Raw genomic sequence first — 57,671 nt, forward strand, 5'->3', positions numbered from 1 at the left:
CTGGTTGAAAACGCGGATGTTGATGCTGTAGGCCGAGCCCGACTCGGCCAGCAAATCGGACAGACCGTTTTCGTTGTATTCGTTGTCGGTGAGCTTGAGAATGGGTTTCTGCAGCGTACGGGCCAGCCACGTCACGGCTTTGCGCACGGTGCCATCGTCCTGCCAGTTGCTGCTCAGGCCGGCCAGCCACGGGGTTTTGCGCTGGGTGAGCTCGGCCGCGGCCGCGTCGTCGAGCACAACCTGCACCGACGGGTGGCGCTGCAGGTAGGTGGCGGGCACGGTGTCGGTCGGTTCGCCTTCCACCATGCGCTTCACCACGGCGGCCTTGCCCTCGCCCCAGGCCAGCAGCACAATGTGGCGGGCTTCGAGAATGGTGCCCACGCCCATGGTGAGGGCGCGGCGCGGCACGTTTTCTTCGCCGTAGAAATCAGAAGCCGCATCGGTGCGCGTGATATGATCGAGGGTAATCATGCGGGTGCGCGAGCTGGCGCCCGAGCCGGGCTCGTTGAAGCCGATGTGGCCGGTGCGCCCGATGCCGAGCAGCTGCAAATCGATGCCGCCGGCCTGCTGAATCTGCTCTTCGTAGCGGCGGCAGAACTCGGCTACCTGCGCCTGCGGCAGCGTGCCGTCGGGAATGTGCACGTTTTCGGGCCGGATATCGACGTGGTCGAACAGATATTCGTGCATGAAGCGCACGTAGCTCTGCAGCGAGTCGGGCGGCATGGGGTAGTACTCGTCGAGGTTGAACGACACGACGTTCTGAAAGCTCAGCCCCTCCTCGCGGTGCAGGCGCACCAGCTCCTCGTACACCCGCGTGGGCGACGAGCCGGTGGCCAGGCCCAGCACGCACGTTTGGCCTTCGGCGGCGCGTTTGCGTATGAGGTCCGCTATCTGCCGGGCAACAGCCGCGGAGGCTTGCTCGGAATCGGCGTAAATGCTGACGGGCAGCTTCTCGGAGTGCGTGGCAGTGAGCATAGCGGGAAGAGGTTGGTGCGCGGCGAAATGTAACGGCTTTCGGCTGGTTTTCGCAACCGGCTCCGCAAGCCGGTGCCTCAGCCCGCCCGGGTTCTGCAATCGTTTGTTATCTTGACTCAACTACTTTCTTCCCGTTAGCTTTAGCTCCGCACTGCCGCCGCTTGTGAGCCTTCCAGGGTCTGCACGCCCGGCACGCGAAACAGGTTTCCCCACTGTTTTTCCGCTGCATGTCAAGCACTTGTTGTGGTTGCTTTTTGCACTACCGGAGCCTGGCTCTGTGACCAACCGCGTGCGGCTATATAGCGGCATGCGGTTGTTTTTTTCATGCCTGTACCACCCTTTTCCCCTTTCCCTATGAAAAAACTTTTATGGTCGTTCTTGGTGCCGGGCCTTTTGGCGGCGCAGCAGGCACAGGCCCAAACCCGCACCGTAACCGGCGTGGTGAAGGGCGCCGCCGACGGCGCCCCGCTGCCCGGCGTGAACGTGGTGGTGAAGGGCAGCACCACCGGCACCCAAACCGATGCCGAAGGCCGCTACAGCCTGCAGGCCGCCCCCGGCGCTACGCTGGTGTTCAGCTTCATTGGCTACAACTCAGTGGAGCGCGCCGTGGATGCCACCGGCAACGTGGACATCAGCCTGACGGCCGCAACCAGCAAGCTGGACGAAGTGGTGGTAACGGCGTTCGGCATCAAGCAGGAGCGTCGCCAGATCAACTACGGCGCGCAGCAGGTGCAGGCCGCCGAAATCATTGAGACGCGCCAGCCTAACCTGGTAAATGCCTTGCAGGGCAAAATTGCGGGCGTCAACATCACCTCGTCGGGCGGGGCGCCGGGCGAAGGCGCCAGCATCGTCATCCGCGGGGGCAACTCCCTGGGCGCCGACAACCAGCCGCTGTTCGTCATCGACGGCGTGATTATGGACAACTCCACCTTTTCGGAGTCGACGGCGCCGGGCGGGGGCTCGGGCTTCAACGGCATTGTGGCGCGCTCGGTCAGCTCGCCCAACCGCGCCGGCGACATCAACCCCGAAGACATTGCCTCGATTACGGTGCTGAAAGGCCCGGCCGCGGCGGCTCTCTACGGGCTGCGCGCCGGCAACGGCGCGGTCATCATCACCACCAAAAAAGGCGCGGCGGGCCGCACGAGCATCACCTACCGCACCCAGTTTTCGGTGGACGAGGTGAACCGCCTGCCCGAGTTGCAGGGTGAGTACAAGCAGGGCACCAACGGCGTGTTTGACCCCACCACCCGCAACTCCTGGGGCCCGCGCTTCGAGCCCAACGAAGCCATCTACGACAACCTGGGCGACTTTTTCCGGACCGGCAAAACCTTCCAGAACTACCTCACGGCCTCGGGCGGCTCCGAAAAGGCCACGTTTTTCCTCTCGGCCTCGCGCCTCGACCAAACCGGTGTGGTTCCCGAAAGCCAGTACGACAAAACCTCGGTGCGCCTGACCAGCACGGTGCAGCTCTCGCCCAAACTCAGCGCCACGGCCTCGGCCAACTACCTCAATTCGGGCGCCACGCGGCCGTTTCAGGGGCAGGGCTTGTTTGGCAACAGCCTGCAGCCGAGCGGCTTTTTCACCAGCCTGCTGAACTGGCCCCGCAACGACGACGCCCGCAATTACCTGAACCCCGACGGCACGCGCCGCCGCCTGCTGGGCAACTCCACCCCCGGCAACGACCCCGATAACCCCTACTTCACGGTGTACCGCAACCCGCAATCGGACCGCACCAACCGCATGATTGGCAACGCCACGCTCAATTATGATCCGGCGAAGTGGCTGGGTTTCACCTACACCCTCGGCACCGATTTCTACAACGAGCGGACGCGCTCGGTGCGGGCGCCCGGCACCTCGCAGCCCAGCAACCAAGACGGCGGGCTGGCCGAAACCGTGAACCTGAACCGCGTGCTGACCTCGAACTTCCTGGCCACGCTGCGCCACCAGTTCACCGAAAACATCCGCGGCTCGCTCTTGCTGGGCAACGCCATCGAGCAGAACAAGACCGAAGCCAACGACTTTATCGGGACGTTCTTTTACAACCCGAATTTCGTAAGTATCAATACCACCGCCAACCGCAACGTGCTGCAGCGTTTCTCGACGCGGCGCATTGTGGGCAACTTCGCCCGCCTGAATCTGGACTTGTTTCAACAGGTGACCGTGGAGCTGTCGGGCCGCTACGACATGTCGTCGACGCTGCCGCGGCCAAACAAGAACAAGAACTACGGCAAAGGCTTCTTCTACGGCTCGGCGGCGGTGGGCTACGAGTTTACCCGCACCCTGGGCCTCGACCAGAACCCGGTGCTGAACTACGGCAAGCTGCGCGCTTCGGTGGCGGAAGTGGGCAAAGACACCGGCCCCTACCGCGTGGAGTCGCCGCTGACCAACAACACGACCATTGGCGCGGGCTTGCGCAACAACTTCTTCGGCTCGAACCCCAACCTGAAGCCCGAGCGCACCCGCTCCTACGAGGCCGGCCTGGATTTGCAGTTCCTGAAAAACCGCCTGGGCCTCGACCTGTCGGTGTACCAGCAGGAAACCCGCGACCAGCTGGTGGCGCCGCGCGTGAGCCAGGCCACCGGCTTTATTCTGCAGTACACCAACCTGAACCCCGGCCTGGTGCGCAACCGCGGCATTGAAGTATCCCTCACCGGTTCGCCCGTCAAGCAAGTCAACGGCTTTACCTGGGACGTGGGCGCCAACTTCTTCGCCAACCGCAGCTACGTGGTGCTGCCGCCCAACCTGGCCGTGCTCTACGTAACCGACAACTCCATCATCGACCCGATTCAGGGCGGCGCCTTCCCCGGCAAGCCGCTGTCGGGCATCGGCGCCCGCGACTTTTTCCGCGCCCCCGACGGCCGCATTCTCATCGACCCGAACACGGGCTACCCCTCGGTGAATGCCGCCTACACCTACGCCGGCAACCGCGCCCCCGACTACACCCTGCACGTGAGCAACACGTTTGCCTACCACGGCCTGTCGCTGGCGTTCATGCTCGACTTCCGCAAGGGCGGCAAAGTGGTGAACGGCAACGAGTACCTGGCCACGCGCACCGGCATGAGCATGCGCACGCTCGACCGTTACAAAACCGCCGTTATCGACGGCGTGGTGGCGGTGAACAACCCCGACGGCACCACCAGCTACGTGCAAAACACCCGCCCCGTGGAGCTGACGCAGGGCTACTACCGCGACCTGCTGGGCGCCACCGGCACGGCCTTCATCGAGGACGGCTCTTGGTCGCGCCTGCGCTACGTGACGCTAACCTACGCGGTGCCCACTAAGCTGCTGGGTACCACCTTTGTGAAAGGCGTGGAGCTGAGCGTGACCGGCCGCAACCTGGTGCTGCTCACCAACTACTCCGGCACCGACCCCGAATCGTCGGTGGTGGGCTCGGGCGTGGGCGGCGGCGGCGGCACCGGCCTCGACTACGGCGGCGTGCCCGCCACCCGCGGCGTCGACATGGCCCTGCGCGCCACTTTTTAATCCAGGGCTGAGTGGCCCGACTGTTAAATGGTCAGCTGTTCTGAACGCAACCGGACGACCAACCATTTAGCCATTCGACCATTTAACAATTTGATATTCCAATGAAAAAGTTTCTTCTCCTACTGGGCCTCGCGTTGGGCGGTACGGTACTCACGGCCTGCGAGGATTTCCTCGACGTGAACTCCGACCCCAACAACCCCGGCACCACCACGCCCAATTACCTGCTGCCGAGCATCATTTCCAACGGCATTCAGGTGCAGTCGAACACGTCGGCCCGCACGGCCTACTTCACGCAGCACCTGGCCTCGCGTAGCGCCAATGGCGTGCCTGCCGATCAGTACATTCTCATCAACGACAACTCCAACGCCACCTTCAACAACACCTACTACCTGAGCGCGGGCAACATTCCGCTCATGAACCGGCTGGCCCAGGAAGAAGGCTCGGCCTACTACGTGGGCGCGGGCAAGATCATGATGGCCCTGCTCATCAGCCACGTGACCGACATGATTGGCGACGTGCCGTACTCGGAGGCGTTTAAGGGCGAGCAGAACTTCACGCCCAAGTACGATCCGCAGGAGCAGGTGTACGAAAGCATCTACCAGCTGCTCGACGAGGGCGTGGTGGAAATGTCGAAGCCGACCTCGGCCAACTCGCGGCCGTTTTACACCGGCTCGCCCACCGTCAGCGGCGACATTCTGTACCAGGGCAACACCGACCGGTGGGTGAAGCTGGCCTGGTCGCTGAAAGCCCGCCAGTACCACCACACCACCAAAAAGGCCAACTACAACCCCGCCACCACGCTCAGTTACCTCGCCAAGGGCTTCACGTCCTCGGCCGACGACGCGCAGCTGCAATTCCAGACGCCGGTGGCCCCGCTGAGCAACACGACCAACTTTTACGGCCCCGCTCGCGTCAACTTCAACAGCGCCACCTACGGCCGCAACTTCATCAAATACCTCGACGGCACAGCGTTTGGGGTAGTTGACCCGCGCTACCCCATTATGGCTACGACCAGCAGCGTGGGCGCCGACCCCGGCCGGGGCCTCAACCCGGTACCCACCGGCGTAACCGACTTCTACAGCAGCTACTACGCCCGCGAGTTGGGTTACCAGGAGGTCATTACTTACCACGAGCTGAAGTTCATTGAGGCCGAAGCCGCGTTCCTGGCCAACCAGAAGGCCCGCGCTCTGACAGCCTACAAGGAGGGTATCCGGCTGCACATGACCAAGATTGGGGTGCCCGCCGCCCAGATAACCACCTACCTGGCCAGCGCCGCCGTGGCCCAGACCGAGGCCGATTTGTCGCTGAAAAACATCATGGAGCAGAAATACATTGCTCTGTTCCTGAACCCCGAAGCGTGGGTGGACATGCGCCGCTACGACTTCGCCCCCACCATTTACCCGAACCTGACGTACCCGGTCGGCGCCAGCGCCAACGCCCGCGGCGAGTACCCGCGCCGCCTGCTGTACCCCACGGCCGAGGTGTCGTTCAACCTGGCGGAGGTGCTGAAAGCGGGCGGCAACGAGCCGACGTTCATTATCAAGCGCATGTGGTGGGATATGCCCTAGTGGCCCGGCTCCCCGAGCACCGTATTCCTAACCCTTGCTTTCCCCAACGATGAAACGATATACTTTCCCGAGCGCCGCCGCGCTGCTAGCCGTGGGCCTGCTGGCCAGCGGCTGCGAAAAAGAGCTGGAGACGTTTGCCGAGGTGCAAAACGACAAGCTGTTTCCCACCGTGCTGGCCAACACGCTGGGTACCGCCACCAAGTACGCCCCCGGCGAAAACGTGCGGTTTGAGCTGCAGTTTGCCGCCCAAACCGACCCCATCAGCGAAATCCGCATTCTGCAGAAAGTAGAGCCCGGCCGCGACTCCACGCTGGTGCAAACCATTCCCTACCGCGCTGCCTTCTCGCGCATCCGCCAGGCCGATACGCTGTTGGTGAACTACGTGGTGCCCACGGGCGCCAACAAGGCCAACGTGCGCGTGGATGCCGTGGTGGTGAGCAGCAACGGCCAAACCAAAACCCGCTCCTTCAGCTTCCGGCTGGCCGAGGCCACGCCCACCGTGAGCGTGGGCAACCCCACCAACGTAACCGCGCCCGGTACCAGCACGCCCGTCCCCGGCGACGTGGTGCGCTTCCCGGTGACGCTGAACGCGGGCGGCATCACCTCGGCTGCCAACATCAACGTGGCCGGCACGCTCTTCAAAGACATCGACAGCCTCGTGACCTACGTGCGCGTGGGCACGCAGGCCGAGCGCCGCTATGCCCGCCAGCGGGTGCCGGTTGGCACGGGCGCGCAGTCGGGCGCGGCTACTACCGTGAACGTGGACCTGGCCCTGCCCGCCGGTTCCAGCGGGCAGCCCGTGGTGTTCCGCTTCGAGGCGAAGTCGCGCTACCAGGCCCAGCCCTTGCCGGCCACCTTTACATACCGCGCGGCGTCGGCTACGGCGGCGGCCCTCACGCCGGGTACGCCCACTGCCTTAGCGGCGGCGCGCACCGTCACGCTCACCTATACCGGCACCACCGGCGGCGACCTGGCAGCGTATGACCTGACGACGTTTGCCAGCGTACCCGTCGCGGGTGCCCCGGCCAACAAGGACGTGGCCATTACCAGCATTGCCACCAATGCCGTGCAGCTGAAGGCCCTGAACACGACCAAGTTCTTCCGCTCGACCGCCGCCGTGTACAGCGCGGCCACGCTTAACAGCATCCGGGCGGCCTACCAAACGGCGGCCGCCACCGCTCAGGTGGCGCAGCTCGACAACGTGGTGGTGGGCGACGTATTCATTGCCCGCCTGCGCAACGTCGATCAGTACGCTATTTTCACCGTCACCGGCATCAACCGCACCGCTGCCGGCGTCACGCTGACAATGGACGTGAAGGCGCTGTAGCTTTTGCTTCCATAAGCTAAAAAGGCCGCCTTCCAGCTGGAAGGCGGCCTTTTTTCGTGTAATCAATTGCTTTGCATCAGCCCCCAAACAAGCGCCGGAAGAAGCCGCGCTTTTTCTTCTTGGTTACCACTTTCACCTTACTCGTGCCCGTGGTAGTGGGGCGGGTTACGGCCGGGCGCACGGGCTGCACGGGGGCCGTAGCCACCGGCGCCGAAGCTGGAGGTGTAACAGCGGGAGCAGCGGGTTTCTCGGGTTCGGCCTGGGCCAGCACCGGGCCGGCCGCCGAACCGAGCGTGCTCACATTTACCGGGCGGCTTTCGTTGTGCAGGCGGTCGAGGGCGGTGACGTAGTAGGCGTACTCGATGCCCCAGCGGGCGGTGGTGTCCACGAAGGCGTGCTGGGTGCGTGTGAGGCGGGGCTGAATGGCCAGAATGCGAGCGGGGTTGTCGGGTGTGGGCCGCTCGCCGCGCGCAAAGCGGTACACGACAAAGGCGCGAGCCGAGTCGCCGTCGGCGGCAGCCGGACCGGAACGCCACGCCAGCGTAACGACGGAGCCACTGGCGCGGGTGAGTTGCAGCTGCTCGGGGGCGCGGGGCGGCACGGCGTCCTTCCACGGCATGGTGGGCAGCAGCGCCGGGTACCGGAACAGGTTCAGGCGCAGCGAATCGGTGGTGTGCAGAGGGTTGGCCACCACCGATTTGGCCGAGAAAAACACGCTGCCGCTTACGTCGGTGGGGTACGAGCGGTTCAGGCGCACCTGCTTGGGCAACTCGCGCGGGTTGCGCCAGGTGGTGTCGGAGCGGGTGCTTTCGAGCATGCGGTAGGCGCCCTGCCCAATGTAGAGGTGCCGCTCGAAGCGGTTGCGCGCCCACCACTCCAGCAGCACCGGGTACTGCGCCACGCGCAGGTTAGAGCTCCAGTACAGCTGCGGCAGCACGTAATCGACCCAGCCCTGCTGCAGCCACTCGCGGGCGTCGGCGTAGAGGCCGGAGTAGCCCTGGAAAGCGTTGGTGGCCGAGCCCTCGGGGTGGCTGGCCTGGTTCATCCATACGCCAAAGGGCGAGATGCCAAACTTCACCCACCTCTTGGCGCTGTCAATAGAGTCGTGCACTTGCTGCACCAGTTGGTTGACGTTGCGGCGGCGCCAGTCGGGCAAGCTCAGGCGGTCGGGGTTGTACTGCGCAAAAGCCTGCTCGTCGTGAATGGTCTGGCCCGACTCGGGGTACGGGTAGAAATAGTCGTCGAAATGCACGCCGTCGATGTCGTAGCGGCGCACCACGTCCTGAATGACCCGCGTGATGTAGGCGCGCACCTCGGGCAGGCCGGGGTTGTAGAGCAGCTTGCCGGAGTAGCGCAAAAACCACTCGGGGTGCTTGCGGTACGGGTGGCTGGGCGCCAGGCGGCTCGTCACCGAGTCCATGCTGGCGCGGTAGGGATTAAACCAAGCGTGGAATTCCATGCCGCGCTGGTGGGCTTCGTCGATGAGAAACGGCAGCGGGTCCCAGCCGGGGTCTTTGCCCTGCCGGCCGCTCAGCCATTTGCTCCAGGGCTCCAAGTCGCTTTTGTAGAACGCATCCGAAGCGGGCCGCACCTGCACAAACACCGCGTTGATGCCAGCCCGCTGCTCGGCGTCGAGCAGGCGGCGGTACTCCTTGCGCTGCTGCTCGGGCGTGAGGTCGCGCCGGCTGGGCCAGTCGATGTTTTCGACGGTGGCAATCCAGACACCACGCAGCTCGCGCTTGGGCGGGGCCGAGGGAACGGGCGTGGTGATGACGCCGGTTTTGCCCGCCGCCACGCCGGGCGACGCCATTTGGGCCAGGGAAGCAAGCGGGGAAAGCAGCGCCACAACGGCGCACAGCAGGAATCGGAGCATTTGAAAATCAACCAGCGGCCGGCCATCTGCGGCCAGCCCAACAACGCAGTAGCCCGCAAGTTACGCACATCGGCGGTGCGCGGAGCGGTTTACGGCTGACTCCGCTCCTTGCTTTCGGCCCAATACGCCCGAATCTGGCGGGTACGCGCCGGTGACGTGCGGCCCAGTTCGTAGTCGTACAGCAGTTGCCCGAGGCGGCGCAGAAACGGCAAGCCCACGGTGTCGTACTCGTATTGGTCGTCGTTGAGCACGCCGTCGGCATTGCAGTACACCACCGCCGACAGCATAAACTCCACGCCACGCAGCGAGTCTACCACGCAGGCGTTGTCGATCAGAAACCCGTAGGCCTGCCCGATTTTGTTGTAGATGCGCACGCCTTCGCGCAGTCGTGCCGGCGGCCCGCCCACCAGCAAAAACTTGGCGTAGTTGTCAGGAAAGGCCACCGAATCGTACCGCGGGAACCGGCTCCGGCGCGGTGGCAAGTGCAGGTACTTGCGCAGCAGGGCGTAGTCCTCGGGTACCAGATCAAAACGCTGGCGCGGCGGCACAAACGCCGGAAACAGCAATGCCCGCAATACCTGCTGCTGCTCGTTGAGCGGGAAGTAGCTTTTGGTGCCGAAATCCAACGGCTGCTCGACGCGCTGATTACCCTCCAGGTAGGCTTGGCCGATGCGAAAATCGGTAGCCTGCAACGGCGGCAGCGGTGCGGTATTGGTGGCGGCCGGTTGCCGGTAAAGCACCGTCGAGCGTGTGGTATCGGCGAAAAACGTGAACGGATTGGTGTGCCGCGAACCGGGCTCTTTGTCGCCGACGGCCAGGCGGTGAATGATGCGCGTGCGCGGCAACGCGTGGTCGGCCAGCGCGCGGTTCAGTTCCTGCTGGCCCACGTACTCATACAGCCGATTGAAGGCATCGTTGTCACTTACTAGCAGCACTTTCCGGATGTAGTTGCCAATACTAGGTCGCCTGCCCGGGGCGCTGCTGTCGGCCAGCACCCGCGTTTGCCCCGCAAAAGCCGAGTCGATGCGCAGCGGGGTTTCGGGCTCCAGCCGGGCGGCGTTCAGGGTGCGCAATTTTGCCAGGGCTACGGCCGCCGTGGGCAGTTTCACGGTGCTGGCCGGGTAGAAATACTCGGCGGGACGCAGCCGGTAGGTATAGCTTTTGAAGCGCGGCCAGCCCAGTGCATTGCGCCGGATTTGGGTGTATATGATTTGAAGCCGGTGGGCTTGGGGCGCGGCCAGCACCTGCTGCACCACGGCCGTGGTGTCGCGGCGCAGCAAGTGCTTTAGCGGGTTGCGGAGCTGCGCACTTACAGCCAGCGGCAAGGCCAGCAACGCTGAAAGCATAAAAAACCGGGTCAGCATGCCGGGAAGATACTTCCTAGCGCGCTGACCCGGCTTGTTGGAAACGCCGTGTGGTTAGTGGGCGTCGCGGTTGTCTGAATCGTCAATAGTGCCACCGTCGTTGGCCGAGCTGCGCGACATTTTGCCGTTCGGGTACTCGGTGGTTTCGCCCTTGGGCTGGCTTTGGTTCTGCTTTTTCTCGCTGTCCTGGCCGCCGCCCTGGTTGCGCTGGTCGGCCGAAGGCTGCCCGCCAGCGCGGCTGCTGCCTTTGGCGTTTTCGCCCGAAGCGGGCTGCTCGTTGCGGTTGTCACGGTCGTTGCCGTGGTTGCCGCCGTGCGAGCCACTGGTGTTCGATTTATTGTTTCCGGTCGAACTCATGGCGCGGCAGAGCTACTGGTTCGAGCCTTGGTTTTCGTCCTGCTGGCTGCCGCGGCCGGTGCGCTTGGCGGTGTCGCTTTCCTGCGAGCCGGCGCTGGGCGTGTTCCCGTCGGTGCTGGGCTTGGCATCTTTTTTCAGCGGAAACTCATTCTGGCCGCTATTGGCTACGCCTACGCGGTTGGCACCGCTGCTTTCGGAATTGCTGGGGGCTGCTTTTTCGTTGTTCATCACAGAGGGGGTTGGGAGTTAGAAAAGAGCAGGTGTGGTTACGCGGCAAAAAGTAAAGGCTGGGTTGACTGGCTAAAAGCCCGTGACGGCGCCGGGCTGGCCCGCCGAAGTGCCCGTGCCGGCTGAGGTGGTACTGCCGCCCACGTCACCATCGGCGGCGTTGCCGGGGGCATCGTACTCGGTGCCGCGGCTCACGCTGCGGCCGGTGGTTTCGCGGCCGCCCACGTTGCCGCCGCTGCCAGTGTTGTCGTCGGCGTTTTCGCCGGTTTGCAGGTTTAGTCGGTCGCCCATGCCGTAGCGGCCCTGGGGCTGGCGGTCTTGCTCACTCGACGGCTGGCCCGAGGCCGTGGCTTGGGCTTCGTACTCGCGGCCGGCTTCGCGGGCGTTGGATTCTTGGTTGTATGGTTCGTCCTGGATGGGGTCGGGTGTCATGGCGAAAGGTGAGTTGGTGGGGTTAGAACGGTATGGTAGCGCCCGGCTGTTGACCCGGGGCCCTCAAACTATACGCGGCCCTGCCGAGGCGGTTCCTACAGTCGAGTTGTCATCTTGTCGGACGCAGGCAGCTTGGCAGGCTTGTAGCAGAGCGCGTTGGCATGGAATCCGGCCCCTCGGCGCTGACCGACGCATTTGCCCGCAAAACCGACGCGGAGCTGCTCTACCTCACGCAGCACCCGCACAGCTTTGCGCCGCCCCTGGTAGAAGCCGCCTGGGCCGAGCTGCACCGCCGGGGTCAGGTTCCACCCTCCGAGCCGCTGCCAAAGCCGGTGCCGGCGCCAGTGCCCGCGCTGCACCGCAGCATGGCCCTCACGCTCGCTCTGGCTCTGCTGAACATGCTGGTGTACCTGCTCATGGTGGCCGCTGGCGTCGATGCGTTTCAGCCCAGCGGGGCGGCCTTGGTGGCGTGGGGCTCCAACTACTCGTCGTTGGTGCTGGCCGGGCAATGGTGGCGGCTGCTTACGAGTTGCGCGCTGCACGGCGGCCTGTGGCACCTGCTGCTCAACAGCTACGCCCTGCTGGTGATTGGGGCCTTGCTGGAGCCGCTGGTGGGGCGCGGGCGCCTGCTGCTGGCCTACGTGCTGAGCGGGCTGGGCGGGGCCGCTGCCAGCTTGTGGTGGCACCTGCCGGCGGGCGTCAACAGCGTGGGCGCGTCGGGGGCCATTTTCGGGCTGTACGGGTTCATGCTGGCTTTTGCGGCCCGCTCCAGCAGCCGTCTCAGCCGCTCCGAGCGCAGCGCCCTGCTGGTGCACACGCTTTACATGGTGGGCAGCAGTTTCGCGGTGGCCAACCAACCCGGCATCGACCAAGCTGCCCACGTAGGCGGACTGCTCACGGGCGCCTTATTTGGTAGCATCTTGATACTCGGCGGTTTAGTAAAAAAACTACCGGGTATCACCCGATAATGTGACTTACAGGTGAAATTTTAGCCTTTACCTTTGCAACGTTCCGCCGCATTCGGTTCTCTTGCTCCAAACCACTTTTCACCCATTTCTTGTATGAAACGCTTATTACTCCCTTTGCTGGCATTCCTGACGCTGGGCGCCTCCGCTAGTGTTGCTCAAACGATGCCCGTTCCCCAAGGCACCCTCGAAAACTGGGTAACCCGCAACGGCGCCGAGGCCCCGCAAGGCTGGCAAACCACCGACGACCTGATTGCCGGCGTGTTTGGCTTGCCCATCACTTCGGGTACTGTGGCCAAATCCACCGACAAGCACGGTGGAACCTTTGCGGCCAAGCTCGAAACGAAAACCGCTCCGCTAATCGGTACGGTGCCCGGCTTGCTCATTCTTGGCAACAGCCTCAACCTGAGCAGCGACTTCCCCGGTGGCGCGCCGTTCACGTCGCGCCCGGCCAACATGCAGTTCTACTACAAGCTGGCCGGTGCCAGCGCCGTGGCCGACTCCGCTTCCATCAGCGTGTTCCTGACCAAAACCACCGCCGGCGTAACCCAGGAAGTAGCCTACGGCGACATGTACTTCCGCCAATTGGCCAGCAGCTACACGCTGGCCACGGTGCCCCTCACCTACAGCTCCGCCGTAGCTCCCGACTCTATCCGCATCCTCATCAGCACCGGCGACGCCAACACCATCACGGTGGGCACTTCGCTGCTGATTGACGACGTGGTGATGACCGGCACGGCTACCCCGGCCCGCGACGCCAAGCACACGGACAACCTCCTGGCCGTGTACCCCAACCCCAGCACCGGCGGCAAGTTCGCGCTCGACGCCCGCCAGCAGCCGGCTTTGCTGAACGCTGCCTACACCGTAACCGACATTACGGGCCGCACCGTGCTGCAGCAAGCCGCCACTACCGGCGCCAGCACCCGCACCATCGACCTGAGCAACCAGCCCGCCGGCATATACACCCTGCGCGTGGCCGCCGCCGAAGGCTCACTGGTTCGCCGCCTGATTGTGCGTTAGTCACTCCTACGTTCAGCTAGTTCTGCAAACCGCCCGGCCTGCGCCGGGCGGTTTTGTTTTTGGCCGCCCCGCAGATATTTCGCGCAAGTCGCCTTCGCCGCCCAGACCTTCCCTACCCAGGCAGCCTGCTCTTTCCAAGCCGCGACTGGCAGATGGCTGCGCCCGGCGCTTGTTTCGTGTTCCGGCAACCAGCCGGTGCTTATCTTGCTGGCGGGCTGCTGGTAGTCCGTTGTCTGCTCCGTTGGCTGTGTCCGAAGCGCCTTCCTCTCCTGTTGGTTTTCCACCTGTTCCGCGCTGGCGGCGGTTGCTAGCCGTGCTACGCCGCACGGTTACGGTGCCGGCCGAGGGCATCGGGTACCTCTTTCAGACCGGCCGCAGCTACCGCCACTTTCTGCTGCCGGCCCTCAACGGGGCCATCGGCGACCAGCTGGCGGCCCGCCACGACCGGCGCGCCATTGCCATGAGCTTCCGCCACGGCGGGCGCGATGTAGCCGTGGCCGATTTGCCGTTGGCTGGGCAACCGCCGCAACGCACGGTGGTGTTTGTGCACGGACTGATGGGCGACGAATACATCTGGCAGCAGGGCCCGCCCGACGTACCGCGCTACGGCCCGCAGCTGGCCCGCGACGCCGACGTGCGCTGCCTCTACGTGCGCTACAACACCGGCCGGCACATTTCCGAAAACGGCCGCGACCTGAGTCGCCTGCTCACGGAACTGGTAACCACCTGGCCCGAAACCGTGGCCGATTTGGTGCTGGTGGGCCACTCGATGGGCGGGCTGGTCATCCGCTCGGCCGGCTACTACGCGGCACTGCCACCAGAAGCGGCTGCGGAGCCTAACACTGACAACGCCCAATCGGCAGCTAACAAGGCCACTACTGTTTCGTGGGCGGCACGCCTGCGCAGCGTGTTTCTGCTGGGCGTGCCCAACGAAGGCTCGTTTTTGGAGCAGCACAGCTTTCTGACCGCCTTGCTGCTGCGCAAGCTCAACCTGCGCCCCACCCGTTTCGTGGCCGATACCATTGACCGGCGCTCCAACGGCATCCGCGACCTGCGGCACGCCCGCCTGGTCGACGAGGACTGGCTCAGCCCGCACGCCGACGACCTGCTGCCGCCGCGCACGCCCGTGCCGCCATTGCCCGGCGTTGCCTACCACGTGCTGGCCGGCTCGCTCCTGAAAAACGCCGAATCCATTCTCGCCCGCTACTTCGGCGACGGATTGGTGGGCGGCAGCAGCGCTACCGGCGACATTTTTGGGCCCAGGGCTGCGTTTCAGGGGCAAGTGCACGTGCGCATGTTTCCGCGGCAGCACCACGGCACTTTGCTGGCCAATACGGAGGTGTACCAGTACCTGCGGGAGCATCTATAGGAAGTTAGTAATGGCCTCCGAGAGCTTACGCTCAACATTATCGAGGTAGTGATATAGCATAAAAGCCGTCGTGCCATGCTTCCGAGGAGGCATGGCACGACGGCTTTTGACGTTCCGGCGGGGCGGGCTATTGGCCCCAGCTCACCGCCAACTCCTGAAAACCGGCGGGCACCACCAACTGCGGCAGCTCCCGGCTTTTGCCAACAGCCTGCGGCTTCACTTCCACCGCAGCGCCATCGACGGTGGCAGTAAAAGAGCTGTCGGCGGGCAGGCCGTGCAGAATGACGCGGCAGGTTGTCCAGGACGGTTGGAAGTCGCCTTCGGTTTTCTGGATCAGGTGCAGGCCGCTTACGCCACCCTGCACTGTGAAGTGGCGCACCGTGGCCTGGCCGTTTTCGTAGCCGTAGCCTTCGCCGCCGTCGTCGTAGAGGGTGCTGGTTTCGCGGCCTTCTTTGTGGTACACGTGCAGCATAAGTTCCTGCACCTGCTGCTCGCCCACGTACTGCATCACGGGGTAGTGGGGCAGCACGGCGCCGGCCTTCACGTAGAGCGGAATGCGGTTGAGCGGGGCCGCGGCCCACACTTCGGCGCCGCCTTCGCGCAACTCGTCGGTCCAGTAGTAGTACCACTCGCCGCGGGGCAGGTACAGCCAGCGGCCGTCTACGCCGGCCTGCGTGATGGGGCACACCAGCAGGTGGTCACCTACCCCGAACTCGGCCATGCGCTGGTAGGTTTCGGGGTCGTTCTGGTCGAGGTAGGCCAGCGGCCGGAGCATGGGCGTGCCCTGCCGCACGTACTGCCAAAACGCGGTGTAGATGTAGGGCAGCAGCTTGTAGCGCAGCTCAATGAAGTGCCGGGCCAGGTCGGCGTACTCTTCGCCGAAGGACCAGGGTTCCTGGTCGCCGTGGTCGCCGCTGCTGTGGGTGCGGAAGAACGGGTGGAAGGCCCCCAGCGCCACCCAGCGGGCGTACAGCTCGCCGTCGGGGGTGTTGATGAAGCCGCCGATGTCGGAGCCCACGAAGCTAAAGCCCGAGATGCTCAGGCGCTGGCACTGGATGTTGGCCAGCCACAGGTGCTCCCAACTGGCCACGTTGTCGCCGGTCCAGCCGGAGGAATAGCGCTGCCCGCCCGCGTAGGTGCTGCGCGTGATGGTGAAGGGCCGGTTGGGGTACGCGAAGCGTTTCACGCCCTCGTTGGTGGCGCGGGCCATCTGCATGCCGTACACGTTGTGGGCTTTTTTGTGCGAGGCAGAGTTGCCGTCGTAGTCGAAGCGCACGTCGTCGGGGAAAGTGCCTTTCTCGAACACGGCCGGCTCGTTCATGTCGTTCCACACGCCGCGCACGCCCACGTCCTCAATCAGCCCTTTAAAAAGGCCGGCCCACCACTCGCGCACCGCGGGGCGGGTGTAGTCGGGGAAGTTGCAGAGGCCGGGCCACACCGAGCCCTTCATCAGCGGGCCGTCGGCGCGGCGGCAGAAGTAGTCGTTTGCGAGGCCCTGCTGGTAGACGTCGTACTGCGAGTCGATTTTGATGCCGGGGTCAATAATGACCACCGTTTTGAACCCGTCGTCGGCCAGCTCGCGCACCATTTTCTGGGGCTCGGGGAAGTGCTCCGGGCTCCAGGTGAAGCAACGGTAGCCGTCCATGTAGTCGATGTCGAGGTAGAGCGCGTCGCAGGGAATGCGGCGCTTGCGAAACTCGGCCCCGATGCCCTTGAAAAGCGAATCGGGGTAGTAGCTCCACTTGCACTGGTGGTAGCCCAGGGCCCAGAGCGGCGGTAATTCGGGCGTGCCCGTGAGCAGGGTGTACTCCTGGCTGACTTCGGTGAGCGAGGGGCCGTAGATGAAGTAAAAGTTCATCTCGCCGCCGTGCGACCAGAAACTGGTCACGTCGGCGCGCTCGGCGGCAAAGTCGAAGTAGCTCTTGAAGGAGTTGTCGAAAAAGATGCCGTAGGCCAGCTTTTGGTGCAGGGCCAGGAAAAACGGAATGTTCTTGTAGAGCGGGTCGGAGCCCTTCACGTAGCCGTAGGTATCGGAGCCCCAGTTGCAGAAGCGCTGCCCGCGCAGGTTCATGTTGGCGGGCTTGTCGCCGAGGCCGAAGTAGTGCACGCCGGGCTGCACCTGCTGGCTCATCTTCACGATGTCGTTGCCCGAATCCCAGTCGTACTCCCAATGGAAGCCTTTTTCGTACTCGCAGAGCACCGCGCCCGAGCGGTTGAGCAGCCGCACGTGCAGGTTGTCTTTGCCGATGGTGCAGATGAGGCGGCCGGTGGTGAGGCGGTAGTGGTCGGCCTTTTCCACAAACTCCAGCAAACTGGGCTGGCGCCGGGCGGGCACGCCCTCGGGAAAGGCGTAGCTGAAATCGGGGGCAAACTGGCCGTCGGTGGCGTACCGAAAGCGCAGCACCTTGTCGTTGACGACCTGCACGCGCAGGGCCACGCCGTTTTGGCAGGTGAAGGTAAAATCGGCAGCCGCCTCGTTGGCGTCGCAGCGGACTACGCGGTCCGGAAAAAACTCGTGCTTGGCTTTTTCGGCCAAGTCGTTGATCATGTAATTGAGTTCCTGAATCGACTCGTCCATGTCAGCTCTGCTTCAGGGGTGGGCAACTAAGAAAGGGTGCCGTGAGTAGGCAATAAAACGGCCCGCCCCGAGTGGGCGGGCCGCCTAAGCCCGCAAAGTAAGCACGAATTCGCAGGAATATATTTGCCGGGGCGCTGCTTGGGGGCGGCGGTTCGTCTGCATATTGCGCGCTATGGATTCTGCTACGTCTTCTGCCGTTTTGCTATTGAGTTGGGCCGATGCGCCCGGCGCGCTGCACACCGCGCACGCCCTTGGTTCGCGCGCCCGGGTGCAGCTGTGGGTACCCCAGCCCCTGCCCGCCACCCTCGATGCCAGCGCCGTGCACGTGGCCGAGCTGAACGGCCCAGTAGCGGCCAGCTTCCGCTCGAAACCAGACAGCAATTTGCAGACGCCGGCGTTTCCCTACCTCGGCGCCAGCAGCCCGCAGCCTGCAGGCCGGCGCCACCACGTGGCAATACCCGCTGCACCCTATGTGGGCTCGTCGGCCGGCACCAATGCCGCCGGGCCGGCTTTGCAACCGTCAACGCCCGAAACCACCGAAGTCGAAACACCGCTGACGTTGGGCGAAACGCCCGAAGTTCCTGCCGAGCCGGGCGCGGCCGAAGCGGCCGCGCTTAGCAGCCCCGCGCCCGCGCTGCCGGACGTGCTGCCCGACGGTCTGCCGGCTGACCACGGACAACATGATGCGGCCGAATTGGAAATGGCGCCGCCCCCGTCGCAAGCTGCCCCCGCCGCTCAGCCCACCCAGGAAGCCGCTACCGCGCCCGCCGAAGATTTTACCCAGCTGAATTTCCGCATCATTCAATACGCACGCCACGCCGTGCAGCGCGCCGCCAGCACCCCGTTTGAGGTGATTGTGGCCGCCGAATGGCCCACCTGGTTGGCGGCCGTGGAGCTGCGCCAGCTCACACGCCGGCCCTTGGTGCTGCAGGTTGGCGCTTCGCCTGTGGAGCAGGTGCCCACCGCCGACCGCGGTTGGGTGGGTGCCTTGGAGCGCCTGGCCCTGCGCCACGCCGACGTGCTCTGGGTGCCCGACGAAGCCACCGCCCAGCGCATTTCGGCGCAGTACCACCTGCCCGCCAGCCGTTTCCGGGTATTGGCCGACCGCAACGCCCCCAACCTGACCGCCGCGCTGGTGCTGCAGGCCCGGCAACTGCCAGATGCCTAATTTTGCGCTGTACTTTCCATTCTGCTTTGCATGAACACTCCCGCGCCTGCTTTCGAGCCCGAACACACTTTTGAAGCCGTACTCGAACTCGACAGCGAACATGGCGGCGTGTTTGTCATCATTCCCTTCAACGTGGCCGAGGTGTACGGCACGCGCGGCCAGGTAAAAGTGCAGGCCACCTTCGACGGCTTTCCCTACCGCGGCAGCCTCGCCCCCATGGGCGACGGGCAGCACCTACTGGGCGTGCCGCGGCAAATCCGCAACGCCATCGAGAAAACCTGGGGCCACACCGTTACCGTGGCCCTGGCCAAAGACACCCAGCCGCGCGTAGCCGAAGTATCCGACGACTTTGCCCGAGCCCTGACCAACGCCGGTGCCCGGCAGAAGTTCGAAGACCTGTCGTACACCCACCAGAAGGAATTTACCCGCTGGGTGGAGGCCGCCAAGAGCACCGAAACCCGCTACGAGCGGATGAAAAAGGCGGTGGAAATGATTCTGGCCGGCCAAAAACGCAGCTAACGGCTACCTACGCATTGTTCTAAACCGGCGGGGCCGGCAAGCTAAGCTTGCCGGCCCCGCGTCGTTGAACGGAATCGTGGTGGTCGTTTGGACCTGGCGCGCCGCGGTTGGGCGCTGCTGCTTGCCGGCAGGTCTACTTTGTCGGCTGCAGCACCTGGGCCGTACGGCTGGGCAGGTACAGGCTCAGAAACGGCGTGCCGTGCTCGTCGGGCAGGGTGAAGTGCTGGGTGCCGGGGTCGATGCGGTCGAACCCACCGAAAGCGGCGCTGTCGGAGTTGAGCACGGGCGTGTAGGCACCGGCGGCACCGGCGAAGAAACGGTAATCGGCAATGCTGCGCTCGGGATGGAAGTTGAAGGCGAAGACGAGGCCGCCGCGCTCAAAGCAGAGCACCTTGTTCTCGTCGTCGAGGTGCAGCAGGCGGGCCGGCCCGGCGTTCAGGAAGTGGGTGCGGCGCTCCAGGCCCAGCATGGCTTGGTCGAAGAGCAGCCAGGCGTGGTAATAAAGGTCGGGGTTGTCGGCCAGGCTCCACTGCCGGCGGGCGTAGTGGTGGCTCCACTGGTTGCCCTCGCGCGGGAAGTCCACCCACTCGGGGTGGCCAAACTCGTTGCCGATGAAGTTCATGTAGGCCTCGCCGCCCGCGCCCAGCGTCACCAAGCGAATGAGTTTGTGCAGGGCCACGCCCCGGCCGGTTTCGAGGTCGGGCGAAGCGCTGCGCTGCATGCTGGTGTAAATGCGCGCGTCGAGCAGCCAGTGCGAAAGGGTTTTGTCGCCCACCAAAGCCTGGTCGTGCGACTCGCAGTAGGCCACGGTTTTTTCGCCGGCTCGGCGGTTGGTCAGCTCGTGCCAGAGGCCCCCGAGGCTCCAGTCTTCGTCGCGCTGGTGCTTGAGCTGCCGAATCCAGTAGTCGGGCAAGCCCATGGCCAGCCGGAAACCGAAGCCCAGGCCGCCCTCGGCTACGGGCCGCGCCAAACCGGGCATGCCGCTCATGTCTTCGGCAATCAGCAGGGCCGACTTTTTGATGTCGCGCACCAGCGTGGTGGCCAGCTGCAGGTACAGCACCGCATCGTCGTCCACTTCGGGGCCGAAATACTGGTCGTAGGAGCCGAAGCCCACGCCTTCGCCGTGGTGGTGGTAGAGCATGCTGGTCACGCCATCGAACCGGAAGCCATCGAAGTGAAACTCCTCCAGCCAGTAGCGCAGGTTGGAGAGCAGAAACTGCTGCACCTCGGGCCGGCCGTAGTCGAAGAGCAGGGAGTCCCAGCCGGGGTGCTGGCCGCGGCCACCGGCGTGGAAATACAGCGCACCCGAGCCGTCGAGGTTGCCCAGGCCCTCGGCCTCGTTTTTCACGCTGTGCGAGTGCACCACGTCCATCACCACGGCCAGGCCGCGGCGGTGCGCTTCGTTCACAAGGTATTTCAGGTCTTCGGGCGGTCCGAAGCGGGCCGAGGGCGCGAAGAAATTGGCCACGTGGTAGCCAAACGAGCCGTAGTACGGGTGCTCGGCCACGGCCATCAGCTGCAGCACGTTGTAGCCCTCCTGCTGAATGCGGGGCAGAATCAGGTCGGCAAACTCGCGCCAGCCGCCCACGCGGCCGTCTTCGAGGGCCATGCCCACGTGGGCCTCGTAAATCAGCGGCTCCTTCACGTAGTTGGCCACCCGAAACGTCTGGTCGGTCCACTGAAACGCTTCGGCGGGGCGCCACACTTGGGCGCTGTAGTCCTTGCTGTGCTCGTCTTGCACCACGCGGCGCACGGCGGCAGGCAGCCGGTCGCGCTGGCCGTTGGCGGCGTGCACGTGCAGCTTGTAGCGGGAACCGTGCACGAGGTTGGGGAAGGTTTTTTCGGCCAGAAACACTTCCCACACGCCATCGTCGCGGCGCGTGAGCGGGGTGTAGGCCCGGTCCCACTGGTTGAAGTCGCCGGTGAGGAATACGGCCTGCGCGCCCGGCGCCCATTCCCGAAACCAGTAGCCGCGCCGCCGGGCATCGTAGTGCAGGCCGAGGAAGTTGTGGCGGGTGGCAAAGCGGGTGAGCGAGCCGCATTCGGCCGTAATTTCCTGCAACCGGTGCTGAAAGCGCGCCAGGCGGCGCTCCAAATCGGGGGCGTAGGGTTGCAGCCAGGGGTCGTGCTGCACCAGCGGAAGCAGCGGGGCAGCGGTGGGCGTAACAGAAGCGGCAGTTTCCATACAAAGCGGCGGTTAGGGCACAAGCAACGGCCGAACCAGCAACGCCGGTTCGGGGTTCAGCGCCAAGATAGCCACCGCCGGGCCGTATCTTGGCCCGAATGCCCGTTGTTTTTCTGTGATGCTCCTCCGCCGTTCGTACTGCTTTCTGCTGACTGCCGCGCTGGCCTGCGCTTCGCCCGCGCACCGCCCGCTGCCCGGCGCCCCCGCTACCGCTGCCCCGCTGCCCCCTGCCGCGGCACCCGTTACGGCCGCGCAGGCTCTGGTGGTGAGTGCTCACCCCGAAGCCTCGCGCATTGGCCTGGAAATTTTGCGACGCGGCGGCAATGCCTACGACGCGGCCGTGGCCGTGCAGTTTGCCCTGGCCGTGTGCTTTCCGGTGGCCGGCAACATCGGCGGCGGGGGCTTTGTGGTATACCGCGCCGCCGACGGCACCGCCGGCGCGCTGGACTTCCGCGAAACCGCCCCCGCCAAAGCCTCGCAGGACATGTACCTCGACACGCAGGGCAACGTGGTACCCGACCTGAGCACCCGTGGCCACCTGGCCGCGGGAGTGCCGGGCACGGTGGCCGGCATGGTGGCGCTGCACCAGAAACTGGGCAAGTTGCCGTGGCGCGAGCTGGTGCAGCCGGCCGTGGACCTGGCCGCCCAAGGCGTGGTGCTGACGCCCAAGGAGGCCGCCGGGCTTAACGCCACGCGCTTCATTACCACGCCCGTCGAAGCCGAACAACGCTATGTGAACTTCGCCACCACGCCGCACGGCATGGGCGCGGCCTCGGCACCGGACTTTAAGGAGCTGCCCAATGCCTACAAGCGGCCCGGCCGTGCCTGGCAGCCCGGCGACACCATTCGGCAGGCGTACCTGGCCGCTACGCTCGGCCGCATCCGCGACCAAGGCCGCGCCGGGTTCTACCAGGGCCCGACGGCGGCCTTGCTGCTGAGTGAAATGCAGCGCGGCCACGGCCTCATCAGCCAACCGGACCTGGACCAGTACCAGCCCAAGTGGCGGGAGCCGGTGCGCGGCCGCTACCGCCAGTACGAGGTCATCAGCATGCCGCCGCCCTCTTCCGGCGGCGTGGCGCTGCTGCAGCTGCTCCAGATGCTGGAACCCTACAACCTGCGCCAGTTGGGCTGGCACTCCGCCGATGCCGTGCACCTCATTACCGAAGCCGAGCGGCGCGTGTACGCCGACCGCGCCACCTACCTCGGCGACCCGGATTTTGGGCGCGTGCCGGTGGCGCAATTGCTTGGGACGAAGTACCTAAAAGGCCGTATGCAGGGCGTAACAACGCAAAATGCGGCTACGCCCTCGGCCCAGGTGGCGGCCGGCGCGGGGCTGCCCAGCTATGAGTCGGACCAGACGACGCACTACAGCATTGTGGACGCGGCCGGCAACGCGGTGAGCTGCACCACCACGCTCAACGGGGCCTACGGCTCGAAAGTGGTAGTGGCCGGCGCGGGCTTTCTGCTCAACAACGAAATGGACGACTTCTCGGTGAAGCCCGGCGTGCCCAATGCTTACGGCGTGACGGGCGGGGCGGCCAATGCCATCCGGCCCGGCAAGCGCATGCTCTCGTCGATGACGCCCACCATCGTGACCGAGCGCGGCCAGCTGCGGCTGGTGGTGGGCACGCCCGGCGGCAGCACCATCATTACCTCCGTGCTGCAGGCCCTGCTGAACGTGCTCGACTACGGCATGAACCCGCAGCAAGCCGTGGCCGCCCCACGCCTGCACCACCAGTGGTTGCCCGACCAGATTGACGTGGAGGCCGGCGCCCTCTCCCCTGCTGCCGAAGCCGACCTTGCGCGCCGGGGCTACCGGCTCAGCCCGCGCAACGCCTGGGGCCGCGTGGAAATGATTGAGCGGAAGCCCAACGGCCAGCTCGTGGGCGGCGCCGACCCGCGCGGCGACGACACGGCCCTGGGGTATTAGGATATTGGCCGGGGCCCACGCGAAGTGGGCTTGCCGCGACGAACCTAACGGATTGTGGTGCCGGCTGGAAAACCGTTAGGTACCGCTCAACCTAACGGTTTTTTGGCCGGCGCTGAAATCCGTTAGGTACCGTACTGCCTCCCTCTCTGGCGCTACCGCACAAAGCGAGTCCGAAGCGGCATTGGGCAGCCCGAATGAGCAAACCTGCAGGAGCCCCTGGCGCATCGGCGACGGGGGCGCGTGCGTACTCCAGCCATCAACTCCCTTATGAAGCCGAAACTTCTGGAATGGCTGCGCCGCTACTTGCCGGCTGAATTGCTGTCGTTGCTGGCTACGCTGGCGGGGGCCTACTTCGGCCTGGCGCTGAGCGGCAGCCGCGTAACGGCCGCGCTGGCCGCCACCTGGGCCGGCAACGTGGCCTACTTTGGCACCATCATCGGGGCCGATGTGTGGCGCACCCGGCGAGAGCTACGCGCGCGTGGCCGCCCGTACCGCTGGGCCACGTTTGGCCAGAACGTGCGGGCCTTGCTGGTAGAGTTCGGCGTGGCCGAGGTGGCCGACAGCTTCGTCATTCGCCCGGCTCTGCTGTACTACCTGCCGCTGTGGCTGGGCAGCCTGGCCGGCGGGGTGCTGCTGGCCAAGCTGCTGGCCGACGTGACGTTCTACGTGCCCGCCATCGTGAGCTACGAGTTGAGCAAGAAACGCCTGCGCCGGTTCGACTGACCGCGGCTTAGTTTGGCTGATACTCAAATAAACAGGCGTCTTCCTGGTCGCTGGGGTGCATTTGCCGGAAACCGGTGCGCTGCAGCACTTTTCGGGAGGCCAGGTTTTCGGGGTGGGCGTGCGCCACAATGCGCTTCACGGGCGCATGCCCCGCAATGCGCCCCACCAAGGCCCGCACGATTTCGGTGGCGAAGCCCTGCCCGCGCCAGTGCTCCGATAATGAGTAGCCAATTTCAACCCGGCCGTCCTCGTCGGGTGGGCCAAAGTAGCCGCCGCAGCCCACGAGGGAGGGCGACACGTTGCCGTAGAGGGCGTACCAGCCATACCAGCCAGCCGCGGCCTCGCCCCTGGCCTGCAGTTGTTCGAAAAAGTGCTGACAAGCGCTGCGGTCGTACTCGCCGGGCGGCCAGTCGGCGGGGAGTTCGGCGCGGAGGTAGTCGCTCAGGCGAGTGGGTTCCTCCAATTCAGCCTGCAGCGAAGTAGGTGTGGCGGCAATGAGTTGCAGGCGGGGCGTGTGAATCAGTTGGGCAAGCATGGGAGTGAGAAAGTGCGGCTCTGGGCATACGTGCCCCGCCCCCCAAACGCTGGATGTTTCTTTCTCTGGCCCAAACCTTTTTCTGCTGGCCCCGGCCGGAACCCACAACCCAAGCGGTGGGAGTACCTACGGCTGCCGGCCGGCCCCGTACAGCACTTGCCCGTTGCGCGCCCCGGTGTGCTTGCCTTCGCGCACCGTCAGGCGTCCGTTCACGAGTACGTATTGCATGCCGGTGCTGTACTGGTGGGGCTGGTCGTAGGTCGATAGGTCGCGCACGGTGGCGGGGTCGAACACCACGATGTCGGCGGCCAGACCGGGACGCAGCAGGCCGCGGTCGGTGAAGCCGAAGGTTTGGGCCGGCAGCGACGTCATGCGGCGCACAGCTTCTTCGAGGCTGAGCACCTGCAGCTCGCGCACGTAGCGGCCCAGCACACGGGCATTGGAGCCGTAGCCGCGCGGGTGCGGCACGCCCTGTTGCCACACCCGGATGCTGGCATCGGAAGCCACCATGTTCTGCGGGTAACGCATGATGGACTGCACGTCGGCTTCGCTCATGCCGTGAAACACCATGCCCGCGTCGTATTGCAGGGCCAAGTCGAGGATGGTGGCGGCTTCGGCGCGGGCACTGTGGCGCCGCCCCAACCGCCGGTTGATCTGCTCGATGCTCAGGCCGTTGTAGGCGGGCTCGGGCGGAAAGCTGGCCACCACGGCGTAGCTGAAGTGCCGAAGCTGGCGCATTCGCAGGCGCCGCACGAGGCTGGCCTCTACAGCGGCGCGCACGGCCGGGCGGCGCAGCCGGGCCCGCAGCGAGTCGCGGCCGTCGGCCTGCACGTCGTCGGGCAGCAGGGTGGTGAGGGAGGTGGAGCTGGCCGTGTAGGGATACTGGTCGATGGTGACTTCCTGGCCGGCGCGGCGGGCGTCGGCAATCAGGCCCAGGATTTCGGGCGTGCGGCCCCAGTTTTGCTGCCCGCCGAGCTTGAGGTGGGAAATTTCGAGGGGAAGGCCGGCTTCGCGGCTCACCTGCAGGGCTTCCCCAATGGCCTGGGTTACGCTGTCGCCTTCGTTGCGCATGTGGGTGGCGTAGAGGCCGTGGTAGCGGGCGGCCACGCGGGCGAGGCGCACCAGCTCGGGTGTACGGGCGTAGGTGCCGGGCACGTAAATCAGCCCCGACGAGAGGCCCACGGCACCGGCCTGCATGGCCTGCGCTACCAAGGCTTCCATGCGCTGCAGCTCGGCTTCGGTGGGCGGGCGGTTGGCGCGGCCCAGCACGGCCTTGCGCACGTCGCCGTGGCCGATAAGCGAGGCCACGTTCACCGCCAGGTGCAAGCTGTCGAGGGTGCGGAAATAGCGGCGCAAATCGAGGCGCGAGGAACCGCAGTTGCCCGTTACCACGGTTGTCACACCGTCGTAGATGAAGTTGTCGGCGGTGGGCTGGCGCACTTCGTCGTCTTCGATGTGGGTGTGTACGTCGATGAAGCCGGGCGCCACCATCAGGCCGCGGGCGTCGAGCACGGTGTCGGCGGGGTAATCGGCGGGCAGGCGCCCCACGGCCACAATGCGGCCCGCGGCCACGGCCACGTCGCCCAGAAACCAGGCGTTGCCGGTGCCGTCGAGCACGCGGCCGTTGCGGATGAGAATGGCCGCCCGCGTGGGCTGCGCCGCCGCAACGTGAGCCGCTGCCCAAAGCAGAATAAACAGGAAGTACCGCATGCCAGAAAGTCGCGCCGAACCTCTCGGCAGGCGTTGGAAGATACGCGCCCGCCTTTGAACTGCGGCCATCTTTCCTGAGCAACGACGCGCAACTGCTGCCGTATCAGCCTACTCGCGACCAGCCCAAACCCCGGCGCGCTTCGGCGGTTGACAAGGCTTACCACGCACCCAATCCTCCTCACTTTTCGCCATGCAACACCGCGAACTAGGCCGCTCCGGCCTGCACATCACTCCGCTCGTGCTGGGCACCAACGTCTTCGGCTGGACCATCGACGAAGCCACTTCCTTTCAGGTACTCGACGCTTTTGTGGCGGGCGGCGGCAACGCCATCGACACGGCCGACGGTTACTCTGTGTGGGTGCCGGGCCACACCGGCGGCGAGTCGGAAACCATCATCGGCAAGTGGCTGCGGCAGCGCGGCCGCCGCAACGACGTCATCATTGCCACCAAAGTCGGCTGGGAAATTACGCCCGAGCAGAAAGGCTTGTCCAAAGACTACATTCTGCGCACCGTGGAAGGCTCCCTGAAGCGCCTGCAAACCGACTACATCGACCTCTACCAGTCGCACAAAGACGACCCGACGGTATCGGTGCAGGAGCCGCTCGAAGCCTACGCACAACTCATCCGGGAAGGCAAGGTGCGTGCCATCGGGGCCTCGAACTTCTCGGCCCAGCGCCTCACCGAGGCCCTGCAAGCCAGCGAGCAGCACGGCCTGCCGCGCTACGAAAGCCTGCAGCCACTCTACAATCTGTATGACCGGGCCGAGTTTGAAAACGAGCTGCTGCCCGTAGTGCAGCAATACGGCCTGGGCGTCATTCCCTACTACGGCTTGGCGGCAGGCTTTCTTACCGGCAAGTACCGCACCCAGGCCGACCTGCAGAAAAGCCCCCGGGGCGGCGGCGTGGGCCAGAAATACCTGAACGAGCGCGGCCTTGGCATTCTGCACGCCGTGGATGCCGTGGCCGAGCGCCACGGCGCCACGCCCGCCCAGGTGGCCCTGGCCTGGCTTATGGCCCAGCCCGGCCTCACTGCGCCCATTGCCTCGGCCACCAGCACCCAGCAAGTGCAGGAACTGCTGCCCGCTCTCGACCTGCACCTGAGCCCCGACGACCTCGCACAGCTCGCTCAGGCCAGCGCCGTAGCTGTTCCGCACTAGCAGAAGGTAACTCACTGCCCCGGTCGCAGTACATCAAAAAGCGCCCCCGCTGCTGGCCTTGGAGCCGCAGCGGGGGCGCTTTTCATATGAGCTAATGACGCCTCGCGCTTACTCTTTCACGATTTTGAACGTGAGGCGCTGGGCGGCATCGGCGTAGAGCAGCAAGTAGTTGCCGTTGGCCAACTCACCCAAGTTCAACTGGGTTTGCTGCGTGCCGGGGGCAGCGGCCACCGTAGCCACATTGCGGCCCTCGAAGGTAAAGATGGTAATGGTGGCGTGGCGGTCGGCTTTGGGGTGGGCTACCGTGAACTGCTCGTGGCCGGGGTTGGGGTACACCTGCAGGGCGGTGAGGTCGGTTTTGGCCTGCGGGGCGGCCGCCGTTACCACGGCTACCAGGCCGTTGAGGTAGTTTTCGAGGTTGGTGTAGCCGTTGGCTGCGCGCAGGCCGCGGTCGGCGGCGCTGTTGGGGTTCAAGCCGTTGGCCGTTTCCCAGGCGTCGGGCATGCCGTCGTGGTCGGTGTCGGTGGGCGCCGGGGCCGACTGCAGCACCGGCCAGGCACCCGTGGTTTGGGCGTAGGGTGTGCCGTGCGGGAATCCGCCCTGCACGTCAATAATGCCGCCGGTGCGGTTGAGCACGTCGCCCACGATGCGCTGGTCGACGGCGTCGCGGCTGGGCAGCACGCAGCCGGCTTTTTGCAGCACGGCCACGTAGGCATCCTGCGCGCTTTGCACCGGCAGCGGCACGGTGGCAAACGGCACCAGCACTTTCGACAGCGCGGTATCGGCGCGGGTGCCGCCGCTCATGATAACGCCCTTCCAGTTGGCGGCCGTTACCACGGGGTAGCTGTCCACGTAGTTGCCGGTGAGGTAGAACTTGCCGAAGGGCAGCACCGGCGACGAGGTTTGCTTGTAGGGCGTGAGTACTTCGGAGCGCACCGCCACGCCGCTGGAGGAGCTGTTGGGGGTGCTGGGGCCGTACTTGTAGTAGTTGCCCACAATGTTGTAGTTGCCGCCTTCGCCGCCGTTCACGTTGTAGGAGGCCCAGTTGTAGAGCACGTTATTGCGGAAATCCACGTTTTCCTGCCCGGCCGTGTACGGCGCCAGGTTGCGGCTGCCGTCGAAGCGGGGCATGCGGCCGCGCACGTGGGCCAGCAGGTTGTGGTGCATGGAGGCGTTGCGCCCGCCCCAGATTCCGCCGTAGCCGTGGTGCTCAAAATCGGTGTCGCCGGTTTCGAAGTGGTACGAGTAGTCGAGCGGCTCGCTGATGATGTTCCACTGCAGGGTGGTGCTGTCGCCGCGGTACACCGTAAACGCCTCATCCGACGACCAACTCACGGAGCAGTGGTCGACCATGATTTTGCGCCGGCTCAGAGCTCCGAACGCGTCGCCGTCGCCCGAGCCGTTCACCATGCCCAGGTTCTGGTTTTTGTCGCCCATGCGGAAGCGCATGAACCGCACAATCACGTTGTCGGCCCCGATGCTGACGGGGTGGTCGGCGAGGCAGATACCGTCGCCGGGGGCCGTTTGGCCCGCAATGGTGGTGTTGGCCTTGTTGAAGCTCAGCGGCGAGTTCAGGTGAATGGTGCCCGACACGCGAAACACGATGGTGCGGTGCGTGGCCGCCTGGCTCAGGGCGTAGCGCAAGGAGCCGGGCTGGTTGTCGTCGTTGAGGTTAGTTACCTCAAACACGGTGGTGGGCACCGTGGCCGTGCCCCGGCCGCCCGAGGTGTACTTGCCCGCCCCTTCGGCACCGGGAAACGAAATCAGTTGGGCCTGCGCCGGCGCCGCCATTCCCAGCAGGAGCAGCACACCGGTTGCGGAGCAGGCCTGGGGCAATCGGCCAAAAGAGTAGAAAGTGGGCATATCGAAAGAGCTTCAGCGAACAAACGGGGCGGGCTTCACCCGTTTCCGCAACGCCAACGCGCCGCCGAAACACTCAACCCCACTATAATACTAGGTCTGCCGGGAGGCAAAGCGGGCGGTCCTTCGCGGTTTTATTTGCGCAATCGATACCGGGAACGATGTCAGACAACCTTCTTTGCACCTCCCAGAAAAACGCATGGGCACCAAAAGCCACGGGCCGGATACGCAGTGCATCCGGCCCGTGGGGAGGCGGCAAGAAAGGGCGGCTAGCGGCTGGCCAGCACCCGCGACACAGCGGCCGTCATGGGCGCCGTACGCTCGATCTGTAGAAAGTGGGTGTACTGCGCCGGGGTCAGGATGCGCTGCATGGCGGCATCGTACTGCTGGTGGGCTTGCAGGGCCGCGTCGGGCGTGCTGGCGTTTTCAGAAGCCACGGCCAGCTGCTGGAGCTCGGTGCGGGTGCATTCGCGCACGGCCCAGGTCTGCGTTTGCGACAGGTGCAGCGCGTCGGTCAGGTACAGCGTCACGGTGAGGGCGCCCTGGGTAGCCGATTCGCTAATGGCCTTGTTGATGGGATTGTCGGCGGCAGCGAAACCAACCGTACGCATGCCCAGCAGGGCAACCAGCAGCGCGGAGCGAAGAACGATTTTCATGGGTAGTGGCAAAAAAGGTGTGGTAGGAAAAAAGGGCGGGCAAGCAGGTTGAGCAGTGGGCGGCACCGGCTGTGCAGCCGGCGCCGCTGCAGGCATTAGCGGCGCGATGCTGCCGCTACCGGCACCAGGTTTACCGATACCAGGTTCTGGCGGCGCGGCTGGCGCAGCGGAATGAGTTGGTCTTCGAACCCGGCGTAGCCGCAGCTGAGCACGATGGGCGCGTTGGTGGGCAGCGTGAGGGTAAACTCGCCGTCGGCATTGGTCACGGCCAGCACGTCGCGCTTGCTGGTCACCCAAATGGTGGCGCCGGGCAGGGGCAGGCCCTCGGGGTTGGTCACGTTGCCCGATACCGTCACGGCAAAGTGCTCGTGCAGGATGTCGGTGGCGGGCGCTACCAGCGTGGGCTTGAGGCTGGTTACGGCGCGGGCGGTGCGGGCAGCAGGTTTGGCGGCGGGCTTGTGCACCGCGGCTTTGCCGGCTACGGCGGGCGTATCGGCGGCTTGGGCAGTGCCGAACGTAACCATCAGAAGGCAAGCGGCGAAAAGGAGGGCAATGAAACGCATGGCGGCAACCGGTGTGGGTAGAAGTAAAAGGTGTGGCGGGCAGGGCAAAAAACGGTTTCGAACAAACGGGTTCTGGACCGGGTTCGTCGGGTAAAAGCTTGGGGTTATCGAAAAACCCTTCCGTTGAACTTGAAACAAACCTAGCTTGGGGGCCGATGACAAGCCTGTAGAACTTGCCCAAGTTGGTTTTTCACTATGCGAAGCCTCCGGCAAGCTGTGTCAACGAAAACTACCGCCCCGCAGCCCTTTACCACGCCTTTTGCCGCCCATGCCCACCTCCACCCCATCGCCTCTGCGCTGCGTCGTCGTCGACGACAACGAAATCAACCGCCTCACGCTTGAGCACTACATTTCCCTCACCGACTCCCTGGAACTGGTGGCCTCGCTGCCCGACGCCCGCGCGGCCCTAAACCTCGTGCGCACCGCCGAGCCGCCCATTGACGTGCTGTTTCTCGACATCGAGATGCCGCACCTGAGCGGCCTGGAGCTGGTGCCCTTGCTGCCGTCGCCCGCGCCCGAGGTGGTGCTGGTTACCTCTCACCCCAACTTCGCCGTCGATGCCTTCGAGCTGCGCGTGGCCGATTACCTGGTGAAACCCGTGGAGTACGGCCGCTTTCTGAAAGCCGTGGAGCGCGCCGGCACGCAGCGGCGCAACGTATTGGCCGCCCTCCGCTCGCCCGCCGAGCCGGCTCCGTCGGCCGAAGGATCGGCCGACACCGACCTCTTCGTGAAGGTCAACAACAAGCTCGTGCGCCTTGATTTCAACGACGTGCTTTTCATCGAGGCCATGTCGACGTATTCGATGCTGGTGACCGAGCGGCAGAAACACATCGTGTACATCACGCTCAAGGCGCTGGAGGAGCGCCTGCCGTTCGCCAACTTCCGGCGCGTGCACCGCTCCTACATCGTCAACACCCGCCGCATCGACTCGGTGCAGGACAACATGCTGCAACTCGGCAGCTACGAGGTGCCCATCGGCAAGTCGTACGCCGAAGATTTTATGCGCCAGCTGCGCGGGCTGTAGCCGGGCAGGGCTGCACGGCACAAGGGCCGCACGTCGGAGGAAATTCTCCGGGTGCGGCCCTTGCTGTTTACCAGGCTTGGCGGCTGGTTAATTCGAAGCGGGCAATTCGGCCGGCAAGGCCGCCAGGGCGCGCTGCACGGCCACCATCAGCTGGGCCGCGGCTTTGTGCAGGGTGGCCTCCTCATTTTTGGCGGGTATTTCGGCGCGCAGCTTTTCCAGCAGGGCTACGGCCTCGTTTACGCCCCCCACGCGCAGAGCCGTCAGGTTGGGCTTGATGTGGTGCACCGTGCGGGCCACCTCGGGCCAGTCGGCAGCGGCTACGGCGGCTTGCAGGGTAGCCAGGCTCTCGGGCATGTTGGCCAGAAACGAGCGGATGATCTTGGTCACGAACACCTCCTGCCCGCGCGAAATACCGCGCAAGTGCGTCAGGTCGTAGGGCGGCTCGGTGGGCGTGAGCACCTGCGTAAGCACGCGGTAGAGGTCGGCTTCGTCGAAGGGCTTGGCCAAGCAGGCGTTCATGCCGGCCGCCAGGTACTGCTCGTTGTCTTCGCGAAAGGCATTGGCCGTGAGGGCCACAATGGGCGTAGCGGCGCGGGCGGGGTCGGGGTGCTGGCGCAGGCGCGCCGTGGCTTCCAGCCCGTTCAGCACCGGCATCTGAATGTCCATCAGCACCACGTCGTAGGCTTGCTCGCCGAACCGCTGCACGCCCAGCAGGCCGTTGGTGGCTTCCTCTACTTCCACACCCCAGCCTTCCAGCAGCAGGCGGGCCACGTCGCGGTTGATTTCGTTGTCTTCCACCAGCAGCACGCGCACGCCGCGCAGTTCGCCGGTGTCGAGGTCGTTGGGGTTCATGGGGGCGATGGGTTGTTCGGCCTTGGGCAGCGTGAGCGAAAACGCAAACGTACTGCCTTTGCCTACTTCGCTGGTTACGGTGAGCTGCCCGCCCATCTGGCGCACCAGCGCCTGGCTGATGGTGAGGCCCAGGCCGGTGCCGCCGTGCTTGCGCGAGGTATCGGCGTAGGCCTGCGTGAAGCTCTCGAAGATGCGCTCCAAACGGTCAGCAGCAATGCCGGGGCCGGTGTCGCGCACGCTGAATTCCACGGTCAGCGAGTCGGCCGTTTCCGAGAGCTGCCGCCCGATGACTTCCACCTCGCCGCCGGGCTCGGTAAACTTGACGGCGTTGGCCGTGAGGTTGATCAGGATTTGATTGAGCCGCTGCGCATCACCCAGCACCCAGGGGTAGTCGCAGCTTTGGCGCAGGGGCGTGCCCATAAACGTGAGGCCCTTCTGCGCCGCTTGCAGCACCAGGGGCTGAATGGATTGGCCCATGGAGTCGCAGAGGTTGAACGCGGCCCGCTCGAACTCTACTTTGCCCGAGGAAATCTTGGCCATGTCCAGCACGTCGTTGATAACGCCGAGCAAGTGCTTGCCGGACGTCTGAATGACGTCGAGAAAATGTGCCTGACGCGCGTCGAGGGCGGTTTTGGCCATTAGGTTGGCCATGCCCAGAATGCCGTTGAGCGGCGTGCGAATTTCGTGGCTCATGTTGGCCAGGAAATTCTCCCGGGCCAGGGCGGCGGCTTCGGCTTTTTCCTTGGCTCGCTTCATTTCCCGCTCGGCCAGAACCCGCTCGGTTATTTCCTGCCCGTAGGCCACCACGTAGGGTTCTTCGCCGGCCTCGCTCACGAGGTAGCTTTGGTAGAGCACGTAATGCACCTGGCCCGCCTTGTCGGTGAGCTTCATCACCCCGCTTTGCTCGCCCTGCTCCCGAATGCCGGCCAGGTACTCGCCCACTTGCGCGTGGCGCTCCATCTCAAAAGCAGCCGTCAGGTGTTTCCCGATGGTGCTGTCGGACTCCACGCCCAGCAGTCGGCCCAAGGCGGGGTTGGCCGACAGCACCTGCCCGTTCAGGTCGTGGGTCCAGATGAGGGCCTGGGCGTAGTGCATCAGGTCGCGGTAGCGCTTTTCGTTGCGCATCAGGGTTTCCTGGGCGCGGCGCTGCTCGGTCACGTCGGTGCTCACGATGAGCACGTTTGCCTCGCCGCCGGGGCGCGCGAGGCGGTACTGGGCCACGTGCAGCCAGTGCTCGGCGCCGTCGGCCAGCACCACGGGCAGCTCCAGCGACTCGGCCTGCCCGGTAGCCAGCACCCGCGCCATGGTAACGCGGTGCTCGGCGGCTATTTCGGGGGCAATGCTGGCGCTGTTGAGCTCGGTCCAGCGCTGGTAGGCGCGGTTGGCAAACGTCTCTTGCCCGTCGGCGCGGCGCACCACCACAATGTTGGACAGCGTATCGAGAATCTGCTGAGTGAACTGCTGCTGCTCGCGCATGCGCGCCTCGCTGGCTTGCATGCGGGCTTCGGCGGCGCAGCGGTCAGTAATGTCGAGCAGGTACATGTTCACGTAGGCTTCCTCGGCAAAGGCCACCATGTGCACCGCAAACTGGCGCGGGCCGATGGTCATTTCCACCTGTTGGGGCTGGCCGGCCTCGCGGGCCACGGCCGCTAGGGCAAAGAACTGACTCCGCACGGCCTCGCGGCCCGCGTCGTCGAGCAACTCCCGCAGGCGCCACGCTTCGGAATTGGCGTAAAGAATTTCCCCGTTGAAATCGTAGCGCACGATGGGGTACGGGCATTGCTCGGGCATGCTCGCCGCCGCCTGCATGCCTTGGGCCAAGTCCAGCTGCGTGGCGTCGCGGAGGAACTCCAGGTAGCCACTGCCGGCCAGCGGTACGTAGCGGCGCTCCAGCACGCGGCCCTCGGGCAGCTGCACAAAGGCGGTGTGAAACGCCAGCGCCGGCTTGGTAGCTGCGGCGGGCATGTCGGCTTCGGCGGGCGAAACAAGCGCGGCCAGCTCCGAGGCCTGCCGCCCCAGCCAGTAGTGGGAGGGTTCTTCGGTGCCTACCAACGCCACGTAATCGGCATTGATGCTGACGATGCGCCCATCGGCGGCCACCTGCAGCAAGGCCACGGGCGCGTGTTCGGTATAGGCCGCCAGCTGCTGCCGGGCCTGCTCGGTCGCGGCGGTGGCTTGGCGCAAGGCCTCGGCCAGCTCGGCGTTGCGGGTTTCAGCCTGTAGCAGTGACTGGTGCAGATCGGGAGCAGATGAAAGGGAAGACGCGGGCATAATGAGGCAAGCAACGGATTCACAAAGTACTTGCTCCCTTGCCTGCTCTCCCGGCCTTTTCGCCCAACGGCGACTTCTGCTGGCCTAATGGCGGCGGCGGCAGTGTGAACACGCACACCCGGCACTGGACCACTGCGCGGCATCTTGCATTCCAAGCTTGCGTATCATTGGGTAATATTGTCGGCTCCGGTTCTGCAGCGTGGGCTGCCAGAGGCCACTGGGTTGAAACTCGTTATGGCCTTGTCTGTACCCCTACCCGCCTATCTTCAGCTCTTCCGCCATTGGCCGGGCAACTGCCTGCTGCTGCTGCCCGATGCCGAATTCACCATCGTCGACAACACCAACGGGCACGTGGCCGTGTCGCGCAAAAGCCGCGACGCCGTGGTGGGCCGTCCGCTGTTCGAGGCCTTTCCGGCCACCGACCTTGCACAAAGCGAGGTGCTGCGCGCGTCGTTGGAGCATGTGCGGGACCAGTTGCAGCCCCACACCATGCCCCGCATCCGGTACGACCTGGAACTCCCGGCAGAGCAGGGCGGAGGCTTCGAAGAGCTGTATTGGCAGGCCACGCACTTCCCCATTCTCGACGACGCGGGCCAGCTGCAGTTTATTCTGCAGCAAACCGAGGACGTGACAACCCAGCACCAGGCCGAGCGCCGGGCCGCCCAGCTGCAAGCCGAGCTGGCAGCCACCCAAGAGCACGCGCATTTCCTGCTCGAAGCCCTGCCGGTGATGATTTGGACCACGCGCCCCGACGGCGCGGCCGATTACCAGAACCCGCTATGGCTGGCCTTCACGGGCCGCACCCTGCGCGAAGCCCGCGACTGGGGCTGGCTCGACGACATTCACCCCGACGACCGCCCCCACGTGCAGCAGGCTTGGCAGCAGGCGTTGGCCGATGGCGGGCTGTACGAAGTGGAATACCGCCTGCACCGCCACGACGGGCAGTACCGCTGGATATTGGTGCGCGGCGTGCCCCGGCGCGATGCGGCCGGTGCCATTACCGGGTGGATCGGGACCGGCACCGACATCCACGAGCAGAAACAGGTGCAGCAGCAATTGGAAGCCAAAGACCAGCAGCTCCAGCGCATTCTGCAGCACTTGCCGGCCATCGTGAATACCATGGAAGGGCCCGAGCACCGCTACACCTACCTCTCGCCCCAAATCCGTCAGCTCATCGGCGACCGGGCTCAGGTGGGCGACCGGGTAGTGGATGCCCAGCCGGAAATTGTGGAGCAGGGCTTCTTGGGGATTCTGGACAACGTGTACCGCACCGGCACGCCGTTCAGCGCCTTCGAGCAGCGCGTGGACATCCTTCATCCGCAAACGCAGCAACTCGAAACGCATTACTTCAACTTTTCCTACCAGGTGCTGCCGGAGGAAGAACACCAGCCCGAAACCCGTGGCCTGCTGTCCTTTGCCATCGACGTGACCGAGCAAGTGGTGGCCCGCCAGCGGGCCGATGCCCTGGCGACCGAGGTGCGTCGTCGCGACGAACGCCTTCGCCGCATGACGGAGGCCCTGCCGGCCATTTCCTTTATCTGCGCGCCCACCGGGGAGCTGGAGTACGTGAGCCCGCAGTGGTACCAAGTGACGGGGCAGCCGGCTGATGCCGATGCCAACGCCGTCTGGCCGACGCTGATTCACCCCGAAGACGGCGTTTTGGCCCGGGAGTTTTTCCGCACGCGCTTGCTGGGCAGTACGCCCTGGGAATACGAGTACCGCCTGCGCCGCCACGACGGGCAATACCGCTGGCACTTGTGCCGCGCCGTGCCCGAGCTGAGCGACGACGGCAAGCCCGTGCGGTGGTTTGGTACTTTGGTCGACAACCACGCGCAAAAAGAACTGCAAAACGAGCTGGTGCGCAGCGAACGGCACTTTCGATTTCTGGCCGAGAGCGTTCCGCAGATTATCTGGACCGCTACCCCCGACGGCAGGGTCGAATACTTCAACCAACGCCTGCTGGAGGCTACTGGCCTGCGCCCGGAAGACTGCCTGGGCAGTTCGGCTTGGGGCGCCCTGCTGCATCCCGACGACCTCCAGCGCAGCTTTGCCACCTGGCAGCAGGCCTACCAAACCGGCACGCGCTACGAAATTGAATACCGGTTTGTGGCGCGCACGGGTGGGTTCCGGTGGTTCTTGGGCCGCGCCGAACCGTTGCACGACGAGACCGGGGCCGTGGTGCGCTGGTTTGGCTCCTGCACCGATATCCACGACGTGAAACAAACCCAGGAGGAACTGCTGCTGCGCAATACCCAGCTCACGCAAACCAACCAAGACCTCGACAACTTCGTGTACACCGCCTCGCACGACCTCAAGCAGCCGGTGGACAACATGGCGGGGATTTTCGCGGAACTCGCCCGCTCGGCCCGGTTTACCGACCCGGCGGCGCACCGGCTCGTGACCATGTTTGAGGGCGCGCTGCAGCAAATTCACACCACCATCCGCGACCTGTCGGCCGTGGTGCAGGTGCAGCGCCAGCACGAGCAACTGGTGCCCGAGCTGGTGGAGCTGCGGCCGTTTGCGGAGGAGGCCATCCGGAGCGTGCAGCTGCGGACCGACGATACGGTCGCCCATTTTGAGCTGGATTTCGCGGCGGTGCCTGCGCTGCTGTTCGTGCGCCCCAACCTGCAAAGCATTTTCTACAACCTGCTCAGCAACGCCCTCAAATACGCACACCCCGAGCGGCGGCCGGTGGTGCGCCTGGCCACCGAATGGGCCGGCGCCACGCCCGTGCTGGTGGTGCAGGACAACGGCCTGGGCATCGACCTGGAACGCCACGGCCCGGAGCTGTTTCAGATGTTCCGCCGCTTCCACACCCACGTCGACGGCTCCGGCATCGGCCTCTACCTCGTCAACCGCATTGTGCAGCAGCTGGGAGGGCAGCTGGAAGTTGTCAGCGTGGTGGGAGAAGGCACTACCTTCCGGCTGCACTTGCCAGAAGTTGTGGTGCCCGAGCCCAGCAAGAGCATTGTCGATTACGGCCACGGCGACGGCATTTAGCCCGCCGGAGCTTCCGCCGGCTTAGCCGAAATGGTAATCGAGGGTGATGGAGCCGCGCTGCCCGGGCGGGCGCACAAACCAGCCGCTGCCGCGCAGCCCATCCAGCTCGTGCGTGCCCGAACCCGGCACCACCGAGAAGTTGGCCTTGGTCACGCCGTCTTCTACCGAGCCGCTGTGTTCGAGCACGAAGCTGCCTTCGCGGTTGCCCAAACGCCCGACGATGTGCTCGAGTCCCACGGAGCTGGCCGTACCGTCGGGGTGGTGAAAGAGGAGCACTTCCAAGCGGCCTTCGCCCTCCAGGTCGCCCCGGAATACCTGTGTAGCGCAGGCCCGCGACAAGGCCGTTTCGTCGCCGGCTTCCGCAATCCAATCTTCCACTTCCAGCAGGCCAATAGCGCGAGTATTCATGGCATTTATCGGTTGGTGGCTACCCTGGCAAAGGTAATAAATACTAAAAATATAGGATGCAAAATACTAAAATAAATAGCTAAAATTTTTAGCTACTGTAGAGGCTCATCAGGCCAGCACCGCATCGGTTATTTTGCTGATATCGTGGCTGACGGTGCGGATGAAGGCTAGTTGCTCGGTGAGTTGCTGGTCGTCTTCGCCGGCTGCCTCGGTTGATGGGTGGTGCCCCGCCACGGCGGGCACCGCCGGGAGGTTTTCGGACTCTTCGCCGAGCTTGTGCAAACTGGTGGCCAGGGCGGCAATGGCTTGCTGCACGGGCCGGAGCTGCTCGGGCCGGCGGGCCGCGGGCCTCGCCGCCGTAACGGCGGCCGTGAGCGTGGCAATGTTGGAGGCCAGAATGTGGTTGAGCACCACAAACTGGTGCACTTCTTCGCTGTTGCGGCGCTTGCTCTTCGGCTCCGAAATCATGCGCTGAAACGCGGCCGCGAGGTTGGCCGAGCTGACGTACACTTCTTTGCGGGCCAGCTTGTACTCGGTGAGCTGGCGCGGGTGGCCAGCCAGGTTATCGGCCAGCTGCTGGAGGTAGCGCAGGTTGGCCCGCACCACGTCGCGCATAAACGTGTGCAGCTGGTCGGATTCCCAGGTGGGAAACAGCAGGTAGCCGGCCGCAACGGCAATGGCGCACCCAATGGCCGTGTCGAGCAGGCGCTCCTGCAGCAGGCTGCGAAACCCAAGGCCCATGAGACTGAACAGGATGAGGATATAGGGCGTCATCAGAAACACCGACACCACGTAGTTGCTGCGCTGAAAGCTGTAGGCGCCCACCATCAGCAGCACCATGAGGGCAAACTGCGCGTGGGTATTGTGCACCAGCAGCAGAATACCTACGCCCACCAGGCCGCCGCCCAGCGTGCCCAAAATGCGTTGCACGTTGCGCTCCTTGGTGAGGCTGAAGCCAGGCTTGAGCATGAACGCAATGGTCATGACAATCCAGTAGCTGTGGTTGCCGACGACGAAGAGCCGCGCCACCACGAAGCCCAACAAGCACACCAGCCCCATGCGCAGGGAGTGTTTGAACACCGCCGAATGCGGCGAGAGGTTGTCGAGCAGCAGGCGCAGGGAGAGGTCCTGCCGGCTCACAAACCGCGAGTATTCCAGCTGGTCGGTGCTTTGCTGGTAAATGGGCGCCTGCGGGTTGAAGTACGCCAGCACGGCCTGTACTTCCTGGTGCATGTTGCGCAGGTTCACCAGCACTTTTTTCAGCACCAGGGTATTCAGGCCCGGCTCCCGCTCGGGCAGGCCGTCGATGTGGGCTTTCAGCTGATCGAGCTGCGGCACAAGGTCGAAACCGTCGGCGGGGTAGCGGCGGTTGGCGTGCACGGCCAGTCCGATGCTGTCCAGCTCGGAGGCCATTTGCTCGATGAGTCCGGCCACTTCCTGCAGAATGCCGGTGCGCCCAAAGCGGGCATGCAGGGCGGCGTAGTCGTAGTAAGTGGCCGTAATGTGCTCGTAGAGGTCCACGGTTTCGACGAAGGCAAACACCAGGGCGCGGCCGGTGCCGGTGGTTTCTTCCACCAGTTGGCGGCTTTTGAACAGAATCTGCCGCACGGCATCCTGCTTTTCGTTGACGACCACCTGCTGGGCCACCAGGTTGCGGTAGGCCGTGGTGAGGTCGGTGCCGGAGTGGTAAAAGGCGGCTTTCAGGCGCAGAAACTCGGCAATGGCGTGGATGCACTCCCCCAACGCGCGCTGCGCCGGGCGGTAAGGCTGCAGGCGGTTGACAGCTAGGCTGAACCCCAAATACCACAGGCCGCCCCCCGTCACCAAGGCCGCGTATTCGAGCACCTGCCGCGGACTGAGCGGCTGGTCCATCATCAGAATCATGATGAGCATGGCCGCCGAGCCTACGGCCCCGGCGCGGGCGCCGTACACCGTGAACATGGTGAAGATGAAGCTGAACACGAGCACTTCGGCGCCCATGAGCACGTGATTGAGGCGCGCAAAGCCAGTAACGAGGGCCACGACCAGCATGCAGGCCAGGCACACCAGCATGCCCGCCCGCCGGTGCCGCAGCGGGCCGGGCAAATCGGTGACGCTCACGCAGAGGGCGCCGAGGGAGATGGTAATGCCGGCCTGGGTTTGGCCGAGGTAGAGAAACAGCAGCGCCGGCACCAGCACCACCAGCGTGATGCGCACCCCGTCGGCAAAGTTTTGCCCGAAGAGAAAGTACTGCAGGCGGCGGGAATCGAGGTTCATGGCGGAAAAAGGCGGCGCCCACGGAGCGGCGCCGCGAAGGTGCGATACTACGGCGGAATTTCGCCGCGCGGGGTACTTGGTTGGGTTCCCGCTGATACGGACGCCCGGCGGCGCCGTTGGGCCGGGCCGCCGCCGGTGCGTACTTTGCCGGTCTTCTCCCCTTCCCTCTGCCGCATGAAAGCTTCCCGCCTGCCGGTTCTGGCCCTGCCTCAGTTTCCGCAGCCGCTGGCGGCGCAGGGCTGCTACGCCGAACGGCTGGAAAGGCACGTGGCGCGGTATCCGCACGTCAACGAGCCCCACGCCCACGACTTCTACCTGCTGCTCTACCTCACGCAGGGCGGCGGCCAGCATACCGTCGATTTGGTGAGCTACGAGCTGCGGCCGGGCAGCGTGTTTTTTCTGGCGCCCGGGCAGGTTCACCATTGGGTGCTAGCGCCCGACACGGAAGGGTACGTGGTGTTTTTCAGCGCCGATTTCTACCTGTTCCGCTACCCCGGCAGCCGCCTCTACGAGTACCCGTTTTTCGCCGCGCAACACGCGCCTGTGCTCTACCTGCCCCAGCAACACGAGGCCGCCGGCCCGGCCGAAACCGAGCTACTGCCGCTACTGGAACGCCTGCAGGCCGAAACCCACGGGCCGCCGCAGCCCAACTCGGCCGATGTGGCCCGCTCCTACCTCTACTTGTTTCTAGAACTGGCCGCCCGCCGCTACCCCGCTGCCGCGCCCGCCGAGGCCAAGCACGGGGTGCAGCAGGTACGCGAATTCGGCGCTTTGCTCAACCAGCACTACCGCACACTGCGCACCGTGCAGGAGTACGCCAAATTGCTGCACCTCACGCCCAACCACCTGAACGCGGTATGCCGCCGCGTGCTCAACAAAACCGCCAGCGCCCTTATTCACGAGCGGGTGGTAACCGAAGCTCAGCGGCTGCTCACGCACTCGGCTGGGTCGGTGGCGGAAGTGGGCTACGCGCTGGGTTTCGAGGATGCCTCGTACTTCACGCGCTACTTCCGCAAGTACACCGGCCGCACGCCCGAGGCCTTTCGGCAGCAGCCGTGATTTGTCCTGCAGATGCGCGCAAATAGCCTGCTGCGCCGCACGAAGGCACCGTAATTTTGCGGTGGAAATACGCTTCCCGCGGCCACGGCCCAGCCCGACCGTTGCGGAGCCGTTCCGCGTTTCTGCGTATACCCGCCGAGACGCCCACCCTACTGCTTCCCCATTATGTCCCGCATCGATTCTTCTGCCCTGGCCTTGCTTGCCCTGCGCTGCCCGCGCTGCCACGAAGGCCCCTTGTTCAAGCATTCGGCCCTGAGCATCACCAAATTCGACGACATGCCGGAAAACTGCCCGGTGTGCGGCCAGGCCTACGAGCCCGAGCCGGGTTTCTACTGGGGCGCTATGTTCATCAGCTACGGCTTTGCGGTGGCCGTATTCCTCGTTACCAGCGTGCTGCTGTATTTTCTGGCCGGCGACCCGCCCCTGTGGGTGTACATCGTCACCGTGGCGGGCGTGTCGTTGCTCACCACCCCGCTGGTGTTCCGCTACTCCCGCGCCCTGATGCTGTACCTGTTTGGCGGCGTGCATTACGAGCCCAACCGGGCAACGGGCGTGCAAGCCAAGCAATAACGAAGCTGCTGGCTAACGGCTGTTGGCTATGCTTGTTCGACCGGAAAAGCCAATAGCGAACAGCCTGCAGCTACCAGCCGATAAAAGACTTGTTCTCAAGCTATTCCCGCGTGGCGTCGTGGTAGCGAAACTGGTTGGCGAGGCCCGTAAAGGGCTGGCCGTCGACTTCGGCGTAGGGGTAAATAAAGTAGTTGAGTGGGCCGCCTTGCTGGCGCGGGGCCAGCATCAGGTCGCGGCCGCGGGTAAACTCCACGCGGTTTTCGTCGTGGGCCCCGAAGAAGTATTCGCGCTTGTCGGGGTTCTTGGCGGCTTCGGAGGCGTCGATGGGCACCCAGCCGGTGGCGGGCGTGTAGAACTCGGCCCAGCAGTGGTAGCCTTTCACTTCGCCGGCACCGCGCTCGGGCGGCAACGGAAAGCCGATGCTGAACCGCGCCGGAATGCCCAGCGCGCGGCAGTAGCCGATGAATAGGGCGTGGAAATCGGTGCAGTTGCCGCGGCGGGCGTCGCAGGCGTAGTAGATGTCGCCGCGCCCCCAGCCCTGGCCCGACTTGTCGTACTTCACGGTGCTCACCACGTGGTTGTAGATGGCGCGGGCTTGGTCGAGGGGAGCAGTAGCGTGGGCCTGCGCCACCACCTGCCGGGCCCAGTGGCGGATGCTGTCGTCGAGGGGCACGAGGCCGTCGGCGGCCAGCCAGCGCTGCAGGTTGGGGTCGGCAGGGTCGATGCGGGTGGACTGGGCAGCCGGCTGGCGCACGGCGGGGTTCAGGTGCTCGCGCCGGGCTACCTGAAAGCGCATCGTCACGGTAAAGTCAGTGGTCGACGGTTTTTTCACCCGCAGGTGCAGCACCCGGTTGCCGTAGGGCGCGGCCAGTATTTCATAGCGGTACGGCGCGTCCACTACCAGTTCGCCAATGTCCTGCGAAGCGTCGGCATGCGGCACGGGCAGCCATAAATCCAGCTCGCGGGCATTGGCAGGCACGCCGTGCACGGTGGTCTGGTATTCGAAAGCGAAGCGGCGCACGCGGGGTGCGGGCGAATCGGCCGAGGGCAGGGTGCTGGCCAGCATGGGCAGAAGAATCAGCAGCCCGCAAGCTGCCTGGAACAGGCGTGGGAGTGGCAACGAGAAGGAAACAGACACGGCAAAAACATAGCGCGGAAGCAACTTCGCCCGCAAAGATACCCGCCCGCCGAGGCACTAGTTGCCGGGCTTCGCGCCGCTGGGTCCGCGGCGGGCCAGCCGGGCGGCCGGCGACTGGGGCGTGGCCAGCAAGACAAACGCCAGCTGAAAATCGTTGCGAATGGCGTGGTCGCCCAGGTTCTGGAAGAAGCCGGAGGAGTTGTACGTCACCCCGTAAGCCGTGCGGTCGACGGTGGCCGTTCCGCTGATGCGCAGGCCGGCGGGCGTGCGCACTACTTCGACCGGAAACGCCAGCGGCAGGGTAATACCTTTGAGGGTGAGCTGGCCGCGGGCAGTACCGTTAGCTACCTCGCGCACCCTGAAGGTGGCCGTGGGGAAGCGGGCCACGTCGAAGAAATCGGCGCCGCGCAGGTGGGTTTGCAAGTCATCGTTGGTGTGGGCCAGGGTGCGCATGTCGAACTCCACGAAGCCGCCGCGCACAGCGTTGTCGGCTATTTCCAGGCGGGCCTGCCGCAGCTGCAGCGTGCCGGTGGGGGCCCAGGTACCCACTTCGGCGTGGCCCGTCCAGGTGAGTTGGGCTGCGCCGGGCACCACGTGGTAGACCTGCAACGCCGGAGCAAACCCGGCGGCCGAGGTGAGGACAAACAGCATCAGCAGCCGGACGAAAGCGGTTTTCATGGTCTTATCGGGTAAAGAATGGCTGGATTAGCGGGTGGTGGTTGCGGCCGGGGTGTCGAGCACGTCGGCTTCGGTTTCGATGAGGCCCATGCCTTTGTAGAGCTTGCCGTTCCGGTCGCGGGCCAGGATGTACCAGAGCGCGTCGCCGCCGTAGAGTTGCCGGGCGCTGCTGGCGCGGCGGTAGTTCTTGGCGAACGTGTAGGTGACGCCCTGCCGGAGGCGCCCGTCGGGGCAGTTGAAAAGCTCCGCAAACTCGGCCGGGGTTTCCCGCATGTTGGCCTGCCAGCCCTCGGCGCTGTACCAAATGATGCTGCCGCACTCCACAATTTCCAGGTCGGCTACGTCGGCGCGCACCATGGTGCTGTGCTTCCAGACGTAGTGGCCGGGCTGCGCGGGGTCGGGTTCGGGGTGGTTGGGGTTGGGCGTGTGCCAAAGCGTGAGGCCCACGGGCACGCGGCGCAGCTTGTCGGGCAGGGCGCGGGTGTGGTCGGTCCAGGCGGTGGCGGGTTGGGCGCGGAGCGCGGGGGCTGCCAGGGTCAGCAGCAACAGGAAAAGCAGGCGGTGTATCATGGCCGTAACCGGGGTTGAGGTACGGCTCAAAAGTGGCGGGCAGCATGCCTGCAAACGCCCCGAATGCGGATTCGGCACGTCCCAAATCGTGATGTGGCACCAGGTTTTGCCGGTGGTGAAGCCCGGCCGGGGCAGGCGTTGCCAGCCGCGCGCCTTTTCAGCCTACTCTCCTACCCGGTACTCGCTGGGCGACTGACCGGTGAACTGCTTGAAGATGCGGTTGAAGGTGGTCTTGGAATTGAAGCCCGACTCGAAAGCAATGCCGAGCAGCGTCAGGCGAGCCACGTCGGCGGGCGAGGCGAGGCGGCGTTTCACCTCGGCCACGCGGTAGCCGTTGACGAGGTCGTTGAAGGACTTGCCGAACCCCTGGTTGACGGCAAACGAAATCAGGCGCGGGGCCAAGCCGGTGTGAGCCGACACCTCGGCCAAGGTAAGCGTAGGGTTGAGGTACAGCCGTTCGACTTCAAAAGCGTGGCGCAGCCGTTCCAGCACGGCAGCATCTACTTCCGGTGCCGGGGCGCGCTCGGGTCCACCAGAGGTTGGCTCCGTAATTACGCGCTCCGTCTCGGTGGTTGCATTGGTCGGCGCTAGACTTGGTGCAATATTCTCTTCGTCGGCCGTTTCGGGTCCTGCTTCGGGCACGAAGCGCACGGCTTGCATATCGGCCTGGCGCAGGCCCACGATGCCAATGACGAAAACCACGCCGCCGAGCAGTTCCGAGGAATAATCGTAGCGGTAATACAGGTCGAAAAACTCGCGCAGCACCAGCTCCAGCAGCCATTGGGCACTCACCACGGCCAGCGCCAGCAGCAGAACGCGCAGCCAGCGCAGCCGCAGCCGCGAGGTTTCGGAAAAGTTGTCGTTGAGGTAGCGGCCGTAGCGGCGCAGCAGGCGCAGGCTCAGCAGCAGGTATACCATCATCGACACCCAGGTGCCCAAAAACTCTAGGCGGTAGGTAACGGGGCGGTGCACGTGCAGCCAAAACCAGCTGCGCACGGCGTAGGGCTCGAACCGCAGCCACCAGTAGAGGCCGGCTTGCACCAGCACCGGCCCGAAGTGCCACCAGTAACGCCCACGCCACCGAAAATCGTGGTTGACGAGGCTCTGCACGTAGAAATACAGCAGCGGCCCAAAAGCCAGCGAATAGTAAATGGGCGCGAAATACCACTCCGCGTTGCGGCCGTAGATGCCCGACACCCGAAAAAATGCATCGAGCAGCCACAGCGCAATGGCCAGCATCAGCAGGGCCAGAAAGCGGTTGGGCAGCCGGTTGACGGGTGCCGCCCACAGCAGCCCGGCCGCAAACACGGCCTGCGCAATGATGGCAAACAGCAAAACGGCAAGCGGCGTGAAGTCGACGGACATGGCAAAGGCCTGGGCTATGCGGCAGGTGGTAAATGTAGGCAGGCCACCTCGAGCAGGCCTCCGCGTAAGCTGATACATCCGCCTACTTGCTCAGGCGGCAACCAGTTCGGCCACCAGCACCCGCATCAGCTCGGCGGCCGGCAGGGCCCGGGCCAGCGGTGCTCCTTGCCCGGCCCACTGTACGGCAAAATCAGCGTTGCCGCGTTGTCGGGCAGCGGCCACCAAAGCCCGGGCGGCGCTGTAGGCGCGGGCGTAGGGTGCCACGGCGGGGCGGCCGGGCGCGTCCACATCGCGCACAAACCGGTTGACGAAACCCCGCGCCATGCGGCCCGACACCACTTCGGTAAGGGCGGTGGGCACAGGTGGCTTTTGTAGCAGCAAGGCCCGGTGCGCATCGCCGGCCATCGACTCGGGGCAGGCAATGAAGGCCGTACCCAGTTGCGCGGCCACGGCGCCGAGGCGCAGCACGGCGGCAATACCCGCGCCATCCATAATGCCACCGGCAGCTATTACCGGCACGGTTAGTTCGCGCACCAGCAACCGGGTGAGGACCAGTGTACCAAGGCCAGCGTCGCCGTGCTCCGGCTCAAACACGCCCCGGTGCCCGCCCGCCTCCACGCCCTGCGCCACCACGGCATCGATACCCGCCGCCTCGGCGAGCCGGGCTTCGGCCAGGGTGGTAGCGCCGGCCAGCAGCGTGGCGCCGGTGCTTCGCAGGGCGGCCAGCTTGTCGGCGGGTGGCAGGCCGAAATGGAAGCTGATGACCGGCGGCCGTGTGCGCAGCAGCAGCTCCAGCAGCTCGTCGTTGACCACGAAGCTGGGGTACATATCGGTCAGCTCGGCGGGCGGCTCGGCCCCCAACTCAGCGAAAAAAGGACGCAGGTGCTCCAGCCAACGCGCTTCGCGGGGTGGGTCGGGTACGGCGGGGCGGTGGCAGAACAGGTTCACGTTGAACGGCCGGTCGGTGGCGGCGCGCACGGCCGCAATCATCTGCGCCACCTCCGCCACCGACGACGCGCCGGTGGCAACGGAACCCAGTCCGCCCGCTTGGCTGACCGCTGCGGCCAGCGCCGGCGTCGACACGCCCGCCATGGGCGCCTGAATAATGGGGTGCTCCAGTTGGAGCTGCGGCGTGAGTTGGATCATGGCAGTACAGGTCGGGTTGGATGGGCTTGGCGGCAGGCTTGGGCCGGTTATTCTAAGGTACAAGTTGCCCGTGCTTGCTGCACCGGTGCCCGACAAAGCGTGGGCTGGCCGCCCGGCCGTAGCTGTAGTCCTGGCGCAAGCACAACCATACGCCCCGGTCTTTGCGTTAGTCAAACCCTACGGCAACGCCATCCTGGCCGCATCGGGGTGGTTATTGCCATTTTGCCGCCATGCCCTCCGAATCCATTAGCCCGTTCGACTGGCAGCGCCTGCTGTGGTCCGACAACATGCCGCCCGCGTTTTTGGGGGAAGTGGTGTTCCGTTGCGTCGTTACCTACCTGCTCATTTTGGGCACGCTGCGCATCACCGGCCGGCGGCAGGTAAAGCAGTTGTCGTTGTTTGAGTTGAGCATCATCCTGGCCCTGGGCTCGGCTGCCGGCGACGCCATGTTTTACCACGACGTGCCCATGCTGCACGTATTGGCCGTTTTTGTGGTCATCACGGCGCTGTATTGGCTCTTCAATCACCTCACCGAGCGGTTTCCCCGGTTCAGCGACTGGCTGGAAGGGAAACCCGTTTGCCTGGTGCAGGACGGGCAAATTCAGCTGGAGGCGCTGGAGAAGCAGAACCTCACTCACAAGGAGCTGTTTGGGGAGCTGCGCCAACTGCAGGTCGAGCATCTGGGTCAGGTGCGCAAACTGTTTTTCGAGGCTACCGGCGAAATCAGCGTGTTTTTCTACCCCGACGACGAGCCCGTGCGCCCCGGCCTGCCCATCTGGCCCGACCAACTCGATCAGGCTCAGGAGCTGCCCAAAGAGGCGGGCACCTACGCCTGCGACCAGTGCGGCTATACCACCGCGTTGCGCCAGGGCCAGGTACACGCCTGCCCGCGCTGCCGCAACGGCCGCTGGCTGCCCGTGTGCACCGCGCGGCGGGTGTCTTAAGCTCAACACGAACGGCGGTTCTTGCGTTAAAGGCAACTCAAGCCCTGCATTTCTACGCAGCGGGGCCATTGTCACCGAAATTCCTTTGTCATGAAGAAGTTCCTCATCATTGCGGCGGTGCTGGCGACGGGTGCCTACTCTGCCAACGCCCAAACCAGCACCACCACCACCACCAAGCAGACCACCACGACTCCGGCCACGCCCGCTACGCCGGCCGTACCGGCTACGCCAGCCACCCCGGCCCCGGCGTCCACTACCACCATCGAGTCGACTACCACCACGGTAGAGCCGAGCACCACCGTTACCACCGCCCCGGCCACGCGCACCGTGCCCACCGATGCCAAGGTGAAGGATAAGCGCAAAAAAGACAAGATCAAACCCCGCGACTAACCCCGCCAGTTGCTGCGCCGCAGTAGCTCAGCCCGGCCGCAAGCAGTTGCGGCCGGGCTTTTTCATTGAAAATCAGCGCCTCTGAAAATCAGCAGGAAAGCGTTTTCCCAATCGTTTGCAGCCAGCTGATCGGCCGCTGTCGGCAGTTTTCCAGTACTGCCTCTGTCGTTTTCCGCCCGATATTGCCCGCACTATGTCCACTGCTGCTCCGCCCCTGCCCTACCTCGTCATCGACTTCGACAGCACCTTCACGCAAGTGGAAGGCCTCGATGAGCTGGCCGACATTGCCCTGCGCGGCCACCCCGACCGGGCCCGCATCGTCGCCGAAATCAAGGCCCTGACCGACGGCGGCATGGACGGCTCGGTGTCGTTCAGCGAGTCGCTGCGGCGGCGGGTGGCGCTGCTGCCGGCCCGGCGCGAACACCTGACCGAGCTGGTGGCGCACCTGCACACCAAGGTCTCGGAGAGCATCCGGCGCAACGCCAGCTTCTTTCGGCAGCACGCCGACCGCGTGTACATCGTCAGCAGCGGGTTTCGGGAGTTCATCGAGCCGGTGGTGGCCGAGTTTGGCATTCCGGCCCGGCAAGTGCTGGCCAACACCTTCCGGTTTGACGACGCGGGCAACATCATCGGCTTCGACGAAACCAATCCGCTGAGCCGCGACGGCGGCAAAATTGAGCAGTTGCGCGAGTTGGGCCTGGAAGGCGCCGAGGTGTTCGTGCTCGGCGACGGGTACACCGACTACCAGATCCGCGAGGCCGGCCTAGCCGACCGCTTCTACGCCTTCACCGAAAACGTGACCCGCGAGGCCGTCGTCGACCGCGCCGACGAAGTGGCGCCCACCTTCGACGAGTTTCTCTACCAGAACAAGTTGCCGATGACCCTGAGCTACCCCAAAAACCGCATTCGGGTGCTGCTGCTCGAAAACCCCGACGCCCGCGCCGCCGAGCTGTTCAAAGCCGAGGGCTACCAGCTGGAAACCGTGCCCGGCGGCCTCGACGAAGACGAGCTGGTGCAGCGCATCGAGGGCGTGAGCATCCTCGGCATCCGCTCCAAAACCCAAGTGACGGCGCGGGTGCTGGAGGCCGCCAACCGCCTTATTGCCGTGGGCGCGTTCTGCATCGGTACCAACCAAATTGACTTGGTGGGCTGCATGAAAAAGGGCGTGGCGGTGTTCAATGCGCCGTTCAGCAACACCCGCTCGGTGGTGGAGCTGGCCCTGGCCGAAATCATCAGCCTGGCGCGGCGTCTGCCCGAAAAGTCGGAGAAGATGCACCGCGGCGAGTGGGACAAGTCGGCCCGCGGCGCGTTCGAGATTCGCGGCAAGAAGCTGGGCATCGTGGGCTACGGCAACATCGGCAGTCAGCTGTCGGTGGTGGCCGAGGCCGTGGGCATGCAGGTGCTCTACTTCGATATTGCCGAAAAGCTGCAGCTGGGCAACGCCCGCAAGGTGCGCACCCTCGATGAACTGCTGCAGGAAGCCGACATCGTGACCCTGCACGTGGACGGCCGCCCCGACAACCAGAACCTCATTGGGGCGCGCGAACTGGCCCTGATGAAGCCGGGGGCGCTGCTGCTCAACAACAGCCGCGGCCACATCGTGGACGTGCCGGCCCTAGCCGAGGCGCTGCGCTCGGGCCACCTCGGCGGCGCCGCCGTCGACGTGTTTCCCTACGAGCCCAAGAGCAACGACGAGGTGTTTGAAACGGAGCTACGCGGGCTGCCCAACGTGCTGCTCACGCCCCACATCGGCGGCAGCACGGCCGAGGCCCAGCGCAACATTGCCGAGTTTGTGCCCGAGCGCATCATCGGCTACATCAACGCGGGCAACACCCAGCAGAGCGTGAACCTGCCCAACATTCAGCTGCCTGCCCAGCAGCAGGCGCACCGCCTCATTCACATTCACCAGAACGTGCCGGGCGTGCTGGCCCGCATCAACAACGTGCTGGCGGCCCACCAGGTGAACATCCTGGGCCAGTACCTAAAAACCAACGAGCACATCGGCTACGTGATTACCGACGTGAACCGTGAGTACGACCAGGACGTGATTCAGGCCCTGCGCGAGGTTGAGCACACCATCAAGTTTCGGGTGCTGTACTAAGGGGTTCGTGGAAAGTTGAATAGGGCCCTCACGCTACGCTTGCCGAACCGGAGGCCGGCGTAGCCAAGCATCTCTACCGCTTCATAATCGCGGCGAAGGGGCATCGGCAAGCGCAGCTTCCTATTGTAGAAGGTCTTTTCATTTGTAGTGCAGACTACCTAAGCCATTGACACCACTTGCAATGCCTGTGGCTACTTGCCCGATTGGGCGAGCTGTGCCAGGCGGATAACCGCCACACCTCTTCGCTCTAGGCTGATAAGCTGAACGTTGTCAGCGCATTTAATACCTTCGGGAGCGTTTCTATTCCCGGCCCCGAGGCTGCTTGCTGCGAAGCTGTTTTGTTGCCGCGCCAGCAGCGCGTCATTCTCAACTCAGCCGCATGCAAAAACACCTCTACGCATTCTTTCTTTTCCTTTTTCCCGCGCTGGCGCAGGCCCAGGTTACGCCCAACGTCAGTTCGTGGGTTGTCAACACCACGGGCGCTACTGGCTACAATGGGATTCTGAGCAACGTGCAGCGGGTGCAGTATTCCGCGGGCAACGTGTACGTCACCTGCACGGGCATTCCGAGCTACACTATCGGGCCGTGGCCGAACAACCCCAACACGGCCACGAACCAGAACTTCGTGTTCAAAATCACGCGCACGCCCCAGCCAAACCCGGGCACGCCCACTGCTACCCCGCTGGGCCATACCGGGCTCTGGAGCAACGGCGTGAGCATTTTCAACGCCAAGGACGCCATGAGCTACAACAACCAAGGCGTATGGAACCAGAATGCCATTGTGGTGGAAGGGCCGAGTTTCGACAGCTGCCTGGGCCATCCGGCTGGCAACGGCGAGTACCACCACCACCTCAACCCGCGCTGCCTCTACAACGACCACGACAGCTCGCGCCACTCGCCCATCATCGGCTTCGCTTTCGACGGCTACCCCATTTACGGAGCCTACGGCTACGCCAACGCCAGCACACCGGGCGCCCTCAAAAGCATGCGCAGCTCGTACCGGGCGCGCAGCATTACCCAGCGCACCACCCTGCCCGACGGCACCGCGCTGCCCGCCAACCAATACGGCCCCGCCATTTCCACCGTCCGGCCGTTGGGTTACTACATCGAGGACTTCGAGTACGTGGCCGGCCGCGGCGACCTGGACAGCCACAACGGCCGCTGGTGCGTGACGCCGGAATACCCCGGCGGTACCTATGCTTACTTCGTCACCCTCAACCGGCTCTACGAAGGCGCGTATCCCTACACGCCCGGTCCCACGTACTACGGCCTCGTGCCGGCGGGTGCCACCGGACCCACGTCGGGCCACGCTACCGTTACCGAACCCGTGACGACCTACGTGGTGACGGCCGCATTTGAGGCTGCCGGCCAGCAGCTGCGCGTGTACCCCAACCCGGCCAGCACCACGCTCACCATTGCCCTCGAAGGCGGCTTGACCAATACCCTGCGTGCCTCTTTGTTCAACGCCCTCGGCCAGTCAGTTGGCACCGCCGCCGATGTTCATCCCTCCGTTCCGCACCAATTCGACTTGTCGCGTTTGGCGGCGGGCGTATATTTTCTGCGGGTAGCAGGCCCGGGCACTTCCATCACCGAAAAGATTATTGTGACACGCTAGACGGCCCCGGCTTTGGGCCCAAGGCCAGCGCAAAACGACAGCCTATGGACCAAACGCAACGGGCGGCTCCCAGCAGTGGGAGCCGCCCGTTGCGTTGGTGCGCGGTGGCGTTAGTTGCCGTTGCTGGTGGCAGGCACCCCCTGTGCCGACGACGACCGTAGCTGCAGCTGCTGGCGCGTGGTGGTAGCGCCCACGGTCAGGCGGAGGTTGTAGTCGCCGGCGGGCAGGCCGGTGAAATCGAGCGTTTGGTGGTGGTTGCCCGCGGGCCGCCGGCGGTAGTCCGACACCCGCACGGCGGCGCCGCGCTGGTCGTAGAGCACCCAGCCCATCGGAATTTCGGCGGGCAGGGTGTAGGCCAGCTGCACAATGCCGTTGCTGGGGTTCGGGTAAATGCTCATGTTGTTGGCGCCGATGCCCGGGCGTCCGGGCATGCCCACCGGCATTCGTTCCTCTTCGGCCTGCACGGCCTGCAAGGTCCACATTTGGTTTTCCTTGCCGCTGTAGCGCCACTGCTGCAGCCCGCCCTCAATCGAGTCTTTGGCCGTCAGGGCTTTGTTGCTGTGCTTGGCCAGCAGCTTGTAGTAGCCGTGCTCGGTGGGTTCGATGCGCCAGAGCTGGTTGTTACCGCTGTAGTAGGTCCACAGGTTGAGGTTGGCGCCGTTGGACGTGGAGCTGCCCAGCACCTCCAGCACCTTGTTGTTGCCCGGCACCAGGAGGCGGTAGTACCCGTTGCCAAGGCTTTCGATGCGCCATTGCGGGGCACTGCTGCGGCCGCCGTCGACGGCTACCGTGCCGGCTACGGCTTGCTGGTAGGCGCGGCTGTTGGGCCGCGACGGGTCAATGACTTCCAGCGGCTTGCGGGTGGTGCGCGAGGTCAGTACGTACACGCCGGGCGCTACAACGGCCGGGGCATTGGCCGTGGTTGCCTTAACGCTCTTGGCTTCGGCTTCCACCACTTTGGCACTGGCTTTATCGGCCTTTGTTTCGGCCTTTTCCACCTTGCTTTCGGCCTTTTCGATCTTGTTTTCCGCTTTGGTTTCGGCTTTGGCGACCTTGGTTTCGGCCTTGCTCACGCTGGCTGCTGCTTTGGCAACTTTGGGCTCCGGCTTTTCGGCCGGCGCTACCGGGGCAGGTGCAGCCGGGGCGGCCTGCACAGGCGCGGCAGCCGCGGGCGTAGTTGGTGCCGGGGTTGCGGCTACCGGCATCGACACGCCGGCCGGGTCGGGCGTGGTGGGCGAGCCGAGCGGGTACAGGTAGGCCGTGGGTATCAGCTGCGCGGCTTGGCCGGGGCCCACCCACATCAGCTGAATCTGCGCGTCGCCCTCGGCATCGGTGTACTCAATTTTGATGGTGGCCTTTTCGCCCGCCGCCAAGCCCACCGAGCTGGCCGCCCGAAAACTCCCCCGGCTGGCCTCCCAAGTATCCAGCACTTTTTTGCCGTTGATCCACAGCCGCACCTCGTCGCCCGATTGAGCAATGAAACGGTAACTGCCCGTGGAAGGCGCGGCCAACAGCCCTTCCCAGCGCACCGAAAAGTTGTCGTCGGGTAGCCCGGCCGCCGGGGCGCCTTTGCCCCAGTTGAAATCAATGGCCGCATCGACGCGGCGCAGGGCCGGGGCACCGGCCAGGGTGCCGTTGGTGTAGTAGCTAGCGGTGAGTCCCGACCCAGCGCCCTGCCACGGCACTATTGGGCGCGCTTTCGATGCTTCAGAAAATGCCGCCAAGGGCTTCGGGTGAAGCGCGGTACCGTGAGCGGCTCCTACCATTTGGGCGTTGCCAGCGCTTAAGCCGGCTACCAGCGAGCAGAGTATCAGTCGACGCACAGAATCTGAGTTTGAAGTCTCCCCGTTGGCAAAGCGCCAATCGGTGCCTTGAATCTACAGGTTATCGATCAGTTGTACCACCCCTCAAGGTGACAGATTCTCATAAACGTCTCATTTTCATATACCACCACTCAAAAACCCAAACAACCAGCCGGGTTTTTGTCCCATTCGCCGCGGCTCGCCGTTGGGCTACCAGGTGCCCGGCCCGGCGTTAGCCGTGTTTCCCAGATCCAAAACACTCGGCTATGCCCCAGCCTGCCCATAGCCCCAAAACAAACCGGCGGCCCTTGTGGGGCCGCCGGTTGGCATGGTGTAGTTCGTTGAGTCGGCTGCTTATGCTGCGTCGTCTTCGGCGTAGGCCGCGCCGCCGCTGCCGGCCACGATGTTTTTCTCCACGATTTCGCGGGCGAGGTTCAGGTAGCTGATCGAGCCTTTGCTTTCGGCGTCGTGCAGAATGACCGGAATGCCAAAGCTCGGCGACTCCGACAGCTTCACGTTGCGCGGAATGATGGTATCGAACACCAGTTGTTGGAAGTGGGTTTTCACTTCTTCCACCACTTGGTTGGAGAGGCGCAGGCGCACATCGTACATCGTCAGCAAGATGCCTTCGATGTCGAGGGCCGTGTTCAGGCGGCTCTGGATGATCTTGATGGTGTTGAGCAGTTTGCCCAGGCCTTCGAGGGCGAAGTATTCGCACTGCACCGGAATAATCACCGAGTTGGCCGCCGTGAGGGCGTTGACGGTAATCAAACCCAACGAGGGCGAGCAGTCGATGATGATGAAGTCATACTGGTCGGCAATGGGCGCCAGGGCCACCTTCATCTTCTCCTCCCGGTTCGGCAGGTTGATCATCTCCACCTCGGCCCCCACTAGGTCGATGTGCGAAGGCATCAGGTCGAGGTGGGGCAGGATGTTGGTTTGCAGGATGATGTCCTGGGCGTTGATGCCGTCGACCATGCACTCGTAGATGCTGTGCTGGATGTCCTTGGGGTCGAAGCCCACGCCGGAGGTGGCGTTGGCCTGCGGATCGGCATCCACCAGCAGGGTGCGGTATTCCAGCGCCGCCAACGAGGCCGCAAGGTTGATGGACGAGGTGGTTTTGCCCACGCCGCCTTTCTGGTTGGCTACCGCAATGATTTTACCCATGTGTGTTCAGTTGTCCGTGGCCAGTTGCCAGTTGCCAGGTTACAGTTTACGAAGGTAGGAAACTGGCAACTGGCAACTGAAAACCGGCAACTCAAAGATTAATCGTTTGCCCGATTTCCATCAAGACCAACTCAATGCCGGCCTGCTCAGCCTTGCGCAGCGCGGCCTCGCGGTCGATTTTGATGACGGGGAACGTGTCGAAGTGCATGCCGATGACTTTCTTAACGCCCACCCACTTGGCGGCCGTCAGGGCGTCGTCGATGCCCATGGTGTAGTTGTCGCCGATGGGCAGCAGGGCTACATCCAGTTTGTGCTGCTCGCCGAGGAGCTTCAGGTCGTAGGTCAGGGCCGTGTCGCCGGCGAAGTACAGGTTGCCTTCGGCCGTTTCGAGCACGAAGCCCGCCGCAATACCGCCGTAGGAGCCGTCGGGCATGGAGGAGCTGTGCAGCGCCGCCACCATCTTTACCGAGCCGAACGGGAGCTTCAGGCGCCCGCCGATGTTCATACCGTACTCGGCCTTCAGGCCTTGCTTGCCAAACCAGCCCATTACCTCGGCCACGCCCACCAGCTTGGCGCCGGTGCGCTGCCCGATTTCGGCAACGTCGGCCACATGGTCGCCGTGGCCGTGGGAGAGCAGAATGTAGTCGGCTTCGATGGCGTCCACGTTCACGTCCTTGGCCAAGGGGTTGGGCCGGATGAACGGGTCGAACAAGAGGCGCGAGCCGCCCACGTGCAATCCGAAGCAGGCGTGACCGTAGTAGGTGAGTTCCATGGAGCGAAGCTAGCAGTGAAGTACGGCCGCGGCGGCCCGCAGATTTCGCCGTACTTTGCTACAAATATACACCTCTTTCCCGTTCGCATGCCCCGCTTTTTGGCCTGTTTGGGGCCGTTTCGGGCTTCTGCAGCCCTGCTGCTGAGCCTAAGCTTTTTAGCCAGCTGCGGCACCACCGAGCAGCCCGCCGACGAGCGGCGCGTGTTCCGCTACAACCAGCCCGAGGCCCTCACCTCGCTCGACCCGGCCTTTGCCCGCAGCCAGGCCAACATCTGGGCCGTCACGCAGCTCTACAACGGCCTCGTGGAGCTTGACGACTCCCTACGCCCCGCCCCGGCCCTGGCCCGCCGCTACGACATCAGCCCCGACGGCCTGCGCTACACCTTCGTGCTGCGCCCCGGCGTGCGGTTTCACGATTCGGAGGTGTTCCCCAGTGGCAAGGGCCGCGCGGTGACGGCGCCGGACGTGGTGTATTCCTTCCAGCGGCTGCTCGACAAGCCCACGGCCAGCCCCGGCGGCTGGATTTTCCGCGGCAAGGTACTCGAAAACGCCGCCGGCGAGCCGTCCGACACGGCTTTCGTGGCCCCGAACGACTCGACGGTGCGGGTGTATTTGAAGGAGCCGTTCATCCCTTTTTTAGGCATTCTGACGATGCCCTACGCCTACGTGGTACCGCGCGAGGCCGTGGCGCGCTACGGCAAGGACTTTCGCGAGCATCCGGTAGGCACCGGGCCGTTTCAGTTTCGGCGCTGGGACGAGGGCTCGGCCATCGTGTACCACCGCAACCCGCACTACTGGCGCCGCGACGCCCAGGGCCAGCCCCTGCCCTACCTCGACGCGGTGTTGATTTCGTTTATTTCCGACCGCAAAACCGAGTTTCTGACGTTTCAGCAGGGCAAGCTCGATTTCCTCTCCGGCATCCGGGAAGGCTCCCGCGACCTGGTGATGAACCCCGATGGCTCGGTGCGCGAGGATTTTGCGGGCAAGTTTCGGCTGCAGAAGGTGCCCTACCTGAACACCGAATACCTCGGCTTTCAGCTTGACCCCGCTAACCTGCGCGGCGAAGCCAACCAGCCAGCCCTGCGCGACCGGCGCGTGCGGCAGGCGCTCAGCTACGCCATCAACCGGCCCGAATTACTGGCTTATTTCATCAACAACGTGGGGCGGCCGGGCACCTCGGGCTTCGTGCCGTCGTCGTTGCCGTCGTTTGACGAGAAAGCCGTGCCGGGCTACACGTACCAGCCGGCGAAGGCACGTGAGCTGCTGCGCGCGGCCGGCTACGGCCCGGGCGGCAAGCCGCTGCGCCTGCACCTGAGCACGGTGGTGGAGCGCAAGGAAATCTGTGAGTACCTGCAAAAGAAGTGGGCCGAATTGGGCATCGACGTGGCCATCGACATCAACCAGGCCGCCGCGCACCAGGAGCTGGTCGACAACGGCCGGGCGGCGTTCTTCACCAAGAGCTGGCTAGGCGACTACCCCGACGCCGAAAACTACCTGGCGCTGTTCTACAGCCCCAATTTCAGCCCGGCCGGCCCCAACAAAACCCACTTCAAAAGCCCAGCCTACGACAAGCTCTACGAGCAGGCCAAGCTGGAGCGCAACGACCAGCGCCGCTGGCAGCTCTACCAAGCCATGGACCGGCTGGTGGTGGCGGAAGCCCCCGTTTTGTCGCTCTACTACGACGAGGTGGTGCGCCTCACGCAAAACAACGTGCACGGCCTCACGCCCAACCCCATGAACCAGCTGGTGCTGGAGCGCGTGCGCAAGGACTAAGGCCGCCGAGTGCGGGTAAACGGCAAGCGGGCCGGAAGCAGCTGCTTCCGGCCCGCTTGCCGTTGGTTGGTGTTGTGCAGCTTATTGTTTCGGGCCGCCGCTCACCTTCCCTACTTCGAAGTCGATGAAGTTGAGCAGGGCCATTACCTCGTCGGGGGCGCCTTGCTCCACCTGCACGGTCTTGCGGTTGATGGTCAGGTAAGTAGAGGGCATGTCGGTAGCGCCG

General features: G+C 64.7%; 45 protein-coding genes (2 of these 45 cut by a window edge). 20 read left to right on the plus strand and 25 right to left on the minus strand.

The window, feature by feature from the left end:
• Positions 1-975: the 5' portion of a glucosamine-6-phosphate deaminase gene (gene nagB / locus F0P96_RS04785; RefSeq protein WP_151077693.1), read on the minus strand. 942 nt of this gene lie to the left of the window's left edge; 975 of the gene's 1,917 nt are visible here — the first part of the coding sequence; it begins with the start codon at positions 973-975; its stop codon lies off the left edge, out of view.
• Positions 976-1,329: 354 nt separating this feature from the next.
• On the opposite strand from nagB, the gene F0P96_RS04790 reads away from it, so the two are divergent.
• The 3 genes from F0P96_RS04790 (at position 1,330) to F0P96_RS04800 (ending at position 7,353) form a co-directional block, all read left to right on the plus strand.
• Positions 1,330-4,458 carry a SusC/RagA family TonB-linked outer membrane protein gene (locus F0P96_RS04790; protein ID WP_151077694.1) on the plus strand — a complete coding sequence of 1,043 codons (3,129 nt, stop codon included), beginning with the start codon at positions 1,330-1,332 and terminating at the stop codon, positions 4,456-4,458.
• Positions 4,459-4,559: 101 nt separating this feature from the next.
• Positions 4,560-6,026 carry a SusD/RagB family nutrient-binding outer membrane lipoprotein gene (locus F0P96_RS04795; protein ID WP_151077695.1) on the plus strand — a complete coding sequence of 489 codons (1,467 nt, stop codon included), beginning with the start codon at positions 4,560-4,562 and terminating at the stop codon, positions 6,024-6,026.
• A gap of 49 nt (positions 6,027-6,075) precedes the next feature.
• Positions 6,076-7,353 (plus strand): hypothetical protein, encoded by a 1,278-nt coding sequence (locus F0P96_RS04800; RefSeq protein ID WP_151077696.1) that lies wholly within the window; start codon positions 6,076-6,078, stop codon positions 7,351-7,353.
• Between the two features lie 76 nt (positions 7,354-7,429).
• On the opposite strand, the gene F0P96_RS04805 is transcribed toward F0P96_RS04800, so the two are convergent.
• The 5 genes from F0P96_RS04805 to F0P96_RS04825 form a co-directional block, all read right to left on the minus strand.
• Positions 7,430-9,226: a glycoside hydrolase family 10-like protein gene (locus tag F0P96_RS04805; protein ID WP_235917387.1), complete on the minus strand. Its 1,797-nt coding sequence runs from the start codon at positions 9,224-9,226 to the stop codon at positions 7,430-7,432.
• 89 nt (positions 9,227-9,315) lie between these two features.
• Positions 9,316-10,572, minus strand: coding sequence for a serine hydrolase (locus F0P96_RS04810; protein WP_160620442.1), 1,257 nt, complete (start codon positions 10,570-10,572; stop codon positions 9,316-9,318).
• Positions 10,573-10,644: 72 nt separating this feature from the next.
• Entirely contained in the window at positions 10,645-10,947 is a 303-nt protein-coding gene (locus tag F0P96_RS04815; protein WP_151077698.1) for a hypothetical protein, read from the minus strand.
• Positions 10,948-10,959: 12 nt separating this feature from the next.
• On the minus strand, positions 10,960-11,175 hold the full coding sequence (locus F0P96_RS04820; protein ID WP_151077699.1) for a hypothetical protein: 216 nt from the start codon (positions 11,173-11,175) through the stop codon (positions 10,960-10,962).
• 72 nt (positions 11,176-11,247) lie between these two features.
• Positions 11,248-11,607: a hypothetical protein gene (locus F0P96_RS04825; protein ID WP_151077700.1), complete on the minus strand. Its 360-nt coding sequence runs from the start codon at positions 11,605-11,607 to the stop codon at positions 11,248-11,250.
• 161 nt (positions 11,608-11,768) lie between these two features.
• Between F0P96_RS04825 and F0P96_RS04830 the strand changes: the two genes are divergently transcribed.
• The 3 genes from F0P96_RS04830 (at position 11,769) to F0P96_RS04840 (ending at position 14,961) form a co-directional block, all read left to right on the plus strand.
• The gene (locus F0P96_RS04830) at positions 11,769-12,575 is read left to right on the plus strand and encodes a rhomboid family intramembrane serine protease (protein ID WP_151077701.1); all 807 of its coding nucleotides are present in this window, start codon (positions 11,769-11,771) and stop codon (positions 12,573-12,575) included.
• A 93-nt stretch (positions 12,576-12,668) separates the two neighbouring features.
• Entirely contained in the window at positions 12,669-13,592 is a 924-nt protein-coding gene (locus F0P96_RS04835) for a T9SS type A sorting domain-containing protein (RefSeq protein WP_151077702.1), read from the plus strand.
• A 313-nt stretch (positions 13,593-13,905) separates the two neighbouring features.
• A complete protein-coding gene (locus tag F0P96_RS04840) occupies positions 13,906-14,961 on the plus strand; it encodes an esterase/lipase family protein (protein ID WP_151077703.1) in 1,056 nt (351 codons plus the stop codon).
• 127 nt (positions 14,962-15,088) lie between these two features.
• Here F0P96_RS04840 and F0P96_RS04845 read toward each other — a convergent pair whose 3' ends face one another.
• The gene (locus F0P96_RS04845) at positions 15,089-17,539 is read right to left on the minus strand and encodes a glycoside hydrolase family 31 protein (protein ID WP_235917388.1); all 2,451 of its coding nucleotides are present in this window, start codon (positions 17,537-17,539) and stop codon (positions 15,089-15,091) included.
• A 172-nt stretch (positions 17,540-17,711) separates the two neighbouring features.
• On the opposite strand from F0P96_RS04845, the gene F0P96_RS04850 reads away from it, so the two are divergent.
• Positions 17,712-18,707 carry a glycosyltransferase gene (locus F0P96_RS04850; protein ID WP_151077704.1) on the plus strand — a complete coding sequence of 332 codons (996 nt, stop codon included), beginning with the start codon at positions 17,712-17,714 and terminating at the stop codon, positions 18,705-18,707.
• Positions 18,708-18,737: 30 nt separating this feature from the next.
• Entirely contained in the window at positions 18,738-19,226 is a 489-nt protein-coding gene (locus F0P96_RS04855; RefSeq protein WP_151077705.1) for a YdeI/OmpD-associated family protein, read from the plus strand.
• A gap of 133 nt (positions 19,227-19,359) precedes the next feature.
• Here F0P96_RS04855 and F0P96_RS04860 read toward each other — a convergent pair whose 3' ends face one another.
• Entirely contained in the window at positions 19,360-21,411 is a 2,052-nt protein-coding gene (locus F0P96_RS04860; protein WP_151077706.1) for an alpha amylase C-terminal domain-containing protein, read from the minus strand.
• Between the two features lie 118 nt (positions 21,412-21,529).
• On the opposite strand from F0P96_RS04860, the gene ggt reads away from it, so the two are divergent.
• Positions 21,530-23,341 (plus strand): gamma-glutamyltransferase, encoded by a 1,812-nt coding sequence (gene ggt, locus F0P96_RS04865; RefSeq protein WP_151077707.1) that lies wholly within the window; start codon positions 21,530-21,532, stop codon positions 23,339-23,341.
• A gap of 267 nt (positions 23,342-23,608) precedes the next feature.
• Positions 23,609-24,064: a hypothetical protein gene (locus F0P96_RS04870; protein WP_151077708.1), complete on the plus strand. Its 456-nt coding sequence runs from the start codon at positions 23,609-23,611 to the stop codon at positions 24,062-24,064.
• A 7-nt stretch (positions 24,065-24,071) separates the two neighbouring features.
• Here F0P96_RS04870 and F0P96_RS04875 read toward each other — a convergent pair whose 3' ends face one another.
• Both F0P96_RS04875 and F0P96_RS04880 read right to left on the minus strand, forming a co-directional pair.
• Entirely contained in the window at positions 24,072-24,599 is a 528-nt protein-coding gene (locus tag F0P96_RS04875) for a GNAT family N-acetyltransferase (protein ID WP_151077709.1), read from the minus strand.
• Between the two features lie 126 nt (positions 24,600-24,725).
• Positions 24,726-26,309 carry an N-acyl-D-amino-acid deacylase family protein gene (locus F0P96_RS04880; RefSeq protein ID WP_151077710.1) on the minus strand — a complete coding sequence of 528 codons (1,584 nt, stop codon included), beginning with the start codon at positions 26,307-26,309 and terminating at the stop codon, positions 24,726-24,728.
• Between the two features lie 190 nt (positions 26,310-26,499).
• On the opposite strand from F0P96_RS04880, the gene F0P96_RS04885 reads away from it, so the two are divergent.
• On the plus strand, positions 26,500-27,465 hold the full coding sequence (locus F0P96_RS04885; protein WP_151077711.1) for an aldo/keto reductase: 966 nt from the start codon (positions 26,500-26,502) through the stop codon (positions 27,463-27,465).
• Positions 27,466-27,573: 108 nt separating this feature from the next.
• On the opposite strand, the gene F0P96_RS04890 is transcribed toward F0P96_RS04885, so the two are convergent.
• The 3 genes from F0P96_RS04890 to F0P96_RS04900 form a co-directional block, all read right to left on the minus strand.
• Positions 27,574-29,328: a T9SS type A sorting domain-containing protein gene (locus F0P96_RS04890; protein WP_151077712.1), complete on the minus strand. Its 1,755-nt coding sequence runs from the start codon at positions 29,326-29,328 to the stop codon at positions 27,574-27,576.
• Between the two features lie 266 nt (positions 29,329-29,594).
• The gene (locus F0P96_RS04895) at positions 29,595-29,981 is read right to left on the minus strand and encodes a hypothetical protein (RefSeq protein ID WP_151077713.1); all 387 of its coding nucleotides are present in this window, start codon (positions 29,979-29,981) and stop codon (positions 29,595-29,597) included.
• Between the two features lie 95 nt (positions 29,982-30,076).
• The gene (locus F0P96_RS04900) at positions 30,077-30,544 is read right to left on the minus strand and encodes a carboxypeptidase regulatory-like domain-containing protein (RefSeq protein WP_151077714.1); all 468 of its coding nucleotides are present in this window, start codon (positions 30,542-30,544) and stop codon (positions 30,077-30,079) included.
• Positions 30,545-30,812: 268 nt separating this feature from the next.
• On the opposite strand from F0P96_RS04900, the gene F0P96_RS04905 reads away from it, so the two are divergent.
• On the plus strand, positions 30,813-31,568 hold the full coding sequence (locus F0P96_RS04905) for a LytR/AlgR family response regulator transcription factor (protein ID WP_151077715.1): 756 nt from the start codon (positions 30,813-30,815) through the stop codon (positions 31,566-31,568).
• 87 nt (positions 31,569-31,655) lie between these two features.
• On the opposite strand, the gene F0P96_RS04910 is transcribed toward F0P96_RS04905, so the two are convergent.
• Positions 31,656-34,691 (minus strand): ATP-binding protein, encoded by a 3,036-nt coding sequence (locus F0P96_RS04910; RefSeq protein ID WP_151077716.1) that lies wholly within the window; start codon positions 34,689-34,691, stop codon positions 31,656-31,658.
• 234 nt (positions 34,692-34,925) lie between these two features.
• Between F0P96_RS04910 and F0P96_RS04915 the strand changes: the two genes are divergently transcribed.
• A complete protein-coding gene (locus F0P96_RS04915; protein ID WP_151077717.1) occupies positions 34,926-37,691 on the plus strand; it encodes a PAS domain-containing sensor histidine kinase in 2,766 nt (921 codons plus the stop codon).
• Positions 37,692-37,712: 21 nt separating this feature from the next.
• Here F0P96_RS04915 and F0P96_RS04920 read toward each other — a convergent pair whose 3' ends face one another.
• Together F0P96_RS04920 and F0P96_RS04925 are read right to left on the minus strand one after the other, a co-directional pair.
• Positions 37,713-38,099: a DUF3224 domain-containing protein gene (locus F0P96_RS04920; protein ID WP_151077718.1), complete on the minus strand. Its 387-nt coding sequence runs from the start codon at positions 38,097-38,099 to the stop codon at positions 37,713-37,715.
• A gap of 108 nt (positions 38,100-38,207) precedes the next feature.
• On the minus strand, positions 38,208-40,355 hold the full coding sequence (locus F0P96_RS04925) for an FUSC family membrane protein (protein ID WP_151077719.1): 2,148 nt from the start codon (positions 40,353-40,355) through the stop codon (positions 38,208-38,210).
• A 174-nt stretch (positions 40,356-40,529) separates the two neighbouring features.
• On the opposite strand from F0P96_RS04925, the gene F0P96_RS04930 reads away from it, so the two are divergent.
• Complete coding sequence (locus F0P96_RS04930; RefSeq protein ID WP_151077720.1) at positions 40,530-41,414, plus strand: helix-turn-helix domain-containing protein; 885 nt, start codon at positions 40,530-40,532, stop codon at positions 41,412-41,414.
• A 165-nt stretch (positions 41,415-41,579) separates the two neighbouring features.
• Complete coding sequence (locus F0P96_RS04935; RefSeq protein ID WP_235917389.1) at positions 41,580-41,984, plus strand: DUF983 domain-containing protein; 405 nt, start codon at positions 41,580-41,582, stop codon at positions 41,982-41,984.
• 100 nt (positions 41,985-42,084) lie between these two features.
• On the opposite strand, the gene F0P96_RS04940 is transcribed toward F0P96_RS04935, so the two are convergent.
• From F0P96_RS04940 to F0P96_RS04960, 5 genes are all read right to left on the minus strand, one after another.
• Positions 42,085-43,122 carry a transglutaminase-like domain-containing protein gene (locus tag F0P96_RS04940; RefSeq protein ID WP_235917390.1) on the minus strand — a complete coding sequence of 346 codons (1,038 nt, stop codon included), beginning with the start codon at positions 43,120-43,122 and terminating at the stop codon, positions 42,085-42,087.
• A gap of 57 nt (positions 43,123-43,179) precedes the next feature.
• Positions 43,180-43,800, minus strand: a complete 621-nt coding sequence (locus F0P96_RS04945) for a YceI family protein (protein ID WP_151077721.1) — start codon at positions 43,798-43,800, stop codon at positions 43,180-43,182.
• A 27-nt stretch (positions 43,801-43,827) separates the two neighbouring features.
• On the minus strand, positions 43,828-44,370 hold the full coding sequence (locus F0P96_RS04950; RefSeq protein ID WP_151077722.1) for a hypothetical protein: 543 nt from the start codon (positions 44,368-44,370) through the stop codon (positions 43,828-43,830).
• Positions 44,371-44,532: 162 nt separating this feature from the next.
• The gene (locus F0P96_RS04955; RefSeq protein ID WP_151077723.1) at positions 44,533-45,735 is read right to left on the minus strand and encodes a helix-turn-helix domain-containing protein; all 1,203 of its coding nucleotides are present in this window, start codon (positions 45,733-45,735) and stop codon (positions 44,533-44,535) included.
• A 90-nt stretch (positions 45,736-45,825) separates the two neighbouring features.
• Complete coding sequence (locus F0P96_RS04960; protein ID WP_151077724.1) at positions 45,826-46,881, minus strand: NAD(P)H-dependent flavin oxidoreductase; 1,056 nt, start codon at positions 46,879-46,881, stop codon at positions 45,826-45,828.
• 230 nt (positions 46,882-47,111) lie between these two features.
• Here F0P96_RS04960 and F0P96_RS04965 point away from each other — a divergent pair, with 230 nt between their 5' ends.
• The 4 genes from F0P96_RS04965 (at position 47,112) to F0P96_RS04980 (ending at position 51,931) form a co-directional block, all read left to right on the plus strand.
• Positions 47,112-47,825 carry a DUF421 domain-containing protein gene (locus tag F0P96_RS04965; RefSeq protein WP_151077725.1) on the plus strand — a complete coding sequence of 238 codons (714 nt, stop codon included), beginning with the start codon at positions 47,112-47,114 and terminating at the stop codon, positions 47,823-47,825.
• 90 nt (positions 47,826-47,915) lie between these two features.
• Positions 47,916-48,215 (plus strand): hypothetical protein, encoded by a 300-nt coding sequence (locus tag F0P96_RS04970; protein WP_151077726.1) that lies wholly within the window; start codon positions 47,916-47,918, stop codon positions 48,213-48,215.
• Positions 48,216-48,408: 193 nt separating this feature from the next.
• Positions 48,409-50,316: a phosphoglycerate dehydrogenase gene (serA, locus tag F0P96_RS04975; RefSeq protein ID WP_151077727.1), complete on the plus strand. Its 1,908-nt coding sequence runs from the start codon at positions 48,409-48,411 to the stop codon at positions 50,314-50,316.
• 379 nt (positions 50,317-50,695) lie between these two features.
• Positions 50,696-51,931, plus strand: coding sequence for a T9SS type A sorting domain-containing protein (locus tag F0P96_RS04980; protein ID WP_151077728.1), 1,236 nt, complete (start codon positions 50,696-50,698; stop codon positions 51,929-51,931).
• 110 nt (positions 51,932-52,041) lie between these two features.
• Here F0P96_RS04980 and F0P96_RS04985 read toward each other — a convergent pair whose 3' ends face one another.
• From F0P96_RS04985 to F0P96_RS04995, 3 genes are all read right to left on the minus strand, one after another.
• Entirely contained in the window at positions 52,042-53,754 is a 1,713-nt protein-coding gene (locus F0P96_RS04985; protein WP_151077729.1) for a PA14 domain-containing protein, read from the minus strand.
• Between the two features lie 333 nt (positions 53,755-54,087).
• Complete coding sequence (locus F0P96_RS04990; RefSeq protein ID WP_151077730.1) at positions 54,088-54,900, minus strand: ParA family protein; 813 nt, start codon at positions 54,898-54,900, stop codon at positions 54,088-54,090.
• Positions 54,901-54,991: 91 nt separating this feature from the next.
• Complete coding sequence (locus tag F0P96_RS04995) at positions 54,992-55,672, minus strand: metal-dependent hydrolase (protein WP_151077731.1); 681 nt, start codon at positions 55,670-55,672, stop codon at positions 54,992-54,994.
• Between the two features lie 87 nt (positions 55,673-55,759).
• On the opposite strand from F0P96_RS04995, the gene F0P96_RS05000 reads away from it, so the two are divergent.
• Positions 55,760-57,445: an ABC transporter substrate-binding protein gene (locus tag F0P96_RS05000; protein WP_151077732.1), complete on the plus strand. Its 1,686-nt coding sequence runs from the start codon at positions 55,760-55,762 to the stop codon at positions 57,443-57,445.
• An 81-nt stretch (positions 57,446-57,526) separates the two neighbouring features.
• Here the strand turns inward: F0P96_RS05000 and F0P96_RS05005 are convergent, their stop codons facing one another.
• Positions 57,527-57,671 carry the end of a DUF6438 domain-containing protein gene (locus F0P96_RS05005; protein ID WP_151077733.1) on the minus strand. 1,136 nt of this gene lie beyond the right edge of the window, so 145 of the gene's 1,281 nt are visible here — the last part of the coding sequence; the start codon falls outside the window, past its right edge; it ends in the stop codon at positions 57,527-57,529.

Origin of the sequence: Hymenobacter busanensis (assembly GCF_008727865.1) — a bacterium.
GTDB lineage: Bacteria > Bacteroidota > Bacteroidia > Cytophagales > Hymenobacteraceae > Solirubrum > Solirubrum busanense.

Excerpts from the sequence above, each read along its gene's own strand:
- F0P96_RS04995 (WP_151077731.1), bottom strand. The coding sequence starts at position 55,672 with ATGGAACTCACCTACTACGGTCACGCCTGCTTCGGATTGCACGTGGGC.
- F0P96_RS04905 (WP_151077715.1), top strand. The coding sequence starts at position 30,813 with ATGCCCACCTCCACCCCATCGCCTCTGCGCTGCGTCGTCGTCGACGAC.
- F0P96_RS04930 (WP_151077720.1), top strand. The coding sequence starts at position 40,530 with ATGAAAGCTTCCCGCCTGCCGGTTCTGGCCCTGCCTCAGTTTCCGCAG.
- F0P96_RS04955 (WP_151077723.1), bottom strand. The coding sequence starts at position 45,735 with ATGTCCGTCGACTTCACGCCGCTTGCCGTTTTGCTGTTTGCCATCATT.
- F0P96_RS04900 (WP_151077714.1), bottom strand. The coding sequence starts at position 30,544 with ATGCGTTTCATTGCCCTCCTTTTCGCCGCTTGCCTTCTGATGGTTACG.
- F0P96_RS04875 (WP_151077709.1), bottom strand. The coding sequence starts at position 24,599 with ATGCTTGCCCAACTGATTCACACGCCCCGCCTGCAACTCATTGCCGCC.
- F0P96_RS04895 (WP_151077713.1), bottom strand. The coding sequence starts at position 29,981 with ATGAAAATCGTTCTTCGCTCCGCGCTGCTGGTTGCCCTGCTGGGCATG.
- F0P96_RS04845 (WP_235917388.1), bottom strand. The coding sequence starts at position 17,539 with ATGGACGAGTCGATTCAGGAACTCAATTACATGATCAACGACTTGGCC.
- F0P96_RS04855 (WP_151077705.1), top strand. The coding sequence starts at position 18,738 with ATGAACACTCCCGCGCCTGCTTTCGAGCCCGAACACACTTTTGAAGCC.
- F0P96_RS04910 (WP_151077716.1), bottom strand. The coding sequence starts at position 34,691 with ATGCCCGCGTCTTCCCTTTCATCTGCTCCCGATCTGCACCAGTCACTG.
- F0P96_RS04850 (WP_151077704.1), top strand. The coding sequence starts at position 17,712 with ATGGATTCTGCTACGTCTTCTGCCGTTTTGCTATTGAGTTGGGCCGAT.
- F0P96_RS04980 (WP_151077728.1), top strand. The coding sequence starts at position 50,696 with ATGCAAAAACACCTCTACGCATTCTTTCTTTTCCTTTTTCCCGCGCTG.
- F0P96_RS04950 (WP_151077722.1), bottom strand. The coding sequence starts at position 44,370 with ATGATACACCGCCTGCTTTTCCTGTTGCTGCTGACCCTGGCAGCCCCC.
- ggt (WP_151077707.1), top strand. The coding sequence starts at position 21,530 with ATGCTCCTCCGCCGTTCGTACTGCTTTCTGCTGACTGCCGCGCTGGCC.
- F0P96_RS04795 (WP_151077695.1), top strand. The coding sequence starts at position 4,560 with ATGAAAAAGTTTCTTCTCCTACTGGGCCTCGCGTTGGGCGGTACGGTA.
- F0P96_RS04935 (WP_235917389.1), top strand. The coding sequence starts at position 41,580 with ATGTCCCGCATCGATTCTTCTGCCCTGGCCTTGCTTGCCCTGCGCTGC.
- F0P96_RS04860 (WP_151077706.1), bottom strand. The coding sequence starts at position 21,411 with ATGGAAACTGCCGCTTCTGTTACGCCCACCGCTGCCCCGCTGCTTCCG.
- serA (WP_151077727.1), top strand. The coding sequence starts at position 48,409 with ATGTCCACTGCTGCTCCGCCCCTGCCCTACCTCGTCATCGACTTCGAC.
- F0P96_RS04830 (WP_151077701.1), top strand. The coding sequence starts at position 11,769 with ATGGAATCCGGCCCCTCGGCGCTGACCGACGCATTTGCCCGCAAAACC.
- F0P96_RS04970 (WP_151077726.1), top strand. The coding sequence starts at position 47,916 with ATGAAGAAGTTCCTCATCATTGCGGCGGTGCTGGCGACGGGTGCCTAC.
- F0P96_RS04815 (WP_151077698.1), bottom strand. The coding sequence starts at position 10,947 with ATGAGTTCGACCGGAAACAATAAATCGAACACCAGTGGCTCGCACGGC.
- F0P96_RS04990 (WP_151077730.1), bottom strand. The coding sequence starts at position 54,900 with ATGGGTAAAATCATTGCGGTAGCCAACCAGAAAGGCGGCGTGGGCAAA.
- F0P96_RS04880 (WP_151077710.1), bottom strand. The coding sequence starts at position 26,309 with ATGCGGTACTTCCTGTTTATTCTGCTTTGGGCAGCGGCTCACGTTGCG.
- F0P96_RS05000 (WP_151077732.1), top strand. The coding sequence starts at position 55,760 with ATGCCCCGCTTTTTGGCCTGTTTGGGGCCGTTTCGGGCTTCTGCAGCC.
- F0P96_RS04925 (WP_151077719.1), bottom strand. The coding sequence starts at position 40,355 with ATGAACCTCGATTCCCGCCGCCTGCAGTACTTTCTCTTCGGGCAAAAC.
- F0P96_RS04965 (WP_151077725.1), top strand. The coding sequence starts at position 47,112 with ATGCCCTCCGAATCCATTAGCCCGTTCGACTGGCAGCGCCTGCTGTGG.
- F0P96_RS04870 (WP_151077708.1), top strand. The coding sequence starts at position 23,609 with ATGAAGCCGAAACTTCTGGAATGGCTGCGCCGCTACTTGCCGGCTGAA.
- F0P96_RS04820 (WP_151077699.1), bottom strand. The coding sequence starts at position 11,175 with ATGAACAACGAAAAAGCAGCCCCCAGCAATTCCGAAAGCAGCGGTGCC.
- F0P96_RS04800 (WP_151077696.1), top strand. The coding sequence starts at position 6,076 with ATGAAACGATATACTTTCCCGAGCGCCGCCGCGCTGCTAGCCGTGGGC.
- F0P96_RS04825 (WP_151077700.1), bottom strand. The coding sequence starts at position 11,607 with ATGACACCCGACCCCATCCAGGACGAACCATACAACCAAGAATCCAAC.
- F0P96_RS04885 (WP_151077711.1), top strand. The coding sequence starts at position 26,500 with ATGCAACACCGCGAACTAGGCCGCTCCGGCCTGCACATCACTCCGCTC.
- F0P96_RS04790 (WP_151077694.1), top strand. The coding sequence starts at position 1,330 with ATGAAAAAACTTTTATGGTCGTTCTTGGTGCCGGGCCTTTTGGCGGCG.
- F0P96_RS04835 (WP_151077702.1), top strand. The coding sequence starts at position 12,669 with ATGAAACGCTTATTACTCCCTTTGCTGGCATTCCTGACGCTGGGCGCC.
- F0P96_RS04805 (WP_235917387.1), bottom strand. The coding sequence starts at position 9,226 with ATGCTCCGATTCCTGCTGTGCGCCGTTGTGGCGCTGCTTTCCCCGCTT.
- F0P96_RS04915 (WP_151077717.1), top strand. The coding sequence starts at position 34,926 with ATGGCCTTGTCTGTACCCCTACCCGCCTATCTTCAGCTCTTCCGCCAT.
- F0P96_RS04890 (WP_151077712.1), bottom strand. The coding sequence starts at position 29,328 with ATGCCCACTTTCTACTCTTTTGGCCGATTGCCCCAGGCCTGCTCCGCA.
- F0P96_RS04810 (WP_160620442.1), bottom strand. The coding sequence starts at position 10,572 with ATGCTTTCAGCGTTGCTGGCCTTGCCGCTGGCTGTAAGTGCGCAGCTC.
- F0P96_RS04960 (WP_151077724.1), bottom strand. The coding sequence starts at position 46,881 with ATGATCCAACTCACGCCGCAGCTCCAACTGGAGCACCCCATTATTCAG.
- F0P96_RS04920 (WP_151077718.1), bottom strand. The coding sequence starts at position 38,099 with ATGAATACTCGCGCTATTGGCCTGCTGGAAGTGGAAGATTGGATTGCG.
- F0P96_RS04945 (WP_151077721.1), bottom strand. The coding sequence starts at position 43,800 with ATGAAAACCGCTTTCGTCCGGCTGCTGATGCTGTTTGTCCTCACCTCG.